Annotated in this window: 51 protein-coding genes and 1 pseudogene (1 of these 52 only partly in view); 15 read left to right on the forward strand and 37 right to left on the reverse strand. The window is 67.9% G+C overall.

All coding sequences use genetic code 11. From position 1 onward, the window contains the following. Positions 1-107 precede the first annotated feature (107 nt). The gene (gabT, locus tag VUN84_14505; protein ID XAS63491.1) at positions 108-1463 is read right to left on the reverse strand and encodes a 4-aminobutyrate--2-oxoglutarate transaminase; all 1356 of its coding nucleotides are present in this window, start codon (positions 1461-1463) and stop codon (positions 108-110) included. 31 nt (positions 1464-1494) lie between these two features. Continuing rightward, positions 1495-2925, reverse strand: coding sequence for a gamma-aminobutyraldehyde dehydrogenase (locus VUN84_14510; protein XAS63492.1), 1431 nt, complete (start codon positions 2923-2925; stop codon positions 1495-1497). 147 nt (positions 2926-3072) lie between these two features. Between VUN84_14510 and VUN84_14515 the strand changes: the two genes are divergently transcribed. The 3 genes from VUN84_14515 to VUN84_14525 all read left to right on the forward strand — a co-directional run bounded on the left by VUN84_14515 (position 3073) and on the right by VUN84_14525 (position 6521). After that, entirely contained in the window at positions 3073-4515 is a 1443-nt protein-coding gene (locus VUN84_14515; protein XAS63493.1) for a PucR family transcriptional regulator ligand-binding domain-containing protein, read from the forward strand. Positions 4516-4587: 72 nt separating this feature from the next. Beyond that, complete coding sequence (locus VUN84_14520; GenBank protein XAS63494.1) at positions 4588-5841, forward strand: MFS transporter; 1254 nt, start codon at positions 4588-4590, stop codon at positions 5839-5841. Next, positions 5841-6521 (forward strand): FadR/GntR family transcriptional regulator, encoded by a 681-nt coding sequence (locus VUN84_14525; GenBank protein XAS65873.1) that lies wholly within the window; start codon positions 5841-5843, stop codon positions 6519-6521. The genes VUN84_14520 and VUN84_14525 overlap by 1 nt, the downstream gene beginning before the upstream one ends. 103 nt (positions 6522-6624) lie before the next feature. On the opposite strand, the gene VUN84_14530 is transcribed toward VUN84_14525, so the two are convergent. Continuing rightward, positions 6625-7161, reverse strand: a complete 537-nt coding sequence (locus VUN84_14530) for a hypothetical protein (protein XAS63495.1) — start codon at positions 7159-7161, stop codon at positions 6625-6627. A gap of 134 nt (positions 7162-7295) precedes the next feature. Between VUN84_14530 and VUN84_14535 the strand changes: the two genes are divergently transcribed. After that, positions 7296-8186 (forward strand): DUF1206 domain-containing protein, encoded by an 891-nt coding sequence (locus tag VUN84_14535; GenBank protein ID XAS63496.1) that lies wholly within the window; start codon positions 7296-7298, stop codon positions 8184-8186. 15 nt (positions 8187-8201) lie between these two features. On the opposite strand, the gene VUN84_14540 is transcribed toward VUN84_14535, so the two are convergent. The 12 genes from VUN84_14540 to VUN84_14595 all read right to left on the reverse strand — a co-directional run bounded on the left by VUN84_14540 (position 8202) and on the right by VUN84_14595 (position 21799). After that, entirely contained in the window at positions 8202-9191 is a 990-nt protein-coding gene (locus VUN84_14540; GenBank protein ID XAS63497.1) for a DNA topoisomerase IB, read from the reverse strand. Between the two features lie 130 nt (positions 9192-9321). After that, on the reverse strand, positions 9322-10782 hold the full coding sequence (locus VUN84_14545; GenBank protein ID XAS63498.1) for an FAD-dependent oxidoreductase: 1461 nt from the start codon (positions 10780-10782) through the stop codon (positions 9322-9324). A gap of 40 nt (positions 10783-10822) precedes the next feature. Continuing rightward, positions 10823-12085: a uroporphyrinogen-III C-methyltransferase gene (gene cobA / locus VUN84_14550; GenBank protein XAS63499.1), complete on the reverse strand. Its 1263-nt coding sequence runs from the start codon at positions 12083-12085 to the stop codon at positions 10823-10825. A gap of 178 nt (positions 12086-12263) precedes the next feature. Further along, positions 12264-13199, reverse strand: coding sequence for an ABC transporter permease (locus VUN84_14555; protein ID XAS63500.1), 936 nt, complete (start codon positions 13197-13199; stop codon positions 12264-12266). After that, positions 13189-13914 carry an ABC transporter ATP-binding protein gene (locus VUN84_14560; protein XAS63501.1) on the reverse strand — a complete coding sequence of 242 codons (726 nt, stop codon included), beginning with the start codon at positions 13912-13914 and terminating at the stop codon, positions 13189-13191. Before VUN84_14560 ends, VUN84_14555 begins: the two co-directional genes overlap by 11 nt. Positions 13915-13924: 10 nt before the next feature. Continuing rightward, positions 13925-15139 carry an ABC transporter substrate-binding protein gene (locus VUN84_14565; GenBank protein ID XAS65874.1) on the reverse strand — a complete coding sequence of 405 codons (1215 nt, stop codon included), beginning with the start codon at positions 15137-15139 and terminating at the stop codon, positions 13925-13927. A 147-nt stretch (positions 15140-15286) separates the two neighbouring features. Then, positions 15287-16087, reverse strand: a complete 801-nt coding sequence (locus VUN84_14570) for a PIG-L family deacetylase (protein XAS63502.1) — start codon at positions 16085-16087, stop codon at positions 15287-15289. Positions 16088-16130: 43 nt separating this feature from the next. After that, positions 16131-17585 carry a GTP-binding protein gene (locus VUN84_14575; protein ID XAS63503.1) on the reverse strand — a complete coding sequence of 485 codons (1455 nt, stop codon included), beginning with the start codon at positions 17583-17585 and terminating at the stop codon, positions 16131-16133. Further along, complete coding sequence (cysD, locus tag VUN84_14580) at positions 17585-18538, reverse strand: sulfate adenylyltransferase subunit CysD (GenBank protein XAS63504.1); 954 nt, start codon at positions 18536-18538, stop codon at positions 17585-17587. Before cysD ends, VUN84_14575 begins: the two co-directional genes overlap by 1 nt. Beyond that, the gene (locus VUN84_14585) at positions 18535-19245 is read right to left on the reverse strand and encodes a phosphoadenylyl-sulfate reductase (protein ID XAS63505.1); all 711 of its coding nucleotides are present in this window, start codon (positions 19243-19245) and stop codon (positions 18535-18537) included. The genes cysD and VUN84_14585 overlap by 4 nt, the downstream gene beginning before the upstream one ends. After that, complete coding sequence (locus tag VUN84_14590) at positions 19242-20987, reverse strand: nitrite/sulfite reductase (GenBank protein XAS63506.1); 1746 nt, start codon at positions 20985-20987, stop codon at positions 19242-19244. The genes VUN84_14585 and VUN84_14590 overlap by 4 nt, the downstream gene beginning before the upstream one ends. 74 nt (positions 20988-21061) lie before the next feature. Beyond that, positions 21062-21799 carry a CbiX/SirB N-terminal domain-containing protein gene (locus VUN84_14595; GenBank protein ID XAS63507.1) on the reverse strand — a complete coding sequence of 246 codons (738 nt, stop codon included), beginning with the start codon at positions 21797-21799 and terminating at the stop codon, positions 21062-21064. 62 nt (positions 21800-21861) lie between these two features. Here VUN84_14595 and VUN84_14600 point away from each other — a divergent pair, with 62 nt between their 5' ends. Both VUN84_14600 and VUN84_14605 read left to right on the forward strand, forming a co-directional pair. Then, positions 21862-22533, forward strand: a complete 672-nt coding sequence (locus tag VUN84_14600; protein XAS63508.1) for a trimeric intracellular cation channel family protein — start codon at positions 21862-21864, stop codon at positions 22531-22533. Positions 22534-22547: 14 nt separating this feature from the next. Beyond that, the gene (locus tag VUN84_14605) at positions 22548-22973 is read left to right on the forward strand and encodes a hypothetical protein (GenBank protein XAS63509.1); all 426 of its coding nucleotides are present in this window, start codon (positions 22548-22550) and stop codon (positions 22971-22973) included. A 502-nt stretch (positions 22974-23475) separates the two neighbouring features. On the opposite strand, the gene VUN84_14610 is transcribed toward VUN84_14605, so the two are convergent. From VUN84_14610 to VUN84_14620, 3 genes are read right to left on the reverse strand one after another with little or no spacing between them, the layout of a single operon-like run. Next, the gene (locus tag VUN84_14610) at positions 23476-24576 is read right to left on the reverse strand and encodes a polyprenyl synthetase family protein (protein ID XAS63510.1); all 1101 of its coding nucleotides are present in this window, start codon (positions 24574-24576) and stop codon (positions 23476-23478) included. Then, complete coding sequence (locus VUN84_14615) at positions 24573-25922, reverse strand: geranylgeranyl reductase family protein (protein ID XAS63511.1); 1350 nt, start codon at positions 25920-25922, stop codon at positions 24573-24575. The genes VUN84_14610 and VUN84_14615 overlap by 4 nt, the downstream gene beginning before the upstream one ends. 12 nt (positions 25923-25934) lie before the next feature. Continuing rightward, on the reverse strand, positions 25935-26732 hold the full coding sequence (locus VUN84_14620) for a demethylmenaquinone methyltransferase (GenBank protein ID XAS63512.1): 798 nt from the start codon (positions 26730-26732) through the stop codon (positions 25935-25937). A gap of 86 nt (positions 26733-26818) precedes the next feature. On the opposite strand from VUN84_14620, the gene VUN84_14625 reads away from it, so the two are divergent. From VUN84_14625 to VUN84_14640, 4 genes are all read left to right on the forward strand, one after another. After that, positions 26819-28144, forward strand: a complete 1326-nt coding sequence (locus tag VUN84_14625) for an isochorismate synthase (GenBank protein XAS63513.1) — start codon at positions 26819-26821, stop codon at positions 28142-28144. Between the two features lie 185 nt (positions 28145-28329). Beyond that, positions 28330-29283, forward strand: coding sequence for an ABC transporter substrate-binding protein (locus VUN84_14630; GenBank protein XAS63514.1), 954 nt, complete (start codon positions 28330-28332; stop codon positions 29281-29283). 35 nt (positions 29284-29318) lie between these two features. Further along, entirely contained in the window at positions 29319-30293 is a 975-nt protein-coding gene (locus VUN84_14635; GenBank protein ID XAS63515.1) for an amino acid ABC transporter permease, read from the forward strand. Beyond that, the gene (locus tag VUN84_14640; protein XAS63516.1) at positions 30290-31066 is read left to right on the forward strand and encodes an amino acid ABC transporter ATP-binding protein; all 777 of its coding nucleotides are present in this window, start codon (positions 30290-30292) and stop codon (positions 31064-31066) included. The genes VUN84_14635 and VUN84_14640 overlap by 4 nt, the downstream gene beginning before the upstream one ends. A 137-nt stretch (positions 31067-31203) precedes the next feature. Here the strand turns inward: VUN84_14640 and VUN84_14645 are convergent, their stop codons facing one another. The 9 genes from VUN84_14645 to VUN84_14685 form a co-directional block, all read right to left on the reverse strand. Beyond that, positions 31204-32157, reverse strand: a complete 954-nt coding sequence (locus VUN84_14645) for a type IV toxin-antitoxin system AbiEi family antitoxin domain-containing protein (GenBank protein ID XAS63517.1) — start codon at positions 32155-32157, stop codon at positions 31204-31206. Positions 32158-32623: 466 nt separating this feature from the next. Next, complete coding sequence (gene menD / locus VUN84_14650) at positions 32624-34330, reverse strand: 2-succinyl-5-enolpyruvyl-6-hydroxy-3-cyclohexene-1-carboxylic-acid synthase (GenBank protein XAS63518.1); 1707 nt, start codon at positions 34328-34330, stop codon at positions 32624-32626. Continuing rightward, positions 34327-36138: an arginine--tRNA ligase gene (gene argS, locus VUN84_14655; GenBank protein XAS63519.1), complete on the reverse strand. Its 1812-nt coding sequence runs from the start codon at positions 36136-36138 to the stop codon at positions 34327-34329. Before argS ends, menD begins: the two co-directional genes overlap by 4 nt. A gap of 67 nt (positions 36139-36205) precedes the next feature. Beyond that, positions 36206-37960, reverse strand: a complete 1755-nt coding sequence (locus VUN84_14660; protein XAS63520.1) for a multicopper oxidase domain-containing protein — start codon at positions 37958-37960, stop codon at positions 36206-36208. 231 nt (positions 37961-38191) lie between these two features. Beyond that, positions 38192-40291 (reverse strand): PhoX family phosphatase, encoded by a 2100-nt coding sequence (locus VUN84_14665; protein ID XAS63521.1) that lies wholly within the window; start codon positions 40289-40291, stop codon positions 38192-38194. A 98-nt stretch (positions 40292-40389) separates the two neighbouring features. Continuing rightward, positions 40390-41406: an o-succinylbenzoate synthase gene (locus VUN84_14670; protein ID XAS63522.1), complete on the reverse strand. Its 1017-nt coding sequence runs from the start codon at positions 41404-41406 to the stop codon at positions 40390-40392. A 3-nt stretch (positions 41407-41409) separates the two neighbouring features. After that, on the reverse strand, positions 41410-41565 hold the full coding sequence (locus VUN84_14675; GenBank protein XAS63523.1) for a hypothetical protein: 156 nt from the start codon (positions 41563-41565) through the stop codon (positions 41410-41412). A gap of 3 nt (positions 41566-41568) precedes the next feature. Next, entirely contained in the window at positions 41569-42354 is a 786-nt protein-coding gene (locus VUN84_14680) for a class E sortase (GenBank protein ID XAS63524.1), read from the reverse strand. Between the two features lie 13 nt (positions 42355-42367). Next, positions 42368-42913, reverse strand: a complete 546-nt coding sequence (locus VUN84_14685) for a hypothetical protein (protein ID XAS63525.1) — start codon at positions 42911-42913, stop codon at positions 42368-42370. Positions 42914-43052: 139 nt separating this feature from the next. On the opposite strand from VUN84_14685, the gene VUN84_14690 reads away from it, so the two are divergent. Beyond that, positions 43053-44018: a phosphatase PAP2 family protein gene (locus VUN84_14690; protein ID XAS63526.1), complete on the forward strand. Its 966-nt coding sequence runs from the start codon at positions 43053-43055 to the stop codon at positions 44016-44018. Between the two features lie 36 nt (positions 44019-44054). Here the strand turns inward: VUN84_14690 and VUN84_14695 are convergent, their stop codons facing one another. Further along, on the reverse strand, positions 44055-44669 hold the full coding sequence (locus VUN84_14695) for a TetR/AcrR family transcriptional regulator (GenBank protein ID XAS63527.1): 615 nt from the start codon (positions 44667-44669) through the stop codon (positions 44055-44057). Positions 44670-44749: 80 nt separating this feature from the next. Here VUN84_14695 and VUN84_14700 point away from each other — a divergent pair. After that, a pseudogene (locus VUN84_14700) lies at positions 44750-45331 on the forward strand (NAD(P)/FAD-dependent oxidoreductase). A gap of 486 nt (positions 45332-45817) precedes the next feature. On the opposite strand, the gene VUN84_14705 reads toward VUN84_14700, so the two are convergent. The 6 genes from VUN84_14705 to pdhA form a co-directional block, all read right to left on the reverse strand. Next, entirely contained in the window at positions 45818-47032 is a 1215-nt protein-coding gene (locus tag VUN84_14705; protein XAS63528.1) for an MFS transporter, read from the reverse strand. Between the two features lie 48 nt (positions 47033-47080). Next, entirely contained in the window at positions 47081-47815 is a 735-nt protein-coding gene (locus tag VUN84_14710; GenBank protein ID XAS63529.1) for a GAF and ANTAR domain-containing protein, read from the reverse strand. A 109-nt stretch (positions 47816-47924) separates the two neighbouring features. Further along, positions 47925-48740 (reverse strand): MBL fold metallo-hydrolase, encoded by an 816-nt coding sequence (locus tag VUN84_14715; GenBank protein XAS63530.1) that lies wholly within the window; start codon positions 48738-48740, stop codon positions 47925-47927. A 147-nt stretch (positions 48741-48887) separates the two neighbouring features. Beyond that, on the reverse strand, positions 48888-50372 hold the full coding sequence (locus VUN84_14720) for a dihydrolipoamide acetyltransferase family protein (protein XAS63531.1): 1485 nt from the start codon (positions 50370-50372) through the stop codon (positions 48888-48890). A gap of 2 nt (positions 50373-50374) precedes the next feature. Continuing rightward, positions 50375-51487 carry an alpha-ketoacid dehydrogenase subunit beta gene (locus VUN84_14725; protein ID XAS63532.1) on the reverse strand — a complete coding sequence of 371 codons (1113 nt, stop codon included), beginning with the start codon at positions 51485-51487 and terminating at the stop codon, positions 50375-50377. Further along, complete coding sequence (gene pdhA / locus VUN84_14730; protein ID XAS63533.1) at positions 51484-52704, reverse strand: pyruvate dehydrogenase (acetyl-transferring) E1 component subunit alpha; 1221 nt, start codon at positions 52702-52704, stop codon at positions 51484-51486. Before pdhA ends, VUN84_14725 begins: the two co-directional genes overlap by 4 nt. A gap of 159 nt (positions 52705-52863) precedes the next feature. Here pdhA and VUN84_14735 point away from each other — a divergent pair, with 159 nt between their 5' ends. Both VUN84_14735 and VUN84_14740 read left to right on the forward strand, forming a co-directional pair. Further along, positions 52864-53328: an Lrp/AsnC family transcriptional regulator gene (locus VUN84_14735; protein ID XAS63534.1), complete on the forward strand. Its 465-nt coding sequence runs from the start codon at positions 52864-52866 to the stop codon at positions 53326-53328. A 77-nt stretch (positions 53329-53405) separates the two neighbouring features. Further along, positions 53406-53837, forward strand: coding sequence for a VanZ family protein (locus VUN84_14740; GenBank protein ID XAS63535.1), 432 nt, complete (start codon positions 53406-53408; stop codon positions 53835-53837). Here the strand turns inward: VUN84_14740 and galU are convergent. Further along, positions 53830-54720, reverse strand: a complete 891-nt coding sequence (gene galU, locus VUN84_14745; protein ID XAS63536.1) for a UTP--glucose-1-phosphate uridylyltransferase GalU — start codon at positions 54718-54720, stop codon at positions 53830-53832. The two genes, VUN84_14740 and galU, sit on opposite strands and share 8 nt — an antisense overlap. Positions 54721-54851: 131 nt before the next feature. On the opposite strand from galU, the gene VUN84_14750 reads away from it, so the two are divergent. After that, positions 54852-55901, forward strand: coding sequence for a hypothetical protein (locus VUN84_14750; protein XAS63537.1), 1050 nt, complete (start codon positions 54852-54854; stop codon positions 55899-55901). A 2-nt stretch (positions 55902-55903) separates the two neighbouring features. On the opposite strand, the gene VUN84_14755 is transcribed toward VUN84_14750, so the two are convergent. Then, on the reverse strand, positions 55904-56686 hold the full coding sequence (locus VUN84_14755) for an enoyl-CoA hydratase/isomerase family protein (GenBank protein ID XAS63538.1): 783 nt from the start codon (positions 56684-56686) through the stop codon (positions 55904-55906). 38 nt (positions 56687-56724) lie between these two features. Further along, positions 56725-57370: the 3' portion of a 1,2-phenylacetyl-CoA epoxidase subunit PaaE gene (gene paaE, locus VUN84_14760; protein XAS63539.1), read on the reverse strand. The gene runs 587 nt beyond the window's last position; only the last 646 of its 1233 coding nucleotides appear in the window; its start codon lies off the right edge, out of view; the stop codon is at positions 56725-56727.

Raw genomic sequence — 57370 nt, forward strand, 5'->3', positions numbered from 1 at the left:
AGGTCAACGCAGCAGGACGCGGCGGCGCCACTTAACGCAGGAGAGCCACGGACGGCGGTCCGCGGCTCTCCTGCGTGTTTCAGATGTGGCTGGCCTGTCAGCTAATCTCAGGCGTTGGCCTTGATGGCCGCGGCCAGGACCTGGAGGCCATCCAGCAGCAGCTCGTCGCTGATGACCAGCGGCGGGAGCAGCCGGATGACGTTGCCGTAGGTGCCGCAGGTGAGGATGATGACGCCCTCTTTGAGGCACGCGGCAGCGACGGCCTTGGTCAGCTCCGGGTTCGGCTCCTTGGAACCGGCCTGGACCAGTTCGATCGCGAGCATGGCTCCGCGGCCACGGACGTCCCCGATGACGGGTTCTTCAGCGGCGAGTTCGCGCAGCTTGCCAAGGGCGAGTTCCTCGATGTGGCGGGCACGGGCGTTGAGGTCGTACTGCTCCATCGAGCCGATGGCGGCCAGCGCCGCGGCGCAGGCCACCGGGTTGCCGCCGTAAGTGCCGCCCAGACCGCCGGGGTGGACGGCGTCGAGCAGGTCGGCGCGGCCGGTGATGGCGGAGAGCGGCAAGCCGCCGGCGATTCCCTTGGCCATGGTGACGATGTCCGGGATGACACCCTCGTGGTTCACGGCGAACCATTCACCGGTGCGGCAGAAGCCGGACTGCACTTCGTCGGCGATGAAGACGATGCCTTTGTCCTTGGCCCAGGCAGCCAGGGCCGGCAGGAATCCCTCGGCGGGGACGATGAAGCCGCCCTCGCCCTGGATGGGTTCGATGATGATCGCGGCAACCGACTCGCCGCCGATCTGCTTCTCGATCATGGTGATGGCGCGCTTGGCGGCCTCGGCCCCGGTGATCTCCGGGTTTTCCTCGCGGAACGGGTAGCTCATCGGCATCCGGTAGACCTCCGGGGCGAACGGGCCGAAGTTGGTCTTGTACGGCATGGCCTTGGCGGTCAGCGCCATGGTCAGGTTGGTCCGGCCGTGGTACGCGTGGTCGAAGGCGACGACGGCGTCACGGCCGGTGGCGAGCCGGGCCACTTTGACGGCGTTTTCCACGGCTTCGGCGCCGGAGTTGAACAGCACCGTGCGCTTCTCGTGGTCGCCGGGGGTCAGCCGGTTCAGCTGCTCGGCGACGGCGACATAGCCTTCGTAGGGCGTGACCATGAAGCAGGTGTGGGTGAAGTGCTCCACCGCTTCCTTGACCGCGCCGACGACGGCGGGGTCGGACGCGCCGACGGAAGTCACGGCGATGCCGGCGCCGAGGTCGATGAACGAGTTGCCGTCGACGTCGTGGATGATGCCGCCGTCGGCGTCGGCGACATAGACGGGAACGCTGGACGCGACGCCGGCGGCGACGACGGCCTTGCGGCGCTCGGTCAGCGCGATGGACTTCGGTCCCGGGAAATCGGCCGTAATCCGGCGCTTCTGCTCGAGACGGTAGGTGATGTCATGGGCGGTGGTGGTCATGGGAATACCTTTCTAAGCGGGGAGGGGGCTGCTACGCGTCGAGCGCGCTCATGACGTGCTTGATCCGGGTGTAGTCCTCCACGCCATACATGGACAGGTCCTTGCCGTAGCCGGACTGCTTGAAGCCTCCGTGCGGCATCTCGGCGGTCAGGAGAATGTGCGTGTTGATCCAGACGGCGCCGAAGTCCAGGTCCCGGCTCAGGCGCATCGCGGTGCCGTGGTTGGTGGTCCAGACGCTGGAGGCGAGGGCGTAGTCGACGTCGTTGGCCAGTTCCACGGCTTCTTCCTCGGTGCTGAACTTCTGCACCGTGATGACCGGGCCGAAGGTTTCCTTCTGCACGATGTCATCGCTTTGCTTGGCGCCGCTGACAATGGTGGGTTCGAAGAAGAACCCCCTCTCCCCGGCCTGGTGGCCGCCGGTCTCGATCCGGCAGTTCGCCGGAAGCGACTCCACCAGGGACTTGACCTGGTTGAAGTGGTTGACGTTGTTCAGCGGGCCGAAGTAGTTGTCCTCGTCGTTCTGCGAACCGGTGCGCAGCGTTTCAGTGTGCTCCACAAGGGCTTCGACGAGGGCGTCGTAGGCGGTGTCCTGGACCAGCACCCGGGCGATCGCGGTGCAGTCCTGGCCAGCGTTGAAGAAGGCGAACTCGGCGATGGCCGCGGCGCTCTTCTTGATGTCGGCGTCGGCGAACACCACGGCGGGGGCCTTGCCGCCGAGCTCCAGGTGGGCGCGCTTGAGGCCCTTTGCGGCGCCGGAGGCGACGGCGATGCCGGCCCGGACCGAGCCGGTGATGGAGACAAGGCCCGGAACCTTGTGGTCCACCATCATGGCGCCGGTCTCGCCGGTGCCGAGGACGACGTTGAGCACGCCGGCCGGGAAGATGCCGCCGGCGAGGCGGGCCAGGACCAGCGTGGATTCCGGAGTGGTGTCCGAGGGCTTGAGAACGATGGTGTTGCCCGCGGCCAGGGCCGGGCCGATCTTCCAGATGGCCATCAGGAACGGGTAGTTCCAGGGGGCCACCTGTGCGACGACCCCGATCGGTTCGCGCCGGACGTAGGAGGTGTGGCCCTCGAAGTACTCTCCGGCGGACTTGCCCTCCAGGATCCGGGCGGCGCCGGCGAAGAAGCGCAGCTGGTCGGCCCCGGCAGCCACTTCCTCGGAGGCGATCAGCGAGCGCACCTGGCCGGTGTTCCGGTGCTGGGCCTCGACGAGTTCATCGCTGTTGGCCTCGACGGCGTCGGCGAGCTTGAGCAGCATCAGCTGGCGCTGCGCCGGCGTGGTGTGTTTCCAGCTTTTGAAGGCGTCCTTCGCGGCGGTCATGGCGGCGTCGACGTCGGCCTGCACCGAAACGGGCGACTGCGCAACGACGTCGCCGGTGGCGGGGTTCACGATCTCCAGAACGGCGGTTCCGGCGGGAGTGACGAACTCGCCGTTGATGAAGTTTTGCAAGGTTTGAACCACGGTGTACAACCTCTTTCGCGCTGAAAAGGACCCAATGAGACTGCACCGAGCCTATGCCAGCCGGTCAAGCGCGGGGAATAGCCACCTGCACACCGGCTGCGCGTCGTTTTAGTGCGCTTGACCAGCCCCCGCCGTTATCCTGATGGCATGGCCATTTCACTCGCTGCCCTGCTGGGGGTAGCGTCCCTCAAGCTCACCAAGGCCGGCCTTGCCGAGACCACGTGGCACCAGGACATTCTCTGGGTGGCCGTCACAGAACAGGAGGACCCGCAGCGGTTCCTGAACGGCGGGGAACTGATCCTCACCACCGGGATGCGGCTCAAAAGCGCCCCCGAACAGCGGCGCTTCGTCCGCCAGGTCCAGCGCGCCGGGGCGGTGGGAATTGGATTCGGGGTCGGGTTGACGCACGACGGCGTGCCGCCGGCACTTCTTGCCGAGGCCAACCGTTGGGGACTGCCGGTAGTGGAGGTCCCGTACGAGACGCCCTTTATCGCGATCGGCAAGCTCGTCGCTGACGCCCAGTCAACGGACCACTTCACCAAGCTGGAACGGCTCATCGCCGGGCACCAGATCCTGGCCCGCGCACTCCTCACCGGCGGCGGCCTCGCCGAGCTTCTCAAGCACCTCGGCTCCATGCTGCGGACGGAGATCGTACTGACCCAGTTCACCGCCCAGCTCTACAGCAGCCTCCCCGGCCATCCGGCGCCCACCACCGAGGACTGGGTATCTTTCCCCATTCCCACCGGCCGCCGCGATGCGTGCACCCTGTGGGTGAAGCAGCCCTTCGAGGACTCGGGGATAGTGGGCTACGCCCAGAACCTGATCAGCGTGGAGCTCAACAACATGGTCAAACAGCGGCAGGCCCAGCGGACCCTGGCCGGTCAGGTCCTGGAGGACGTCATCCACGGAACCCTGGAGGCCAGCGAGTCCGCCCGGCGGCTCGCCGGCATCGGCATCACCAGCACCCGCAGGAACGTGGTCCTGCTGGCTGAATCCGGTGCACATGCCAAGCAGCTGGAGACCTCCTCCCTGCCGCAGCCGCTCGATCATGCGGTGACCGCCGTCGTCGGGAAGGACCTTGTAGCGGTAGTCCCCGACGACGGCAACGGCGCCGGCGCGCTTGCCCGGAGTCTGAGCGATCACTTGGCCGAGGCCGGGATCCACGCCACGATCGGAATTGGCGGCGCCTATACAAAGCCGAACGGACTGCGCTGGAGCTATTTCGAGGCCCGCGAGGCGGCAAGCCACGGACTGCCCGTGAACGAACCCGAACGGCTGAGCCTGACTTCGCTGCTGCTGGCCAGTGAGGACGTGCCGCTGGCGGATATGGCGAACGAGTCGCTCAATCCGCTCCGGACCTTTGACGCCACCCATGGAGCCGAGCTGCTCACGACGCTTGAGAGCTATTTGAACAACAACGGCTCCGTCGCCGCCGTGGCCGAAGAACTCACCCTGCACCGGAACACGGTCCGCTACCGCCTGGCCCAAGTCACCGAACTCACCGGCTACGACCCCGCCCAGACCTCGGACCGGGTCCAGCTCTGGCTGGCGCTCGCCGTGCAGCGCCTGAGTGCCCGGCACCCGCACTGACGTGAACCTTGGTGGCGGAGACATGCGCCACTAAAGGTCGGGCCGCAAACGTCAAACGTCTAACGTTTAGGGATGGCTAGCAGCACGGCGACGTCCGCCCTTCCCGAAACAGAACCACCCGCCGTCGTGCGCACACCCCGCGGCGTCGTCGTTGCCGGCGTCGTCGCGATCGTGCTGATCGGCCTCAACCTGCGCGCCGGCATCACCGGGGCCTCCGCACTCCTGCATGACCTGCAGGCCGTGCTGGGGTACGGGCCCCTCATCGCCGCCATCATCCCCTCCATTCCCACACTGTGCTTCGCGGTGGCCGGTGCCGCGACATCGTGGCTCACCCGGGTCCTGGGGCTGGAGAAAGCGATCCTGCTCTCCCTGGTGCTGCTCGCGGCCGGGTTGCTGGTCCGCGGCATTCCGTCCACGGGCATGCTGCTGGCAGGCACCGTCATCGGGATGTCCGGGCTGGCTATCTGCAACGTGGCCATGCCGTCCTTCATCAGGGTGCACTTCGCCGACCGGACGTCGCTGATGACCGCCCTGTACACCGTGACCATGACCACGGGCGCCACGGTGGTCGCGGTGCTGATCGTTCCCGTCGCCCAGCAGCTCGGCTCCCCCTCCGCCGGGGTGGGTGCGATCGGCTTCCTGGCCCTCGGCGCTTGCCTCGGATTCCTGCCCATCGCCCTGCATGCCCACCGGAACGCCCCCGCCGTCAAGGCCGGCAGGGTGTCCCCCTGGCCGTTGCTGCGGACCCGCGCCGGCCTGCTGATCACCCTCGGGTTCACCGTCCAGGCCCTGCTGGCATATTCGGTCCTGAGCTGGTTCCCTTACATGCTGGTCACCCTGGGCCTCTCCGCTTCCGAAAGCGGCCTGATGTTTGGCCTGATGCAGCTCGTCTCCGTCCCGGCCGGCATGGTGCTGGTCGCGATCGGCTCACGCCCGCGGAGGCAACGCACCGCCTTTTACCTGGCCACACTGACCATGGCTGCGGGCGTCCTGGCAATGCTGGTCCTGCCGGCCGCGTGGGCGCCGCTGATGGCGGTGCTGCTTGGTCTCGGGCTGGGCATCTTCCCGCTGGTCATGGTGATGATCAGCCGCAGCGGCCGCACCACCGCCGAAACCACGGCAATGTCCACCGTCGCGCAATCCGCCGGCTACCTGCTGGCAACGCTCGGCCCGTTCGGCATGGGGCTGCTGCACAGTGCCACGGACGCCTGGACCCTGCCGTTGCTCCTGCTGCTGGCCGTGGCCGTGGGCCAGATCGCCGTCGGCCATCTGTTGACTGCCAGGCCTCCAGCCGCCGCCCCGGCAGCGGCCCGGGCAGGCCGGTGATTAACACCGCTGCGCCGCACCGGCCGCCCCTGGTGGAGGAGGTCACCGCCACGCTGCGTGAGCTGATCCACTCCGGCACCTGGCCGATGCAGGAGCGGATCCCGGCCGAACCCGAACTTATGGCCATGCTGGGCGTCTCGCGGGGCACCCTGCGCGAGGCCGTCAAAGCCCTCGCCCACAGCGGCATGTTGGAGGTCCGGCGCGGCGACGGCACCTATGTCCGCGCCACCAGCGAGATCTCCGGCACCGCCCAGCGCCTGTACCGGGACCACTCGCAGGTCCACATCCTTGAGGTCCGCGTTGGCTTGGACACCCAGTCGGCCCGGCTTGCCGCCCGCCACGCCACCGCCCTCGACATCGAGGCGATGCGCGGCCTGCTGGCGGAACGCCGTCTGGCGTGGGAGGCCGGGGACCATGCCGGCTGGGCCCGGGCGGACTGGGGCTTCCATGCGTCCGTGGCGCAGGCCTCGGGCAATCCGCTGCTGCACGAGCTCTACTCCAGCTTCGGCACCCTCTTCCATGCAGACCTGCTCCGCCGGCAGCAGCGGGGCGGCTTCAATGGGCTCCCGCCCGAAGGCCACGACCAGCTCGTGGACGCCATCGCCGAACGCAACGAACTGGCCGCCGTCGACAGCGTGCAGCGGAACCTGAACTCCTGCGCGGAATGGCTGCAGCGCTAACCCGCCAGGACACAACAAAGGCCTCCGCTCCGGGACGGAAGTTCCGGAGCGGAGGCCTTTGAGGTTGCTGGACTCTTCAGCGAGTCAGCGTTCCTGCACAGGTTTAGCGCTTGAGGCCCTTCAGGACGTTCTTGGGACGCTGCATTTCACCGTGCTTGGCGCCGAGGACGATGACCCAGCCGGCAAAGACCGGAATGGCCCACTGCAGGATTTTCAGCTGCTGCTGCGCCGAGCGGAGCTCGTCGGAGGCGCCGGGCTTGGGCTCGGTGGCACCCGCGCCGCCCTGGCCGGCCAGCTTGTCCACTTTGGCGCCCTGCAGACCCGCGTACAGGCTCACGCCGGCACCTGCCAGGGTAACGATGGACTTATAGATGCTGAGGCGGGTAACGCCGTCCTGCTTGGCCATGCGGCCTTTGTTTTCCCACATGATGGCGAGCCCGGACACCAGGTGCGCACCGAATGCCGCGGTCTGGTACGGGGCCCACTTCTTCCAGCCAAGGCTGGAAAGCCGCGTGCGTTCGGCCGGATCTTTCGCTTCTGCGCTCGCACCGTTCAGTCCGATGGCACCCATCAGCGAGCCGCCGAACCAGGCGCCTGCCGTCAGGTCGTGGATGGATCGGGCAACAAGATTACCTGCCATGGTGAGCTTCCTATCGTCAAAGGTCGAATCCGAAACTGTTGCGGCCAGCGAGGCCACGTCCAACTATAGTAAGCACACTTACGAAAAAGGTGATAGTCCACAATCAGCCCCCGGCCTTCCGTAGAATCGTTGCCATGGAAATTTCGGGGCCCGGGAGCCCGCCTTTCGCGGCGGCTGAGAGCAGCAACCGCAGCCTCGGCGCGTCCCTCGGGGAGGCCGCCGGCGGTGCAGCGGACGCCGCGGAGGCGGTGTCCAACACCGCGGCGCTCGACGTCGTCGCCCGGTCCGGCTTCGCAGTCATGGCGCTGCTGCATGTTGTGATCGGGGGGATCGCCGTAGCGCTGGTTCTTGGCGCCCCGGGCCAGGCGGATCCCACCGGCGCGATCGAACAGCTTGCGGCCAACCCCTGGGGGCCGGCCGTGATGTGGGCCGGCTTCACCGCGTGCGCGGGGCTCGCCCTGTGGCAGCTGAGCGAGGCGACCCTGCGGGCCCGGCACCTGGCGCGCCGGCAACGGCTCGGCAAGCTTGCGTCCTCCGGGTTCCTCAGCATTGGCTACGGCAGCGTGGGGCTCAGCTTCGCGGGTTTCGGGCTGGGCAACGGCGGTGACTCCGGCGACTCGACCCGGGACTTCAGCACCGCGCTGATCCGAAGCCCCTTCGGGGTCCCGGCGCTCATTGGGCTGGGACTGATCATCATGGGCATCGGGGTGTACTTCATCGTCAAAGGCGCGGGAAAGAAATTCAAGGAGGAGCTGCGCCACTTTGAGGGCACACACCGTGGCCGCCTGGTCAGCGGGCTGGGCGTGGCCGGCCACATCGCCAAAGGGGTAGCCCTGCTGCTGACGGGCTTGTTGTTTGTCATCGCTGCTGCCACGAATGATCCCGCCTCGTCCACCGGCCTGGACGGCAGCCTCAAGGCTTTGAAGGACCATCCGTGGGGTCCCGTCCTCCTCCTGGCAATAGGCGCCGGCTTCATCGCCTACGGAGCGTTCGCGCTGGTCCGGGCACGCTTCGGCCGGATGTAGCGCACTGCCGTCCCGTCAGCGCAGCGGGACCACGTCCCCCTCGCGGTAGAGCAGGGCGCGGACCTCGGATTCGGCGGAGTCCAGCCGCTTCGGGTCGATGGTGTCCCCCGCCGCAAAGTGGTCCAGGAGCCGCGGATCAACATAGCTCTTCCGGGCGATGGACGGCGTATTGCCAAGGACTTCGGACGCGTCCACCATGGCGCGGCTCACCGCGCGCTTGCGGGTGGAGACCTTGGGCTGCGGACCGCTCCGGGCCAGGCTGGCGGCCGCCGCCACCGTCCCCCTCAGGGTCCGGAAGTCCTTGGCCGTGAAGTCCTGGCCGGTGCGTTCTTTGACGTACTGGTTGATCTCGGAGCTGGACACCGGATGCCAGCGCCTGCCCGCCTTATAGGCCAACAGGCGGGCGTTGCCGCCCCGGCGCTTGAGTTGGCGCACGACGGCGGCGAGGTCGGCGTCGTGCATCCGCGACTCCCAGGTCTTCCCGCTCTTGGCGGGGAAACTGAGGCGGAGCTCGTCCTTGTGCACCTTCACGTGGGCGCAGAGCAAGGTGGCGAGGCCGTGGCTGCCGTTCTCGTTGGTGTAGCGCTCCGAGCCGACCCGCAGCGAGCCGCTGTCCAGCATCCGAAAGGCAGCGCCCAGCACCCGCTCCCGGGTGAGGCCCTCGGAACGCAGGTCGAGGGTGACGCGCCGCCGCGCCGCCGGCAATGTTTCCGCGAGCTGGAGCGAACGGTCGAACTTCAGCCGGTCCTTCCGTTCCCGCCAGCCCGGGTGGTAGATGTACTGGCGCCGGCCCACGGCGTCCACCCCGGTGGCCTGGATGTGCCCGTTGTCGAACGGGGCAATCCAGACGTCGGTCCAGGCCGGCGGAATGCCGATGCCTTCGAGCCGCTCACGCACGGGCCCCGCGGCGAGGGTGGAACCGTCCAGGTCCTTGTAGCTGAAGCCTGTCCCGGAGGCGACGCGCCGGTAGCCGCGGCCGGACGCGTTACTGCGCCGGAGCCTCACCGGCGCAGCCCTGGTGCGGGGGCCCCTGCGGGAGTCTTCGGTGCGGGGGTCGGTGGCATGCGCAGCTCATCCATAACGATAAGCCTACTGACTAAACCCCCATTTTTCGCCACCCACAAACAACGCGGGCTCAGACTTCCGCGGCCACCCCGTCGCGGGAAATCTGGACCATGGCCCCGCGCGGAACCACCTTGATGCGTTCACGGTGCATGCCGGTGCCGGCACTTGCCTGTTCCCCCAGGGACCGCTCGTGCGCGTCCAGGGCCAGCCACCCCTCCCAGCTGGTGTATTGCACGCCGCGGTTTTCCAGCAGTTCGACGACGGCCTCCGGTGCGGGGGCCGCTGCCAGCGGGAGGTTTTGGCGGTCTCCGAGAAGGTGGGTGATGGTTTCGAGGGCGTCGCCCTTGGTGTGCCCGATCAGGCCGACCGGTCCGCGCTTGATCCAGCCGGTCGCGTAAATGCCCGGCACCTGGGTGCCCGAAGCGTCCAGAACCCGGCCGCCGTCGTTCGGGACCACACCTCTGATGTGGTCAAACTCGACCTCAGGCAGCGAGGACCCGAAGTAACCAATGGCGCGGTAGACGGCCTGGACCGGGTAGGCAACAAACTCCCCGGTGCCCCGCGCGTTGCCCGTCCCGTCCAATGCTGTGCGTTCGAACCTAATGCCGGCGACCTTGCCCGGGTGCGCGGGGTCAGCTGTTGTTTCTCCAACGATCTCGACCGGGCTGTGCAGGAAGTGCAGGTGCAGGCGGCGGGAGGCGGTGAACCCGGCGGGGTCCTCGGGCTGCCCGGCGATCCAGTTGGTCAGCGTGCCCACCATGGTCTTGGTCTGGTTGTTGCTCTGGATCTGGCGGTCCGATTCGGCGTCGAACTCGAAATCCTCGGCGTAGAGGATGATGTCGACGTCCTTGGAGTGGGACAGTTCCCGCAGTTCCAGCGGGGTGAACTTCACCTGGGCCGGGCCGCGCCGGCCGAAGACGTGCACGTCGGTGACCGGGGAGGATTTCAGGCCGGCGTAGACGTTGTCCGGAATCTCGGAGACCAGGAGATCATCGGCGTGCTTGGAGAGCATGCGGGCGACGTCCAGGGCGACGTTGCCGTTGCCGATCACGGCGATCTCCCTGGCCTCCAGCGGCCAGTCGCGGGGGACGTCCGGGTGTCCGTCGTACCAGGAGACGAAGTCGGCGCCGCCGTAGGAGCCCTCGAGCTCGATGCCGGGAATGTTCAGGTCGGCGTCCTTGATGGCACCTGTGGCGAAAATGACGGCGTCGTAGTGGGTGCGGAGGTCCGCCAGGGACAGGTCGGTGCCGTAGTCCACGTTGCCGAAGAAGCGGATGTCGCCGCGGTCCAGGACCTTGTGCAGCGCGTTGACGATGCCCTTGATGCGCGGGTGGTCGGGCGCCACGCCGTAGCGGATGAGGCCGTAGGGTGCCGGGTACCGGTCGAAGAGGTCGATGCTGACGCTGAGCTCGCCGCTTTTGACGGCCTCGCTTTTGGTCAGGAGGTCCGCGGCGTAGACACCGGCGGGTCCGGAGCCAACGACGGCGATGCGCAGCGGGCGGGCGGTTCCTACGGGGGCGTTCATTGACACGGCTGTGTTCCTTTGGTTCGATCCGGTACTGCGGGTGGAGCTAGCGGGCGGGGACGCGCGGGGCGTTCGGGGAGGTGGTGCCGTAATCCGCGGTCTTGAAATGTGGCGGCGCGTACGGGCTGACGCGGACCACGTCACCGATTACGATCACGGCGGGGTTCGCGACGCCTGCAGCCTCCGCCTGGTCCGCGATGGTCCCGAGCGTTCCGATGGTCACCCGCTGGTTCGGCAGGTAGCCATTCTCTACGATGCCAACAGGCGTCCCCGCTGGCAAACCGGCGCGTCCCAGCGAGGCCGTGGAACCGCGCAACTGGCCTACGCCCATGAGCAGGATCACGGTGTGGTCTGCGCGGGCGGGGACCTCGGCGAGCTCCTCGTGGCCCGTCACCACGCTGAACCCCTTGGCGAGGCCGCGGTGCGTCACCGGGATGCCGGCGGCGGCCGGTACCGAGGTCGCCGACGTCACGCCGGAGACCACTTCGACCTCGACGCCGTGCTGCCGGCAGAACTCCGCCTCCTCGCCGCCGCGGCCCAGGACGTATGGGTCGCCGCCCTTGAGCCGGACCACCCGGTGGCCCTGCAGGGCTTCCTCGACCAGGATGCGGTTGATCTCGGCTTGCGGCACAGGGTGGTGGCCGGGGGTTTTCCCGACCTCAATGATGCGGACATCGGGCGCCAGTTCGGCCAGCAGCGCCCGCGGCCCGAGGCGGTCGGTGACGACGACGTCGGCCTGGCCCAGGAGCCTCCGGCCGCGGACTGTAATGAGCCCCGAGTCACCGGGGCCGCCGCCAACGAGGGCTACGGTGCCGGCGCCGGACTCCCCCCGGCGCCGGCGCAGCGGCAGGTCACCGGTTTCCAAGGCGGTGGCGACGGCGTCGCGCAGGGCCATGGCGCGGCGCGGGTCTCCCCCGGCGTTCACCGCTATCTTGATGTCGTCCACGACAGCGACGGCCGGCGTCCAGGCGGCGGAGGCCTCGTGGTCGGAGGCGTTGACACACCAGATGCGCTGCGCCTCGGCGTCGGCGGAAACCTGGGCGTCAACAGCCGGATTGCCGGTGGCGGTCTGAACGAACCAGGCGCCGTGGACGTCCGACGTGCGGTAGGCGCGCGGTTCCCAGGCAAGGAGCCCGGCGCCGGAAAGCCCGGTCAGGGCGGGGCAGGCCAGGGGGGCGACGACGGTGACGCGGGCGCCGGCGTCGAGCAGTCCCTTCGCACGGCGCGCGGCGACCGGTCCGCCGCCGACCACCAGCACGGGGCGGCCGAGGAGGCGCAGGGCCGTGGGGTAGATGTCCTGGATTGCCATGCATCGACGATAGGGCGGCGCCGGATGGCGGAACAACGCCGCGGAAACACCAGTTCACGCGGGGTAACGCCGCGTCACATAGGGGCCGGGCCGTCGCGGGCGGGTGCATGGCGGCATCGAGATCCTGGGTCCCCCGCCCTTCGATTAACGGCCCGGGCGCCGCCGCGTAGCACGGTGCCTAGCGGGTGCCGCCCGCGAGAAGGCCCCGGCGGCGGAGCAGCCGCTTTTCGATTGGACCGAACACCAGCAGCTCGATCAGGATGCCGACGGCGAGAATCAGCAGGATCGCGGACATCACGATGGTCATGTCAGACAGGTCACGGCCCTGGTTCAGCATGGAGCCCAGGCCAAAGCCGATGGTGCCGCCGACGGCGATGATTTCCGCTGCCATCAGGGAGCGCCAGGAGAAGGCCCAGCCTTGTTTGAGGCCGCTCAGGTACCCGGGCAGCGCGGCGGGGAGGATGATCTGGAGCGCCAGCTGCACCCGGGAGGCGCCGAGAACCGTCCCGACGCTGCGATACTGCGGCGGGATCTGGTCCACGCCGGAGATCAGCCCGTTGATGATCGATGGGATGGCGCCCATGAACACCACGAAGTACACGGTGGCGTCGGTGAGGCCGAACCAGATAATGGCGGCCGGCACCCAGGCCACGGAGGGCAGGACCTGCAGCCCGGAGATCAGCGGCCCGAACGCGCGGCGCAGCGGGGCGACCTGCGCCAGCACGAGTCCGATCGGCGTGGCGATGGCCGCGCTGATCAGGAATCCCGCCAGTCCGCGCTGCAGGGAGGTCCACACCGCTTCCTGCAGCTTTGCCTCCGCCCACATGTGACCGAACTGGGCCGCCACCTCCAGCGGTCCGGGCACCAGATCCTGGCGTTTGAAGCCCAGGGAGACGTACGCCTGCCAGATCAGGATGAGGACGGCGATCGCCGCCACGGGCAGCAGGATCCGGCTCCAGTCGACCCGCGCTTTGTGAGCGGCGCTGGATTGCAGCGAGTCCAGTCCGGCTTCGAGCTCGCGGAGGTCGGCCGGGCCGCCGGAGGACCTGGTCTGAGCCGCGGTGGGGAGGCCGGTTTCGCCGGCCTCCGCGAGGAACGTGGGTCTACTGGGCATGGCGGCGGATCTCCTCGCGAAGCCGGGCGGTAATGGCAGCGGTGAGCTGGCCGGCCAGGCCGGCGTCTGTGCGGTGTTCCTCGGAGACGGGCCATTCGCGCACTACGCGTCCGGGCCGGGAGGAGAGCAGCAGGACGCGCTGGCCCAGCCGGACGGCTTCACGGACATTGTGCGTGACAAAAACGATGGTCCTGCCCGTTTCCTTCCAGATCCGCTCCAGCTCATCGTGCAGCAGGTCGCGGGTGATCGCATCCAGGGCAGCGAACGGCTCGTCCATCAGGAGCAGCTGGCGGTCCTGGGCGAGTGAGCGGGCCAGCGCCACCCGCTGGCGCATACCGCCGGAAAGCTCGTGCGGGCGTTTGGCCCCCGCGCCGCCCAGATGCACCAGGTCCAGGAGGTCACCGGCCTTCGCCCGGCGCTCCGCTTTCCCCACCCCCCGCAGTTTCAGCGCGAGCTCGATGTTCTCGCGCGCGGTCAGCCAGGGGAACAGCGCCGCGTCCTGGAACATGAAGGCGGCGCCGTCGCTGGGGACCTCCAGGGCGCCCGACGTCGGTGCTTCCAGCCCCGCCATGATGTTCAGCAGCGTGGACTTGCCGCAGCCGGATGCGCCGAGCAGGGCCACGAACTCGCCCTGCCCGATGCGGGCGTTGACGTCCTCCAGCACCGGGGCGCCGTCGCCGAAGCGCTTTCCCAGATTTTCCAGTACGACTGGCATGGTTACGTCCTCACTGGTTGGCGGTGCTGGCGGCGGGAACAGGCTGGTCCTTGCCCAGCCCCTGCGCCGGGATCCTGGTCCCGGCGGAAACGCTCAGGACACTGTTCAGGGCCGTGAGGTCGAAAAGGCCGTTGATGTCCGCCTGGGTGGTGGTTCCTGCATTCACCCCGTCCCGGAGCAGCTTCGGAAAGGTACCGGCGAGAGGGTCTGCGGTGAAAACGATGTTCTGAAGCGACCGGTCGATCACGTCCGCCGGCAGCGCGGCACCGGCTGATTCCTTGAGGGCGGCGTTGAGGACCGCGGACTTCTCCGCCGCCGGGGCGGCGGTGAGCCAGTCCACGGATTCGATATGGCCCTTCAGCAGAGCCTGGACCGTGGAAGGGTGCGCGGCAGCGAACTTCTTGTTGACGATCAGAACAGTGGTGGTGAACTCGCCCTTGTCCCACAGGTCCTTTTCATCGACGAGGACTTTCGCCCCGGCCTGCAGGACGAGCCGGGAGGCCCAGGGTTCCGGGAGCCACGCGCCGTCGAGCTTGCCGTCCTGGAACAGCTTCAGGGTCTGGGCGTTGTCGGTGGGGTTGATGGCGACGTCGCCGCTGCCGTCGGTGTTGACTTTGAAGCCCTGCCTGCCCAGCCAGGCGCGGAGTGCCACGTCCTGGGTACCGCCGAGCTGCGGCGTCGCCAGCTTCTTGCCCCTGAGGTCTGCTGCCGAGGCGATCCCGGCCTTGACCACCAGCTGCGCTCCGCCGGAGGCGGCACCGGCGATGATGCTGACCGATTCGCCGTGGCTCTTGACGTAGGAGTTGATGGCCGGGTTGGGGCCGATATATGTGGCGTCGAGCGCACCGGCGTTGAGCGCCTCGATTGCGGCCGGACCGGCGTTGAAAACCTGGGTGCTGAGCTTGGTCCCGCCGAGGCTCTTGGCGATCAGGCCTTGGCTGACCCCGACGAGCGCCGGGGCGTGGGTGATGTTGCCGAAGTAGCCGAGTTTGAGTTCAGCGGCCGGGGTCTGGACACTGGCGGCCGGCACGGTGTCCTCGTTGGGAGACGCTGTCGAGGCCACGGCCGCGCCGACGCCGATCAACAGCACCAGGCCGGCTGCCAGGCTGATTTCCAGGGTGTGCTTGCGGGTGGGCCTGGCGGGTGCGCCGGCGACGATGCGGGTGGTTCCAGGCTGGCGGCCGGCGCCCGGGCCGGGGGTCGGAGGTACAGGGGTGGATGGCATGGACATTCGTTCACCATAGGGAGCGTCAGGAGCCGGGTTCAATGGCCGGGAAACCGTGGGTCACAAGGGTTCACGCGACGTCATATTCCGCGCGTTTGCGGACCTGTGACCGTTCCGCCGCGAGAGTGCGGGCTTCCGCCGGGGCGTTCAACCGAGCCCTTCGAAGATGTCAGCGAGCAACGGTTCACCGACGGTTCTGACCGGCCAGGCCATCACATAGGACTCCCGGCCGAGCACGCGCAGCTGTTGTTCCCTGGACAGGGTCCGGGCAAAAAGGACGTGCCGCTGGCTGCGGTGCTCCAGCAAGCCTGCGAGCACCTGCGCGGCCACGGACCGGGTGTCCACTTCGACTCCGATGGCTTGGTCCGGAACGGGGCGAAGGTGGTAAATCTGCCCGGGGTTCCAGGGGTCCAGCCCATGCTCGCGCCGTGCCGTGTTCCACCGAAGAAACGTTGATTCGCGCAGGCCGCCGTGCAGTAACCGTTCCATGCCCGGAACGCCCTCCTCGCGAAGCCGGGTGAAGGCCGCGTCGGTTGCCCGGCCAACCGCGATGTGGTCGGGGTGCCCTGTTATTCCGTCCGGGCCGAAGGTACACACCACCCGCGGCCGCTCCGCTCGCAGGATGGCGGAGATTCTCTCCGCGAGGTCCTCGAAAGGCACGGCTGACAGTCCTCCGTCCGGGTAGCGGAGCCATTCATGGCGCTCCGGTGGACGCCCGTGTGCCTGCCAGGCCGCTTCATCCTCTCGACGCCGGAGCTCCCCCAAAGTCTCGGTCGTGGCTTCGATCCCCGGGGCGATTTCGCCGGCTTCGCCGTCCGTCGCATGAACCAGGAGGTAGCGGAAGTTGGGATTGAGCGCATGGAGGGCCACTGTGCCCGCCATTCCGTAGGCGTCATCATCGGGGTGCGCCACGACAAGAGCGACGGACAGATCGGATTCGGGATTCATGACCCCGGTATAGCAGCGTCCAACTGGCCGATCAACGGGCAGCTCAAATGGCGTAGCGCTCGTCCTCGTGGTCGCCGGGGTGATCCCTGACGAGCCCTGCGGCCAACGTGTTGCCGTCCTGCGGGTCGATCACCAGGAACGCCCCGGCGCGGCGGTGGTGCAGGTAGTTTTCCAGTGGCAGGGCTGCTGCGAGCCGCAGCTGGGCGTGGCCGATGTCGTTGAGCGCCAGCGCCGACGCACCTTCGAGCTGGAACGTGGTCAGGTCCAGTTTCCCCGTCACGTTCCGCACCAGCGCCTGGACCGTGCGGGTGCCGTGCTTCACGAGGACCTTCTCCCCTTCCCGCAGCGGCTTCGGCGAGAGCCAGCAGAGTGCTGCGTACAGGTCAGCCGTCGACTCCGGTACGGCACCGCCGTCGGGCCCGGCCGCCGCGATTGTGTCACCGCGGGCGACGTCGAACTCGTCCGCGAGCCTCAGCGCGACGGACTGCGGGGCCGTGGCCTCGGTCAGCTTGCGCCCGGCGAAATCGATTCCGGTCACAGTGGTGCTGCGCGGAGCCTGCCCGGGGGTCAGCACGCTGACCTTGTCCCCCACCGTTACGGAACCCTCGGTGATCTGGCCGGCGTAGGCGCGGTAGTCGCGGTAGGCCTCCGCGTCCAGTCCACCGGCCACGGCGTCGGGCGCCAGGGCACCCTGCGGCCGGATTACCAGCTGCACCGGGAAGCGGAAGCTTTCCAGGTGACTTTCCAGTTCGTCGGCGGCGGGCAGCGTCTCCAGGACCTCCAGCAGGGCTGGGCCGGCGTACCAGGGCATGCGGGAGGAGCGGTCCACGACGTTGTCGCCGTCGAGCGCGGAAACGGGAATGACCAGCAAATCGGTACCCCCGCCGGCAGCTGGATCTTTCCGGCCGAGCCCGAGCTCCCGGCCCACCTGCTGTACGTGGGCCTCGATCTCCCGGAACACGGCCTCACGGAAGTCCACGAGGTCGATTTTGTTCACGGCGACCACCACGTGGGCCACCCGCAGCAGCTGCAGCACCGACAGGTGCCGGCGGGTCTGCTCCAGGACACCCTTGCGGGCATCGATCAGCACGATCACAGCATCCGCAGTGGACGCGCCGGTGACGGTGTTCTTGGTGTACTGCACGTGCCCGGGGCAATCCGCGAGGATGAAACCGCGCCGGTCCGTGGCGAAGTAGCGGTAGGCGACGTCGATGGTGATGCCTTGTTCACGCTCTGCGCGCAGGCCGTCGGTGAGCAGCGCGAGGTCAATCGCCTGAGTGCCAAGGGCGCCGGCCCCGCCGAAGCCGCGGTCCGCGGAGGTGCGGGCGACGGCGTCGAGCTGGTCGGCGAGGATCGCCTTCGAGTCGTGCAGGAGCCGGCCCACCAGGGTGGACTTGCCGTCGTCGACCGAGCCGGCCGTAGCGAACCTGAACAGTGAGGCGGAGTCCAGCCCGAGGCTGGCGGCAGCGGCGTCAGGCACAGTTGCGGTGGTGCTCATTAGAAATAGCCGTCCTTCTTGCGGTCTTCCATGGCGGCCTCGGAGATGCGGTCATCCGCCCGGGTGGCGCCACGTTCGGTGATGGTGGAGGCGGCAACTTCGATCACGACGTCGCGCACGGTCGCCGCGGCGGATTCGACGGCGCCGGTGCAGGACATGTCGCCGACGGTCCGGTAGCGGACGGTCTTGGTGATGACCTCCTCGCTCTCGCGGGGCCGGGAGACCTCGCCGACCGCGCGCCACATGCCGTCCCGGGCGAAGACTTCGCGGTCGTGGGCGTAGTACAGGCCCGGGAGGGCGATGTTTTCGCGTTCGATGTAGCGCCAGATGTCCAGTTCGGTCCAGTTGCTGATCGGAAAGGCGCGGACGTGCTGGCCGACGGTGTGGCGGCCGTTGTAGAGGTTCCACAGTTCGGGGCGCTGGTTGCGCGGATCCCACTGGCCGAATTCGTCGCGCAGGCTCAGGATGCGCTCCTTGGCCCGGGCCTTGTCCTCGTCCCGGCGCCCGCCGCCGAAAACGGCGTCGAACCTGTTGCGCTGGATAGCATCCAGCAGCGGGACGGTCTGCAGCGGGTTGCGGGTGCCGTCGGCGCGCTCCGCCAGCTCACCGGAGTCGATGAACTCCTGGACACTGCCGACGACGAGCTTCAGGCCCAGCCGCTCCACGGTCCGGTCCCGGAACTCGAGGACCTCGGGAAAGTTGTGCCCGGTGTCCACGTGCAGCACCGGGAACGGCACTTTACCCGGCCAGAACGCCTTGGTGGCCAGGTGCAGCATCACCACGGAATCCTTGCCGCCGGAGAACAGCAGCGCAGGCCTCTCAAACTCGGCAACGACCTCGCGGATGATATGGATCGCCTCGGACTCAAGGGTGTCCAGGCCGGAGAGCCTTGCCACTGATTCTCCACGCGGCTTAGACACACTCGCCCGGTCCTCGATAATGTGTGCGCTCATACGTGTAGCCCGCATTCTGTCTTGTCGGTTCCTGCCCAGCGTCCGGCGCGGGGGTCATCGCCCGGCACTACTTTGCGGGTGCAGGGCTGGCAGCCAATGGACGGGTAGCCCTGGGAAAGCAGCGGGTTGACGGGGAGGAGGTTGTCCCCGGAGTACTGGACCAGTTGGTCGAAGCTCCAGGCAGCGACGGGATTGACCTTGACCAGGCCGTTGGTTTCGTCCCAGGCCACCAGCGGGGTGCTGCTGCGGGTGGGCGCCTCGTCGCGGCGTACCCCGGTGAACCACAGTTCGTAACCGGCCAGGGTCCGGCGCAGCGGGGCAACCTTGCGCAGCGCGCAGCACGTGGCGGGATCGCGGGCGAAGAGGTCTTTGCCCAGGAGCCGGTCCTGCTGTTCCACAGTGCTCTCCGGCAGGACGTCGACGACGTTGACGCGCAGGCCCGCCGCGACCTCGCCGCGGGTCGCGTGGGTTTCCGGGAAGTGGTAGCCGGTCTGCAGGAACAGCACGTCGACGCCGGGAAGCTGGTCCGCGACCAGCGCCGGGAGGACGGCGTCGGCCATGGAGCAGGCGACGGCGACGGCGGGCAGCTCGAAGTTGCGCGCCACCCAGGCGATCACGTCGCGGGCCGGGGCGTCCCAGCCGAGCTCGGCGGCGCCGGACCCGGCGAGCGCGGTGAGCTCGCTGTGGGTGCGGAGGACGGCGTTCACTGCAGATCGTCCTCGTCGGCGGCGAAAGCCCACTCGGCGAAGGTCTGGCCGTCGGTGTGGTCGGCCACGAACTTCCGGACCACGCGCTCCACGTAGTCCGGAAGGTCGTCGGCGGTGACCTTGAGCCCGCGGACGGTCCGTCCGAGGCCTGCTTCCTCCCGACTGTCGGACGCCAGCCCGCCGCCGAGGTGCACCTGGAAACCCGGGGCGGGGTCGCCGTCGGGCGTGGGAAGCATCATGCCCTTGAGCCCGATGTCCGCAGTCTGGATCCGGGCGCAGGAGTTGGGGCAGCCGTTGATGTGCAGGGAGAGGGCCTGCGGAAGCTGCTGCGATTCGACGAGGTCGGCGAGGCGGCGTTCCAGTTCGGCAACCGCGGTGGCGGCGGTGCGTTTGGTTTCGACGATGGCGAGCTTGCAGTATTCGATGCCGGTGCAGGCGATGGTGCCGCGGCGGAACACGGACGGCCGGGCGGAGAGGCCGAGGGCGTCAAGGTCGGCCACCAGGGGCTCCACCTGGTCCCGGGGCACGTCGAGGACGACGAGTTTTTGGTGCGGGGTGGTGCGCAGCCGCTGCGAGCCGCGGGCCTCAAGTGCTTCGGCGAGCTTCACGAGCTGGCCACCGGAGAGCCGGCCGGCCAGCGGGGTGGCGCCGATGAAGAACTTGCCGTCCTTCTGTTCGTGCACGCCGACGTGGTCCCCCGGGGTGGAGGGCCTGGGGGCGGCCGGGCCGTCGTCGAGTTTGTAGCCCAGGTATTCGTCCTCGAGGACCTGGCGGAACTTTTCCGTCCCCCAGTCGGCCAGCAGGAACTTCAGCCGGGCCTTGGTGCGCATGCGCCGGTAGCCGTAGTCGCGGAAGATGCTGGTGACGCCGAGCCAGACGTCGGCGGCCTGGTCCGGACGGACAAAAGCGCCGAGGCGCTGGCCAAGCATCGGGTTGGTGGAGAGCGCGCCGCCCACCCAGAGGTCGTAGCCGGCGCCGAGGTCGGGGTGGACCAGGCCCACCAGGGCGACGTCGTTGATCTCGTGGACCACGTCCTGGCTGGGGTGGCCGGTGATGGCGGTCTTGAATTTGCGCGGCAGATTGGCCAGCTCCGGGTCGCCGATGAACCGTGCGGCGAGCTCATGGATCAGCGGTGTCGGGTCGATGATCTCGTCCTTGGCGATCCCGGCGACCGGGGAGCCGAGGATGACGCGGGGGACGTCACCGCAGGCTTCGGTGGTGGACAGGTCCACCGATTCGAGGCGGCGCCAGATTTCCGGGACGTCCTCGACCCGGATCCAGTGCAGCTGGATGTTCTGCCGGTCGGTGAGGTCGGCCGAGTCCCGGGCAAAGTCGACGGAGATCTGGCCGATGACGCGCAGCTGTTCGGTGGTGAGGGCGCCGCCGTCGATCCTGACGCGCAGCATGAAGTACTTGTCCTCGAGTTCGTGCGGTTCCAGCGTGGCGGTTTTGCCGCCGTCGATCCCGGGCTTGCGCTGGGTGTAGAGGCCCCACCAGCGGAAGCGGCCGTGCAGGTCGGTGCCGTCAATGGAATCGAAGCCGTGCTTGGCGTAGACGGACTCGATCCGCTCGCGGACATTGAGGCCGTTGTCCTCCTGCTTCCAGGTTTCGTTGCCGTTCAGCGGCGCGGTGCCGTCCACCTTCCACTGCCCGTGCGGCTTCGCGGCGGGGCGGGCGGGACGGTGAACGCGGCCTGGAGCAACCTGGTCCCGGGACGCTCCGGCTAGAGCTGTATCAGTCATGGATCGACTGTAGGGCGGGGCCTCATGCCGTTCCAACGGGTCAGAAACGCGGGGTCACCTTGGGCAACAAATCGTCATGAACCGCCGACGGCGAGGGCTGCATCGTAGCGTTCCAGCGCAATCTCGGCCAGCACCGGGGATGGCAGCAGGGCCGCCGTGACGAGGTCCGCACCGGCCTTGCCGAGCTGGTCGTGGAAGAATCCCGGGGCCAGCAGATAGGCGGCGATCACCACCCGGCCGCCTGGATCCACTGCCCCGGCGGACTCCCCCGCGCCGGCGCCGCCGGCGGCCTCCTCGCGGAGCATGGCGACAGCGTCGGGCACCGACGGCGTTGCGGACGCACCGTACGCGGCCACAATGCGGTTCGAACGCAGACCGCGGAGCTGGTCTGCGAGTTCCTCCACGTTCTGCGCGGCGGTGGGATCGGAGGACCCGGCAGCGGCGAGGACCACGGCGTCGTTGTCGGTGACCCCGGCCTCCCGCAGCCGGACGTCCAGAAGTGCCGCCAGCCGCGGGTCAGGTCCCAGCGGCGCGGCGGCGCGGGTGTCCGGCCGGCTCTTGACGGCCCGGGCGATGTCCACCTTGACGTGGTAGCCGACGCTGAGGAGCAGCGGCACGACGACGGCGGCCTCCCCCGCGGGCAGGCCCGTGACGACGCCGGGCAGCTGGGGCTCCTGGACGTCGACGTAGGCTTCGCGGACCTCCAATCCCGGCCGGAGTGCGGCGATCCCGTCCCGGAGGGCATTGACTTCAGCGGCGCCTTCGGTGCTGGAGGTGCCATGGGCGCAGGCAATCAGGATGGGGCTATTCATAGCCGTTAGCGTAACCTTGGAGCCGCCCCACCCGCCCCCACGAGACTCGACCGGGACCCTCCATGACTTTTTCCTTCAGCGCCGTCCTGGTGTGGCTGGACCTCGCCGGTGTGTTCTTCTTCGCGGTCTCCGGGTCGCTGCTCGCGGCGCGGAAGCAGTTCGACATCATCGGCTCCCTGCTGCTGGCTTCGGTGGTGAGCCTGGGCGGCGGCGTGATCCGCGATATCATCATCAACGCCGGCCCGCCCGCAGCCTTCACCAACCCTGCCTATTTGGCGCCGCCGCTGCTCGCCATGGTGCTGGTGTACTTCCTGTTCTCCAGCGTCCAGCGCTACACCTCGCTGCTGATCCTGTTCGACGCCGGCGGGCTGGCGCTCTTTTGCATCACCGGTACCCTCAAGGCTCTGGCCGCCGGGATGAATCCCGTGGCGGCGCTGTTGCTCGGGGTCACGACGGCGGTGGGTGGCGGCCTGCTCCGGGACATTACCGCCAATGAGGTGCCGCAACTGTTCGACCCGAAGGATCTCTATGCACTGCCGGCGTTTGCGGGGGCCGCGCTGACCGTGGGCCTGACCGTCACCGGTACCTTCAACGCGGTAACCGCCGGTGCCGTAGCGGCCATCGTTTTCGCCTTCCGCGTCACCGCATGGCGGCGGCAATGGCACGTCCCGCTGGCGGTCCGCGGCTGGCACCGGCTCGGCCTGGGGGCGGCGGATGGCGGCACCAGGAATTAGCTAGGATAAGAACCATGACTGACATGTTCCTCGAGAAATTCCGCGCGCTTGTTCCGAAGTATCTCGAAGACGAATGGCAGGAAGAGGATGGCCTGGCCCCTGACGAACTCGACTCGGCACTCGACGAGCACCAGTTCCAGGTTCCGCTGGTGCTGCGGGAGTTCTACCTCGCGGTTGGCGGCTGCGAAGACATCATGGAGGCGTACCACTACTTCTGGGACCCCGAGGAACTCGAAGTCGATGATGAAGGCTTCCTGATGTTCCTCGAGGACGAGGAGGAACAGTTCACCTGGGGCTTCCGCGTGGGCGACCTCAGCGTCCCGGACCCCATTGTGTACCGCCGCAATAATGCCCGCGGCCAGTGGAAGAGTGAAGAGGGAACGTTCTCGGAGTTCGTCTTCGACATGTTCGAATGGGCGTTCACCGACGACGAGGACTAGGCTCCGGGACTTCCCAGGCGCCGATTCTCCCCAGGCGCCGATTCTCCCCAGGATAGGCGGGCCTCGCCGGTGTGCCGCGCCCGACCGCCCGATGTTGGCGGTGCTGCGGGGTCAAACATGGGGAAATTCAGCGGATGGCCCGACCCCGGAGGACCTGCCACACCTGATCGAGAACCTTTTGCGGGTGGTAAACCAGATCCTGGTACCCGTACCTGAGAACGGTGCAGCCCGCGAGGGCATCGTGAAAATCCTGTGACACGTGATTTACAAGAGGTCTGGACAGCGTGACATTTCTGTCATAGTCTCATTTGTGGGTTCACTGAATGCCTCCGGTGGATCTGATGCGAACGGAGAAATGGCCCCGGTTCGACACAACGACTGACGCGGAACGTTGTGAGAAACCGGGGCCATTCCGCTGCCACCGGAGAACCGCCCCGAGGCGCACACGGCGCGCGGCGGAGATGCACCGTCTACGGCGGGACCCCGTCCCCGCGCACCACGCTCAGCTGGCGCGGTCCACCACGGCCTGCGCGAAGTGGGTCAGCGAGCTCTTCACAACACCTTCGGGCAGCGGCGCGAGTGCGGCAATGGCCTCATCCGCCCAGGCCCGTGCCACCACCCAGGATTCCGCGGTCACGGGGTGCTCCCGGAGACCGGCGACGGCGGCGGCGAGGGCTTCATCGGAGCTAAGGTCGCCGTCGATCAGCTGAAGGAGTTCGACGGCGGACTGGTCGCCCGTCTCGGCCTTCTTGCGCAGCAGCAGCACCGGCAGTGTCGGCACTCCTTCGCGCAGGTCGGTGCCCGGGGACTTGCCGGACTTGACCTTGACGCCGGTGACGTCGATGACGTCGTCGGCCAGCTGGAAAGCCACGCCCACCTTCTCGCCGTACTCGACCAGCAAGGCCTCGTAGGCCTCATCAGCGCCGGAGAAGATCGCACCCAGCTGGCCGGAGGCGGCCACCAGTGAGCCCGTCTTGTCGGCGATGACTGAGAGGTAGTGCTCTATGGGGTCCTCGTCCGGGCGGGGGCCAACAGTTTCGTGCAGCTGGCCCAGGCAGAGCCGCTCAAAGGTGCGGGCCTGGATCCCGAGGGCCCGGGAGCCGAGTTCCGAGACCAGGATGGACGCCCGGGCGAAGATCAGGTCACCGGTCAGCACCGCGACGGAGTTGCCCCAGACCTCGTGCGCCGTTGGGGCCCCGCGGCGGAACGGCGCGGAATCCATCACGTCGTCGTGGTAGAGCGTCGCCAGGTGGGTCAGTTCCACCACGACGGCGGCCTGAACCACCGCCGGCCGGGAGGCATCACCCAGGTGGGCGCAGAGCAGTGTCAGGAGCGGACGGATGCGCTTGCCGCCGGCTTCAACGAGGTGGCGCGAAGTAGCGTCAGCCAGCGGATCCGAGTTGGCAATGGCTTCGCGGAGCTTTTTCTCGACGCGGGCCAGGTTGGTGGTGATCTCGGGACCAAGGTCGGGGTCCCCCGCGATGGCGGCAAATCCGGCCGGCAGCTGCAAGCCGGTGGCAATGGCGGTGGTGTTGAGGCTGGGCTCAGAGCTCGGCAGGCCGTGTCCGGCGTGCGTCCAGCTTTGGTCTGCAGAGTTGGTCACGGGTTAACCCTAACTTTTGTTGCGGAATCCGCGGAGTTGGCGCTGGAGTTGAACGAGTCGGACCGGCCCTGGTTGGATGTGGCCGGAACCAGCGATTCGAGAACCCGGATGACGCGGTCCTCGAACCCCTTGGCCGCGGGATCCGTCAGGTTGGCCAGCAACCGCACCACGAACCGCATGAGGACGGGAATGGGCATGCCCGTCCGGAGTGCCAGCTTCATGACGGCCGGCTTGCCGATCAGGGCAGCGAAGGCCCGGCCCAGCGTGAAGTGCGAACCCCACTGGTCCCTGATGTAGTCCGCGTACCGTGCCAGATGCGCGTCGGCGTCGTACGCTCCGCCGGAGGAAACCGAGCGGGCGGCGGCGTCAACGATGAACTCGGCCGCGAACCGGGCGGACTCCATCGCATAGGAGATACCCTCGCCATTGAACGGGGAAACCATGCCGCCGGCGTCGCCCAGCAGCAACAACCCCGGGGAGTAGTGCGGGGTGCGGTTGAAGCCCATGGGCAGCGCGGCTCCGCGGATCTCGCCCACCTGGTTTTCCGGCGTGAATCCCCAGTCTGCGGGCATGCCGGCCGTCCACTCGCGCAGGACCTGTTTGTAGTCCAGCTTGCCGAATTCCTTGGAGGAGTTCAGGATGCCCAGGCCCACGTTGGAGGTGCCGTCGCCGACGCCGAACACCCAGCCGTAGCCGGGCAGCAGCTTGCCGTCGCGGCCGGGGAGCTCCAGCCAGCCTTCCATCCAGTCGTCGTTGGTGCGCGGGCTCGTGAAGTAGGTGCGGACGGCCACGCCGAGCGGGCGGTCGTCGCGCTTACGGAGTCCCAGCGAAACCGCGGTGCGGCTGGAATTTCCGTCCGCGGCCAGGACGACGTCGGCGGGAAAGTCGCGGGTTTCGCCGGTTTTGCGGCCGGCGTCGTCCAGCAGGGCGGCGCGGACCCCTGTCACCCGCCCGTCGTCGGAACGCAGGGCCTCCGTGACGCTGTGGCGCTCGAGCACGACGGCGCCCGCGGACTGGGCGTGCCGGGCGAGTTCCTCGTCGAAGCCCAGGCGGGTCCGGATCAGCCCGTACTGCGGGAAGTCCGAGACCTCGGGCCAGGGAAGCTCGATGCTGCGGCCGCCTGCCAGCAGACGCAGCCCCTTGTTCCGGCGCCAGCCGTCGGCTTCGGGGTGCGGCAGGCCAAGCTTCTGGATCTCGCGGACGGCGCGGGGGGTAAGCCCGTCGCCGCAGACTTTTTCGCGCGGGAAACTGGTTTTTTCCAGCACCGTGACGTCAAGGCCCGCCCGCGCCAGATAGTAGGCGGCAGTGGACCCGGCCGGACCGGCTCCGACGATCAGTACTTTCACGGCCGCGGCAGACTAACGCCCGGGCCGGGTATTGCGGCGCAGCTTCGCTACGGGTCCGGTGTGGGCGGCGAGGGCGGCAGGAGACGCTGCCGGGCCGTTTTCGGGGCCGGGCCCGCCGCCGGGCTTGACGGCGCGGTGCACCGCGACAATGCCGCCGCTGAGGTTGCGGTAGGTGACGGAATCCCAGCCGGCTTCCTGCAGCCAGGCGGCGAGGTGGTCCTGGTCCGGCCAGGCGCGGATGGACTCGGCGAGGTAGACGTAGGCATCCGGGTTGGAAGAGACCTTGACAGCGATCGCGGGCAACGCGCGCATCAGGTATTCGGTGTACATGGTGCGCCACAGCGGCACGACGGGCTGGGAAAACTCAGCGATGACAAGCTTGCCGCCGGGCTTTGTAACCCGCAGCATCTCATCCAGAGCCTTCTTCGGCTCGTTGACGTTGCGCAGGCCAAAGGAGATGGTGCTGGCATCGAAGGTGTTGTCCGCGAAGGGCAGACGCGTCGCGTCACCGGCGATGAAATCGATGTCGGGGCGGCGGCGCTTGCCCACCTTGAGCATGCCGAGCGAGAAGTCGCAGGCGATGACGTCAATGCCGGCGTCGGCATACGGCTCGCTGGAAGTGCCGGTGCCTGCGGCGAGGTCCAGCACCCGCTGGCCCGCTTTCACGCCCATCGCTTCAACCACAATTTTGCGCCAACGGCGCGTCTGCCCCATCGACAGGACGTCGTTGACGACGTCGTATTTGGGGGCGACGTCGTCAAACATCGTGGCCACTTCGTCCGGACGCTTATCCAAGGATGCTCGGTTCACCCTGTCATTGTCTCAAATGTTCGGCACACCTCCGAACCACGCCTTGATCAGGGCCTCCGCGGGCGCGGGAGTAGTGTTGTCTCACTATGACGAGCACGTTCCGAACCTTGACAGTCCCCCTCGACGCTGGTGCATTCCCCGGGGGGCTGCCGTCGCTTCTGGTACGGGACGATCTCCTCTACTGGACCCGCCGCGAAGCCGGGCTGGTTGGCTTCGGCGAGGTGGCCCGCTTCACCGCCACGGGTCCTGACCGGTTCCTTGAGGCTGACATCTGGTGGCGCCACCTGGTCCTGGAAGCCGAGATCCAGGACAGCGTGGAGTGGCCCGGCACCGGCCCCGTCGCTTTCGGCTCGTTCGCCTTCTCCAAGGCCTCCGCGCACGCCTCAAGGCTGGTGGTGCCCGAAATCGTCGTTGGACTGCGGGACGGCAAGGCGTGGCTGACCCAGTTAACGTTCGACGACGGTGACCTCACCGAGGCGGGCGCCCGCGCCGCGCTGGACCGCTGGCTGGGGACACCCGGCGTCGTTCCCTCCGCGACGGAAATTGACGCCGATGCCGCGCCGCGGGAAGCGACGCTGGCCACCGGGTCGCTGAGTGAGGCGGACTGGATGGCCGCCGTGGCCGCCGGCGTAGCGGAAATCCGCACCGGGGCGCTTGAGAAGCTGGTGCTGGCCCGGGACATTGTTGCCACCGTCCCTGCCGGGGTGAATGCCGCCGAGATCCTCCGCCAGCTCGCCGTCCGGTACCGGGAATGCTGGACCTACGGCGTCGACGGACTCGTGGGCGCCACCCCCGAGATGCTGATCCAGGTGGAGGGCCGCACCGCCCAGGCCCGCGTCCTGGCCGGGACCCTCGACCGCCGTGACGCCGACGGCCTGGACGGCTCCCCGCTGGAGTTTGCCGAGCGGGTGTTGGCCGGATCCGAGAAGCAGCGGCACGAACATGACATCGCCATCCAGTCCCTCACAACCCAGTTGGCGCCCTTCTCCGAGGCCATGAACGCGCACAGCGAACCGTTCATCCTTGAACTGCCGAATGTCTGGCACCTTGCCTCCGATGTGAAGGCCGAGCTCACTGAGGTTGAAGGTCACGTGCCCACCAGCCTGGCCCTGATCAATGCTCTGCACCCGACGGCGGCGGTCTGCGGCACCCCGACTACGGTGGCGGGCGCCCTGATCCGCAAGCTTGAGCATCTGGACCGCGGCCCCTATGCCGGACCGGTCGGCTGGCTTGATGCGGCCGGCAACGGGGAATGGGGCATAGCGCTGCGCGGGGCCGTCATCGAGTCTGCGCAGACCGTACGCCTCTACGCCGGCTGCGGCGTCGTAGAGGGCTCGGTGCCCGAAGTGGAGCTGGCCGAAACGTGGGCAAAGTTCCGGCCCATGCTGGAGTCCCTCGGTATCAAGAGCTAGGCTCTGGACTGCCGGTGAGGGAATCCGGGATTTCAGACACCGGAGCGCGGGAAAGTCTTGTCTGTGTGCCCGGATTTGTTATCCCATAGTAAAACTTAGTTTTCTGTGATGTACATCTCTCGTTCGGCGATACACTATATACCGACTTAGCCCGACGCATCCCTCCTGCTACAAAAGGTATGAAAATGCAGATCTCCCGTTCGCTCCTGAGCACCTCCACACTCAAGGCAGCCACCGTATTTGCTGTTGGCGCCCTGGCTCTCACCGCCTGCACCAACGCCTCCGAAACTGCAACGCCTGCCGCGCCCTCCGTGTCCGGCAGTGCCGCGGCCAGCTTCGATCCGAGCACCGTGCAGAAGGACGACGCCCTGGCAGCCATGGTCCCCGAGGACATCAAGTCCAAAGGCACCCTGACCGTTGGCTCGGATACCTCGTACGCGCCTGCGGAATTCCTCGGCACCGACGGCCAGACCCCGGTGGGCTACGACGTCGACATCGCCAAGGCAATCGGCGCCACCCTCGGTCTGAAAGTCCAGGTGCAGACGTCGGAATTCACCGGCATCCTGCCGGCCCTGGGCCCGAAGTACGATCTCGGTATTTCCTCGTTCACGATCAACCCGGAGCGACTCGGCGCGGTCAACATGGTCAGCTACTTCAACGCCGGCACCGCTTGGGCTGTGCAGAAGGGCAACCCGAAGAAGGTCTCGCTGGATGATCTCTGCGGCAAGTCCGTGGGCGTACAGACCGGCACCGTCCAAGAAGATCCGGACCTGTCGGACCGCAGCAAGAAGTGTGTCGCGGACGGCAAGCAGCCCATCAACGTCGTGACGCTCAAAAACCAGACGGACATCACCACACGCCTGGTCAACGGCAGTGTCGATGCGATGGCCGCCGATTCGCCCATCATTGGCTACGCCATCACCCAGACCAACGGCCAGATCGAGAAAATCGGCGAGGTTTACGATTCCGCACCGCAGGGGATCGCCGTGGCCAAGTCCGATCTGGCCCTGGCAGAACTCGTCCAGAAGACCGTCGCCAAGCTCATGGAGAACGGCTCGTACAAGAAGATCCTGGAAGGCTGGGGCAACGCCGACGGAGCCCTCACCAAGTCCGAGGTCAACCCGGCGGTCGGCTCTTGAGCTTTCCCGCCACCAACCACCCCTCAGGTAAACAGATGGACAGCCAGCAGGAAAGACCGGAAGCTCCGGTAGTGCTCAATGATCCGGTGCCGGTTCGGCATCCGGGCCGCTGGATCAGCGCCGTCATTATCCTCGGCGCGCTCGCCCTGTTCCTCCAGAGCCTGGTGACCAACCCCAACTTCCGCTGGGACATCGTGGGGACGTACATCCTGGACACGAAGGTGGTGCAGGGCGTCGGCTGGACGCTGCTACTGACGGTGGCCGCCATGGTCTTGGCCATTGTCCTTGCCATCCTCCTGGCGTTCATGCGCCAGTCGGAAAATCCGGTGTTCCGCTGGTCCAGCTGGGCCTGGGTCTGGTTCTTCCGTGGCACTCCGGTGTACACACAGTTGGTTTTCTGGGGCCTGATCTCGGTCCTGTATCCCAAGATCACAGCTGGCATACCCTTCGGTCCCGAGTGGTTCGCCGTGGACACCAGCACCGTGGTCACCACCACAGCTGCGGCCATCCTGGGTCTGGGCCTGAATGAGTCCGCTTACCTGGCGGAAATTTTTCGGGCCGGCCTCAAGTCAGTGGACCGCGGCCAGGAGGAAGCTGCCGAGGCCCTCGGCATGGGCAAGACCAAGATCATGTGGCGGATCATCCTGCCGCAGGCCATGCGCGTGATTGTGCCGCCCACGGGCAACGAAACCATCGGCATGCTGAAGACCACCTCATTGGTCCTGGCCGTGCCGTTCACCCTGGACCTGACGTTTGCCACGAACACCCTGGCCAACCGGACTTACCTGCCCGTGCCGCTGCTGATCGTCGCGGCAATCTGGTATCTCGTGATCACCAGCCTGCTGATGGTGGGCCAGCACTACATCGAGGCTTACTACGGCAAGGGCGTGGACAACCTTGCTCCGGCCGCAATCAACCCGGCGGCAGCCAAAGCCGCCGGGGCCGGAGCGCCGGGTGGCGCGGCCGGTCCGACGATGACGAAGGACTACCCCGTGGAGGAGGCAAAATGACGACGACCACTGCGACACCGCAGGTGCGGATCGAGGGCCTCCACAAGTTTTATGGCCAGCACCATGTGCTGCGCGGCATTGACCTCGAGGTGAACCGGGGCGAGGTGTCCGTGGTCATTGGCCCGTCGGGCTCCGGCAAGTCCACCATGCTCAGGTGCGTGAACCTGCTGGAGACCATCAGCGCCGGCCGTATCTCCGTCGGTGGGAAGCTGATCGGCTACCGCGAAGTCAACGGCCGGCTCCACGACCTCAAAACCAGGCAAATCGCTGCCCAGCGCCGCGAGATCGGCATGGTGTTCCAGCGCTTCAACCTTTTCCCGCACAAGACGGCCCTCTACAACGTCATGGAAGCGCCGGTGCAGGTCAAGGGCCAGTCCCGGGATGCTGCCCGGAAGCGGGCCATGGAACTGCTGGACCGGGTCGGGCTCTCGGACCACGCCGGCCACTACCCGTCGCAGCTTTCCGGCGGGCAGCAGCAGCGGGTGGCGATTGCCCGTGCCCTGGCCATGGATCCGGAACTCATGCTCTTCGACGAACCCACCTCGGCGCTGGATCCCGAGCTGGTGGGCGATGTTCTGAACGTTATGAAGGACCTCGCCAAGTCGGGCATGACCATGATTGTGGTGACCCACGAGATGGGCTTCGCCCGCGAGGTGGGCGACCGCCTGACGTTCATGGACGGCGGTGTCGTGGTGGAATCCGGTGACCCCCAGCAGGTCCTGGCCAACCCGCAGCATCCCCGCACCAAGGAGTTCCTCCGCCGGGTGCTGTAGCTGCAGCTTCGGTTGGCGAGGCGCGGATCTCCCTTGGCGCTGCTTATTCAGCCACATGACGCGCAAAAGCCCTGGCGCTACCGGATTACGGAAGCGTCAGGGCTTTTGCGCGTCATGAGGCCGATTGCGCGTCGCTGTCACCGCGCAGAACGTGCACGACGCCGGGGCACGCCCGCCGCTGTCAGCGTCCTTTCGAGTTGCCCGGCTGCCATCAGATCGGCCCAGACCCAGCGGACCACGCCGTTTCCCACAGCCCGGATCCTGTTCTCCCTGTCCTTTTCGTCGACGACGGCCTGCGAGACAGTCCGGCCCTTCAGATACTCGGGCTTGACGTACTTTTCGACGCCGTCGAACTCCCCCGCCACCCGCACGCCGTCCCAGTAGTAGTCCGTGTAGCCGACGAGCCCTGAACCATCGCGGATCTCACGCTGGAGTTCCGGCGCCTCAAACCCGGCCACCCACATGAGGGCCCTGCTGTATGACTCGCCGGGAGACCCGGACCGCGGATCGGCAAACTCCACTGCCACCCGGATCCGCCTCGCGGCAGCCGCGGTGTAATTTCCCCCGACTCCGGCCAAGAGCTGCTCCTTCGTGAGAGCCGGCAGACCTTGGGCAACATCCGGCTTGAGCACATGGTCGACAGGCACTACGGCCTCGACAAACGGTGAGAAGGCTGCGAGGTCCAGCACCGTGCGAACCCTCCCGGTCACCAGAAGCCCGTCCCTCCGGACGCACTTTAATCCGGCCTGCGGGGCATAGTGCCGGAGCACTCCCGCCCGCGAGCGGCCGCCGTCGTTCTGCAGGGTCAGTGCGTGTACGGGGTGCCGCAGTCCGATGGTCGGGATGCGCCACACGGCAGCGGCGGAGTGCCGGGCGAAGACCGTCGGAGCAACAAAGGACTCCGCGGCTGCACCGACCCGGACCCGGTACTGCTCCCAAGGCTTTAAGGCCCGCCAGACGCCGCCGTCGACGTAGACGCCGCGGCGCACTCGGACCAGCGCACCCGAGCGGCAGCGGCTGGCCAGCTCCTTGGGGGTCAGCCCGTGCTGGATGTGCTCGCGGGCCAGGATCAGCTTCGGCAGCTCGTTCATGGAACGACGGTCCCAGCCCGTCGGCGGCCGCACCATGCCCCGGGGCGGCCATGTGGATAACCCGACGCGGTTCCGTTCTGCGACACGCTTCCGGTTGTGCGCGGCGCGAAAATCCTGACGCGGTCGGTACACGGGCGCGCCGGGCATTTGGCGCGTCAGGGGGTACGTTCGGCGTCGCAGGGCTGATAGCGCATCGTCAGGTGCCCCGCGCATCGCCCGGCTGGTTGCGCGCGGTTGCCCCTCATCCTGCGACACGCTTCCGGTTGCGCGCGGCGCGAAAATCCTGACGCGGTCGGTATACGGGCGCGCCGGGCATTTGGCGCGTCAGGGGGTACGTTCGGCGTCGCAGGGCGCGTGGAGGCACGTCGCGGACCCGGGCTGCCCTCATCTCGCACGTGAGCGCGGCGTTTTCGGACAGCCGCGCCGCCGGTCCGTGCCGCCCTCGTCCTAAACTGCAGCGGAAACGCTACTCCGCCGCGAGCACCCCGGCCACGGCGGCCCCCACGGCGGCCTTAATGCGCGCGTGCAGGTCCCGCAGACCGCGCCGCTCCGTCCGCACCTCGATGAGGCTGCGGCCCTCCCACGGCTCCGCCAGCGCCGCGGCGAGCTCCGCCGTCGTGCTGACCGACCGGTGTGCGACGCCGTAAGCTGCCGCCAGTGCCGCAACGTTCACACTGTGCGGCGTGCCGAAGAGGCGCTCGACGGCGGTTCCGTAACGGCCCGCGGCCTCGACGGCACCGTGTTCCAGCAACCCGAAGATGGCTCCGCCGGCGTCGTTGAGGACCACGATCCGCAACGTGGGCTCCGCTTCGCCGGCACCGAGCAGCAGCCCGCCGGCGTCGTGCAGGAACGTGACGTCGCCCAGCAGCACCGTGGTCTCCTGGCCGCCGCCGAGGGCTATTCCGGTTGCTGTGGCGAGGGTTCCGTCGATCCCGGCGAGGCCGCGGTTGGCGAAGACCGTGCTGCCGGGCTCCGGGGCGGGCGCCCCTGCGAGGTCGACGTCGCGGATTCCATTGGAGGAGCCCAGCACCAGCTGTCCGTGCGAGTGCTCCCAGACCAGGGCGCCGACGGCGGGCCCGGTCGCCGCGGTGATAGCAGCCAGGACTTGGTCCACGGCGTGCTGGGCCGCGGCACCGGCGAGCAGCCAGGCGTCCAGCCAGGTGGCGGAGCCCCGGCCGGCGAAGTCGGCCAGATCCCCCAGGTTGTCCAACGGAAGTTCGGTGCGGCGGCCGGGCTCGTACCAGGCCACGGGAACCGGCTGGTACAGGGCGGAGGGGACGTCGGCGCGGGCCAGCAGGGCACTCACCGGCCGGGACAGGGTGGGTCGGCCGAAGAGGACCACGCGCTCGATCGGCTGCGCGGCGTCCGGCCCGAACGATTCGAGCAGGAGCCGGTAGGGCCCCACCGCGTTGGGCCCGAACCGTGCGTTGGAGGACGGCTCGGCCAGCAGCGGCAGGCCATGGGCGCGGGCAAACGCCTCGGCGACCGGCCCGGCGTCGTGCCCGGCCAGGACCACGGTGCGCCGCTCCGCCAGGGACTCCGCGGCCGGCGGGAAGTCGAGGGCCAGCGGCCCGCGGGGCGCCCGGTAAACCCGACGGCCCGACTCGGGCGGCAGGCCGTCCCCCGCGGCGGGAACCAATGGATCGCGGAAGGCCAGGTTGAGCTGCACCGGCCCGGGCGGGGTGTCCTCGAACGCTCCGGTGGCGGCACTGAGCGCGGTCTCGATGGCGCGCCGCGGATCGCTGGCGGCGGGCACGTCGGCGGCAAAGCGGACATGCTCACCGAAAAGGTCGAGCTGCACGGTGGTCTGGTTGGCTCCTGTCCCCCGGAGCTCCACCGGGCGGTCGGCCGAGATCACCACGAGCGGGACGGCGGCATGGTTGGCCTCCATCACGGCCGGCAGCAGGTTGCCTACGGCGGTGCCGGACGTGGTGAGCACGGCCGCGGGCGTGCCGGTGGCGAGGGCAAGGCCCAGGGCCGTGAATCCGGCGTCGCGTTCATCGATCCGGACCAGCAGCTCCACCCGCCCGGCGGCGTCGGCCTCGGCCAGCGCGTAGGCCATGGGCGCGGAGCGCGAACCGGGCGCCACCACCACGTAGCGGACTCCTTCCAGCAGCAGGGCCGCGACGGCGATCCGCGCCGCATCCAGGGCGCTGAGCTCAGCGGAACTCACATGTTCTCCGGCGTCTCGATGCCGAGCAGGTCCAGCCCCTCGGAGAGCCGGCGGAGGACCAGGGCGCACAGCGCAAGCCGCGACTCACGGACCGAGTCGCCGGATTTCAGTACCGGGCACTGGTCGTAGAAGGTTGTGAACAGCTGGGCGAGTTCAAACAGGTACGTGCACAGCCGGTGCGGTTCCAGCGCCTCGCGCACTTTATGCAGGGTGGCGCCGTACTCCAGCAGGTGCAGCGCCAGCGCACGTTCGGCGGGTTCGACGACGGCGATCGGCGTCGCCGGGGCACCGCCGTGGCTGGTGGTCAGGGCGGCCCCGGCAACGGCTGCGCCGGCAGCGTCGCCGCGGAAAGTTCCGGCGGCACGTGCGGCGTCGTGCCCCGCCAACGTTCCGGCCTTGCGCAGGATCGAGCGGATGCGCGCGGCGGCGTACTGCACGTAGGGTCCGGTGTTCCCGCTCAGTGCCAGCATCCGGTCGAAGTCGAAAACGTACTCTGTGTCGTGCCCGACGGAAAGGTCGGCGTACTTGACCGCCCCGATGCCCACCTGCCGGGCGGTCACGGCCCGTTCCGCGTCGGTGAGCTCCGGCCTGCTGGCATCGATGACGGTGCGGGCACGGTCGACGGCTTCCTCCAACAGGGCCATCAGCTTGACCGGGGCACCGGAACGGGATTTGAGGATCTTCCCGTCCTCCCCCAGCACGTTGCCGATCTGCACGTGCACGGCCTCGACCGTGTCCGGCAGCCAGCCGGCGTCGCGGGCCGTGGCCATGACCATGCGCAGGTGCATGTTCTGCGGCGCGCCCACCACGTACAGGACACGGCTGGCTTCGAGGTCCCGGACCCGGTACCGGATGGTGGCGAGGTCCGTGGTGCCGTAACCGTAGCCGCCGTCGGACTTGCGGATGATCAGCGGCAGCGGCTGGCCGTCACGTCCGGTGAAGCCGGCCGGAAACGTGCACAGGGCACCGTCACTGACGCGGGCGAGGCCGCGTTCCTCAAGTTCCTGGCACAGCTGCGCGAGGTGCGCGTCGTAGGAACTTTCGCCTGCGATGTGGTCGTCGGTGAGGCTGATTCCCAAGACCGCGTAGATGGCGTTGAAGTAGCGTTTGGATTGGGCCACGAGCCGCTGCCAGATGGCGAAGGATTCCTCGTCGCCGCCCTGCAGCGCTACCACTCGCAGCCGGGCACGGGTGGCGAATCCGTCCTCTTCGGTGGCGGAGGCGTCGAACTTGGCGCGGGCTGCCTGGTAGAAGGCGCTGGGGTCATCGACCAGGAGGGCCGCTGCCGGGGAGTCGTCACCGATTTCCAGCCAGTGCTCGATCAGCATGCCGAATGGTGTGCCCCAGTCGCCGATGTGGTTCTGCCGGATGACGGTGTCCCCCAGTGCCTCACAAACCTTCACCAGGCTGTCCCCCACCACGGTGGTGCGCAGGTGGCCGACGTGCATTTCCTTCGCCACATTCGGGGAGGAGTAGTCGACGACGACGCGCTGGGCTTGCGCCGCCGGCACCGCCGGAGCGCCGGGCGACGCAGCGTTGAGCAGCTCTTCGATCCAGGTCCCGTCGAAGGTGAGGTTGATGAAGCCGGGGCCGGAGATCTCCGCCGCGGTGCAGATCCCGTCCAGGTCGAGGGCGTCAACAATCCTCGTGGCGGCGTCCCGCGGCGTCATGCCGACCTTCTTGGCCAGGGCCATGGCGGCGTTGATCTGGATGTCCGCGAACTGCGAGGGCCGGACCACCGGATCCGTCCCGCGGTATTCTTCGCCGAACGCGCTGGCAATTGCTGCCTGGACTCTGGGGACAACCATTTCGGCCGGATTATTCACACTGTTCAAATTATCAGTTCCGCCACACCCCCGACCCCCACGGCGGTGTCTAGGCGATGACGTAGCGCTGCATCATGTCGTTATCCTCGTGTTCGAGGATATGGCAGTGCCATACGTATGGCCCGGTGAACGAGGTCTGGAAAGCGGTCGCGGAGCCGGCCGCGTTTGCTCCGAACGGTACAACGATCCGGGTGACCTCCCCCGGCATGGCGACGACGGTGTCCTTCCACCCCTGTTCGTTGGCGGGGGGCGCCTTCGGGCCGCCTCGCAGGAACGCGGCAACGGGTGGCGGCGGGAAGGAACCGGTGTTGGCCGCCAACGGTTGCGGCCCGTAAGTGGCGGCCAGATATCCCGCAGAGTCGAACTTCTGCCTGTTGAGCACCTGGAACTGGGTGAAGTGCAAGTGGATCGGGTGAGCGTCGACGGTGGTGTTGACCAGATCCCACTGTTCGAGGGTGTTCGTGGCAACGGTTGTGGTCGCGCCCGGGGCCTCAAAGTTCCTGTTGTTCAGCAATGCCATGAGCGGGGAACCGAACGTGTTAAGGTTCTCAACCATCGTCATGGTTCGGACGGCTGCAACAGGCCGGGCCGCGGTGGCCAGCGGGGTGATGGGCACTGCGCGCAGCGTCGCAGGCAGCGGTACTGTCCACCCTGGTGCGCTGGTCACCGTGAACTGCATGATCTGAGGAAGGGGCAAACCTCCTCGCCGCACTGAGCGCGGCCCGCCGGGGAACGGCGCACGGGCGTCGTTGGTGAGAAGGACCGTGGCGCCCGGCTTCAGTCCGGCGAAGTCGATCACGATGTCTGCCCGTTCACCCGGGCCAAGCAACAGGGTTTTTAGCGGAACGGGAGCGTTGAGCAGGCCACCATCCGAGCCGATCTGGAAAAACGTGCCGGCTGGGCCGGCGGACTTGAGGTGGAGATTGTAGAACCGGGCATTGGACCCGTTGTAGACGCGGAAACGGTACTTGCCGCGGGCGACGCTGAGGTTCGGCCACGCCTTGCCGTTGACCGTTGCGACGTCGCCGAAGAATTCGGGTGCCCAGGGTTGGCCGGACGTTCCGGGATTGGCATTGGGCGGGTAGAGGAAGGTGCCGTCGCTGTTGAACATACGATCCTGGATGACCAGTGGCACCTCGAACGGAGCGCGGGGCAGGCCGGTGCTGCCGTCGCCGGGATCGTCGCCGTTGCGAACCAGGTAGCCGCCGGCAAGTCCCGCGAACACGTTGAGCCTCGTGATGCCCAGGGCATGATCGTGATACCAAAGACCGGCGGCCTCCTGGGTGTTCCCGTAGTGGTAGGTCTTCGATGCGCCAGTTGCGAAGGTGTCGGCGGGGTCGCCGTCATTGCCCGGGCTGGTGTTCCCGCCATGGAGGTGGACGGAGGCCCGTGGGGCGGTGGCGTCGGCGGCGACAACGCCGTCGAGTCCGTAGTCGATCGCGGAAGCCAGCGGGTGCGTGCCGAGACTATTGACCACTGTCAGGTCGAACGGGATACCCTGCTTCGCCACGATAACGGGGCCAAGGTAGTTCTGCGAGACGGGACCACCCCGGTAGGCAAACGTCGGTGTCGCGGTCATCGCACTGTGGAATTGATGGCTTGCGTTGACCATTTCGATGGTTGCGCTGCCACCGCCCGTAGCATCGATGACGCCCATTTGCGCCAGCGTCGGCAGTTGCTCGGTGAAAGGTGTGATCCCTGCTGGAACGGCCGCGGAGGCTGTGGCTGTGATGACCGGCGCCAATAACAAACCTGCACCGGCCGCAGCGCCCGCCTCAAGCAGAGTTCGCCTGGTGATGTCCATGTCAAACACTCCCGCCTCATCGGTTCCCCCTGATAAGGCGAAGGATACGGGCACAACCGTGTCAGCGCACGAGTAGCCTCAACGCAGGCTGGGACGGACCCCATACTCGGTTCATGGCCGGAAACACCCGCGCCTCCCGCCGGGACAGGAACGTGCACCGGCCGCCGCGAACAAACGCTCCCTCACATCCCGCCGTCGAACTGCGGATCGTGAGGGAGCGTCTTGGACTTGTCAGTCGTCGCAGCGGAAAACCTGGACCACGGCGGGACGCGGGGCACGCACCTGGCCGCGCGCCGGCGTCGAACCAGCCGGAACGTAATCCGGGAAGAAGGAGTGCTGGTCCGCAAAGGAGCCGTCCTCACCGGGGTGCTGGACGGAGACGAACACGCTGCGTTCCTCGTCGTGGACGATCGGTCCGCAGGTCTCGGCCTCGCGCGGGACGGCCAGGAACTGCTCCACCCGGCCCCGCTCGGCGCCGTCGAGAGTGACCTTGAAGAGCCCGTCGGCCTTGCCGATGCCGGAGGGCGCGCCGTCGGTGGAGATCCAAAGGTTTCCGACGGAGTCGAAGGCGAGGTTGTCCGGGCAGGAGATCGGCGAGACCTGGTCCACCGGGAAACCGGAGAAATAGGTGACGTCCCCGGTGGACGGATCGCCGCAGACCATCAGCAGGTTCCAGGTGAACGCCGTGGAGGTCTGATCGCCGGTTTCGGTGATTTCCACGATGTGGCCGTCGCGGTTTTCGTTCCGCGGGTTGACCTCGGTGGGACCTTCCTTGCCGGCCTTGCCACGGTCCGAGTTGTTGGTGCACGCCACGTAGACCTTGCCGGTGAGCAGGCTGGGCTGGACGTCCTCGCAGCGGTCCATCTTGGTCGGCCCCACCTTGTCCGCGGCCAGGCGGGTGTACACCAGCACGTCCTCGACGGACATCCCGGGCACTGCCGACTTGCCGCCCACCACGAGGGGCAGCCACTCACCCGTGCCGTCGAAGCCGCCGTCGGCCGGCACCGCGCCCGCGCCGGTGATCTCGGCGGCCGGGGAGTTGCCGGCGAATTTGGCAACGTAGAGGTCGCCGGCAGAGAGCAGAGTCATATTGTGCTGGCGGTTACCCTCTTTGTACTTGTCCTTGGAGACGAACTTGTAGAGGTAGTCGAAGCGCTCGTCGTCGCCCATGTAGGCCACCACGTGCCCGGACTCGGCGACGATCACGTTGGCACCTTCGTGCTTGAAGCGGCCCATCGCGGAGTGCTTCTTCGGCGTCGAGGTCGGGTCGAAGGGGTCCACCTCGACGATCCAGCCGAAGCGGTTGGTCTCGTTTTCGTAGCCGGGGTTGCGGGTGTCAAAGCGCGGATCATCGAGTTCCCACCGGCGGGCGGTGGGCTTGTTGGTGAGTCCGTAGCGCTTGTCACCGGCCGACGTGCCGGGCGAGACGAAGTAGCCGTTGAAGTTCTCCTCACCGGAGAGGATGGTGCCCCAAGGGGTGGTGCCGCCCGAGCAGTTGCCCAGCGTGCCGAGGATGGTGCGGCCTGCCGGGTCCGCCTTGGTGCGGACCAGGGCGGAGCCGGCTACCGGTCCGGTGAGCTCGTACGGGGTGGCGTTCAGGTAGCGGCGGTTCAGCTTTGCGCCCTTGACGTAGTTCCACGGTTTGTTCTTGTTCTTGCGTTCCAGCTCCACCACGGAGAGCCCGTGGGCCGCGGCGCCGATCGCGCGGACGTCGGCGGCGGCCAGCGAGGCCGGGAACATGATGGTCTCGTTGGTGTATTCGTGGTTGGCGAAGAGCAGCGCGCGGCGGCCCTTGCTGCCGGGGATGTCGAGGATGTCCGAGTAGTCGTTGTTATAGCCGAACTGCCGGGCCTGGGCGGCCGCCGTCTGGTTGCCAAGGTCGAAGTCCGGTGCATCCTTGAAAATGGGGTCGCCCCAGCGGATTACGGGCTGCCAGGTGAAGCCCTCCGGAACAGTCAAAGCATCGACAGCGGCATCCACCGGGGCGATCGCGGTGAACTTGAGTTTGGATCTGCCCGCAACCGAATGCCCCAGGCCGTCCTTCGCCGCGCCGGCCAGGCCGGGACCGCCGTCGGCCACTGCGGACTCGGCAGAGGTCAGGGAACCTCCGAACGCGATCGCCAGAGCGCCCGCGGCGCCGAAGCCCAGGGCCGCGCGGCGGGACATGCTGGCGGAGGCAATGTCGCGGAAGTAGCTGTTCGAGCTGGTGTTGCAGACCTCGCCCGAGCAGGCGTTGTCGCACTTCAGCGCGCAGGTGACAGCGCTGCGCTTGCCTTTGGTGTGGCCAAGCATGGGGAGCAGGGAAAGCTTGCGGCCGGAGGAAACAGACATGGAGGGACCTTCCAAGGGATGGGCGGCGATCCCGCCAAGCCTCCCAGCCGCGCACTACGCGAAGTTGGCCCTCAGATGAAGTCCCGGTGAACTCCCGGTCAGTCCCGCGGCTGCGCCGGCGCTGCGCCGCGTGCAGCCAAGAGCGTGTGGACCCGGCGCAGGCGCTCCAGCCACCAGTCGCGGCGCTCCGGCGCGGCCGCATGCTCCGCAAGCAATTCCGGATCGGCGGTGACCGCACGGATCCGGATGGCGCCGTCGTCGGGCACCAGCGAATCCCGGGTGACGTCGGCGGCGAGCAAGGACACGGTACCCAGCCCGCAGGCATACGGCAGCTCCGGCAGCGCGGCGGCGAGCGCCAGCCCGGCGCGGATGCCCACGGAGGTGTCCAGCGCGGAACTGACGACGGCGGGGAGCCCGGCCTGCGCCACGATGTCCAGGGCGCGGCGCACTCCCCCCAGCGGGGCCACCTTCACCACGATCAGGTCCGCCGCGCCCGCGCGGGCCACCTTGAGCGGGTCGTCCTCCTTGCGCACGCTCTCGTCCGCCGCGATCAGGACCGGGACCCCGGCGGCGCGCAGCCGGCGGCGGACCTCGGCGAGGCCGGCGATGTCCGGAACCGGTTGTTCGGCGTATTCCAGACCTACGGCGGCGAGCCGGGTCAGTGCCTCGACGGCCGATGGGACGTCCCAGCCGCCGTTCGCATCGACCCGCAGGGCGGCGTCCGGGAGCGCCGCACGGACCGCGGCGACCCGGGCGGCGTCGTCGTCCAGCGTCTGTCCTGGCTCTGCCACCTTGATTTTGACGGCGTCTACCCGGCCGAAGCGGGCCAGGATTTCGGGCACCCGGTCCGCGGCGATCGCGGGCACGGTGGCGTTGACCGGAATGAACGCGCGCCGCGGCTCCGGGAATCCCTGCCAGCCGGCCTCCAGCGCGGCCGCAAGCCAGCGGGAAGCCTCTACGTCGCCGTATTCGGGGAAGGGACAGAATTCACCCCAGCCTCGCGGGCCCTTCAAGAGCAGGGCTTCGCGCTGCAGGATGCCGCGGAACTTCACCCGCATCGGCAGGCTCACCACATGGGCGCCGACGAGAAGCTCGTCCAGGGCGGGAAGCTGCATGGGCTAGCCCACCGTCGAGTCGGTCAAATGCGTCATTCCGGCAATCCACGGAAACGCGTACTCGATAAGCGCCAGAAGGACGCCGCCAAGAATTCCCACGGCGAGGACGATCCGCAGCCACAGCGGCCCCGGAAGGTGCCTAAAAAGCCAGGTGTACATGAGCTAGCCCTTGCCTTGAAGTTCAGTCAGTTGTTGGGCGATGGGCGCCGGCGGGCCGGCGCTGAGCGGCCGCCAGGAATCAAAAACCGAGTAAGCGATGATGCGCTCCTCCGACCCAAAGCGGGGATTGCAGCTTGTCAGCGTCAGCAGCCGCTGCCCGGGTGCCGCGCCGGGTGCGGCCGGAACCGGCAGGAGAACGTCCGTCCGGTCCGGCAGGACGATTTCCTGGTTCCGGAAGACGTAGGTGTAGAACCCGTCGGCGGTTTGCACGTAGATCTTGTCCCCCGGCACCAGCGTGTGGATGTTGTCCAGCACCGCTCCGTGGGTCTGGCGGTGGCCGGCCAAGGCGAAGTTGCCCACGGCGCCCGGCATTGCCGTGCCCGCATAACGGCCCAGGCCGAGCGTGTCGATGATGTCCGGGCTGGTGCCTTCAATGACGGGCCTGCTGTAGTTGGTGCCGAAACGGGGTACGTAGAGAACCCCGATCGCCTGTCCATGGCCGGGGGCGCCGGCGACCGGGACGGTCCCGGCCGGGGTGGCCTCCGGCTCGGCCGGCGCTGTGTCCGAAAGACCGGTCGGAACGGGCGCGGGGTACTGCTGCAGGAATTGCTGCACGACGGCACCCTGCGTGGCGTCCGCTTCCACGTTGGTCCACCACAATTGCCAGGCGACAAAGAGTAGGGCAATCACGCCGAGGGTGATCAGCAGCTCGCCCACGACCTGGACGGCAACCAGGGAACGACGACGGCCGGGTCCCGGGGTTCCCTGGGCGGCCTCTGCGCGGTTCAATGCCCTCGACCTGTCACTCGGCCGTTGACCGCGGGACACTGCCGACAAAGCATCGCCCGTCGGCCAGTGCCGGCAGGACCGACGATTGCACGGTCCCGGAACGGATCTGCGCCATGACGCATGCGTGACCGGTCAGCACGCCCACCTCCACGGCGTCGGCGGCCAGCCCGGTGGGAGTGCGGGACGCCGACACCTCCAGGGCGGCCGGCGCGAACCCGGCGGCGGTCAGGCTCGCGCGGATCTGGTCACGGCTCGGCTGCGGTGTGGCAGCAACCAGCGACGTCAGGGCTGCCGCCACCGCGCTGGCCGCGCTGGGCGCAGCGGAAGGTGCAGGGGTCCCGCCGGTCACGGCGGACCCCGCAACAGTCGGTTGCGTTCCAGCCGGCAGGGGATTTCCGCCCACCGGGCCGGAGGACACCACTGCGGCGGGGGCCGAGCACCCTGACACGCCGATCAACAATGCCAGGCACGCAGCGGCCCGTCTGACGTGCATCCGAACGCCGTACCGGCGGCCGGATGGGCCGCGGTGCCATACGGGGGCGGGGGCGGGGGAAGTCACCGGATCATCGTCCCATACCCGGTTCGGCCCCCGGGGGCACCTGACGGGCGCGGGTTGGAACGGGACGGCCTCGGGTGGGGTGCGGGCGGGCAAGGACGCCCTCAGAAAGTTCGCAGGGTTTTATGGGAACCTGATAGGCATGAGTTTTCGGGAAGAATACGCCAGCGGGCACCTGGCATCGGAGTACCGGGTTACGCAGCCCGGCGCCCGGGCAGGTGCCGCCGCCGACGCCGGAACCCCGGGCCGGGGCACCGGATTCCTGTTCCTGCTGGCCACGCTCGCCAGCATGGCCGCCCTCGCCGCCACCTACTACTTCTTTGTCCGCACCACCACGGGCCAGTTCATCGACGAATCCGCGCTGGTGGAGGCCATCGAAATCCACGGCACCGCAGGCAAGGCCACCACCCGGTTCTTGGACTGGCTGCCGGCTGTGTCCCTGGTCCTCGCCGCGGTGGTGGTCCTGGTGGTGACGGTCCTGAAACGGCGGTGGGCGGCCGCCGGCATTGCCGTGGCCGCCTGCGTTGGTGCCAACGTGGCCACACAGCTCATCAAAAACGTCGTTCCCGTCCGGCCATACCGCGGGATCGAAACCCTGGAACTGAACTCGTTGCCCTCCGGGCACACCACCCTGGCGGCTTCGGCCGCTGCCGCGGTGTTCCTGATGGTGTCGCCGCGCTGGCGTCCGCTGGCCGGGTTCCTCGGCGGCAGCTTCGCCGTCGCTACCGGGGTGTCCACCCTGATCAACCAGTGGCACCGGCCGGCCGACGTCGTCGCTGCCTTCCTCGTCGTGGCGGTGTTCATGCTCCCTGCGGGCTGGCTGATCCTCCGCAAGGGGCCGCGCTGGAACGTCTGGAACGGCTATGGCGCGTTCTGGGCCTGCTCCCGGCTGTGGCTTGCGCTCCCGGCACTGGCAGGCCTCGCCGCGGCCGCCGTCGCCGGATACTCCCTGCTGATGATTGCGCCGGGCCAGGGCCAGGAGAGCAGCACCACCAACTACTTCTGGGCCGGAACCTCGCTGATCGTCATCACCGGCTACCTGGCCACGGTCGCCGGCGTGTGGCTCTTCGGGTATGCCGCTCGACGGCGGAGCGCACCGCGGCGCTGACCGCCTGTCCCCCGCGGCCCGCCAGGGTTTCTCGCCTCAGCCGAGGGCTGCCGCGAGCGCCTTCGCAACCCAGTCCCGGTAGGCCGGCACGGACCAGCCGGCGTCCTGGACCATGGCCCGGTAGACCTGGGGGTGGCCCAGCGACCAGATGGCGGCGGCGGCCTCGGCGTCGGACATTCCGGAACTAAGGCCGCCGTTGGCCCGGGCCGCGGCGGCGGCTTCTGCATAGCGCCGAAGCCGTTGCTGCCCGCGGTCTTTTTCCAGCCGCGCTGCCGTGTCGTCCACGGCAGCGGCCTGGTTGATGACAGCCGTGATCGCGGCGGTGCGCGGATGAACCTCGGCAAACCAGTCCGCCAGCACGCCGATCAGGGCCTCGAAGTCGCCGGCCTGCCGCGTCCGCTCCCGCATGAACTCCAGTACCCCGGCCTGCGCGCCGGGTCCCGCGGCGGCGCCGTCCAGCACGGCCGAGAGCAAAGCGGCCTTGTTGCCCACCGAGTTGTACACCGTCTGAACGGCCACCCCGCTTGCGGCGGCGATCCCGTCAATGGTGGTACGGACGTATCCGTCGGCGGCGAACAACCTGCCGGCCGACTCGACGATGACCTCCCGGGTGCCGGCCGCCTGAATCGACCGTCTGGTGCTTTTCCCCATGTATTTAGACTATCCCTCCAGTCAGTGGAACGGTATTCTAATGAAAGGATGTCGGAAATGCCCTCAGCAAGGAGCGGGCCATGAGTCAGGACAATCAGCAACTGGATGCAGTCGTTATCGGCGCGGGCCAGGCCGGACTTGCCGCCGGTCACCACCTCGCCCGGGCGGACCTCCGCTTCGAGATTTTGGAAAAGGACCCAAGGGTTGGCGAGGTGTGGCGCCGCCGCTGGGACTCCCTGCGGTTGTTCACGCCCGCCCAGCACGACGGACTGCCGGGCCGGCCCTTTTCGGCGGCGCGGAATACGTTTCCGGGCAAGGGCGAGTTTGCGGACTACCTTGAGGATTATGCGGCGGGCCTCGGCCTGCCGGTGCGGACCGGTGTGGAGGTTACGCGGGTGAGCCGGGCGGGCGGGGGGTTCGCCGTCGAGACTCCGGCCGGGACCGTGCGGGCGCGCAATGTGATCGTGGCCGCCGGAGCCCACGCGCTCCCCCGCGTTCCGGATGCTGCCGAAGGACTGGACTCCGCCATCCAGCAACTCCACAGTTCGCACTACCGCAGCCCGGCGGACATTCCCGGCGGCGATGTGCTGGTGGTGGGCGCCGGAAACTCGGGCTCGGAAATTGCCCTGGAGCTTTCCGGCGGCCACCGCGTGTTGCTCTCCGGCCGTCCCACCCCGCACGTTCCCGGTCCGGTGCTCCGCTACGCCGGCGGTGCGTACTGGTTGTTCATCCATTCCGTGCTGACGGTAGGCACCCCTGCCGGACGCAAGGTGGCGGCGGGCTTCCACCGGCGCGGCGCTCCGCTGCTCCGGATTTCGCCCCAGGATCTGGAAGCCGCCGGTGTGGTCCGGGTGCCGCGGCTGGCCGGCACGGCGGGCGGCCAGCCCGTTCTCGTCGGCGGCAGCCCCGCCCCCGTGCGGACGGTCATCTGGGCCACCGGCTACCGCGCGGATCTGGACTGGATCGACGGGCTGGAACTGGCGGCGTCGGGCTGGCCGGCCACCCGCCGCGGAGTGGTTCCCCGGACCCCGGGGTTGTACTTCGTGGGCATGCCGTTCCAGTACGCCCTCACCTCGGGCCTGATCGGCGGCGTGGACCGGGACGCGGCGTACGTGGTTAAGCACCTCGCGCAACGGGTGGCAGGACCGTCAGTAGTTGCGCCGGTGCTTGAGCCGGGGAATGGTGACGGCGAAGACCGCCGCCGCCGCGAAACCCAGGACTCCCGTGGCAGACACCCCGGCTCCCAGCGACACGGCGGCGGTCACGCCTGAGAGCAGCACGGGGCCGCCGGTGGCTCCGGCATCGGCCATGAAACGCCAGATACCCAGGAACTGCCCGCGGCCGTTGTCGGGTGAGAAGTCGGCGCCCAGCGTCATATTCAAGCCTGAACTGATGCCGTTGCCGAAGCCGATCAGGAGTGCGGCGAGCAGCAGACCTCCAAATCCGGCGGTGAGTGGGATTAACAGCATGGCAGCGCCCATGATGAGCGTCGACGGGACAGCCACCCATTGCCTGCCTTTGCGGTCCATCAGTTTGCCGGCCGGATAAAAGACGAGCATGTCGATGGCACCGGACAGCCCATATATCAGCGAGGCCTGCGTCGCGTCCATCCCGAGGTGCTCGGCCCAGAGCGGAATGACCACCTGCCGGGAGGCGCGCAGCGCACTGAGCAGCAGCACGCCGATGCCCACGCTCAGGAAGACTCCGGCATGGGAGACGGCGACGCTGCGCAGCGTCGCCTGCTGAACGGGGACGCCGCCGTCCGCCGCGGGCGTGACCAGGAGGTCCGGGATGGTGACGGACACGGCGGCGGCCGCCGCCATGGCGACAACACCCACCCAGTAGGCGCCGGTGATACCGGCGAACTGCATGGCCGCGGCGCCGATGAAGGGCCCAATGAAGATGCCGATCCGGTTGACGCCGCCGAGGGTGGACAGGGCCCGGGCCCGGAGGGTCACCGGCACCGCCTCGGTCAAGTACTTCTGCCGGGCCAGGCTGAAGACGCTCGCGGCCATGCCGACGACGACCATAGCCGCCGCGAGCAGCCAGAGCCCGCCGGATACCTGGGGGGCCAGCGCGGCCGCAACGAGGGCGACGGCGCTGGCCGCGGCGGCCCCGACGATGGCCCAGCGTTCACCGAATCTGAGCGTGATGAGCGAGGCGGGGAGGTTGAAGAACCAGGAGCCGAGGCCAATGAGGGTGACAACCAGGGCGGCGACGGCCACCGAGGCGCCGAGGTCGCGGGCGGACAGCGCCACCACGGGAAGGATGGCGCCTTCCCCGATGCTGAACAGCAGCGCCGGCCCGAAGGCGGGCACAGCGATGCTGCGGAGGCTGAAGGGGACGATGTTTGTGGTGGTCATCCCTTTCATCCTAGGACGCATCCCAGGGCGGCCGGCACGCCTCGGCGCTCAGGACTCGAAGTGCGTCCGGACGTCCCCGCCGGTGACGTTCTTGAGAATTTCAGCTGCGACGACACGGAGCTTTTGGTTCCGGTTGCTGGAGACCGTGGTGAGGATGCGCATCGCTTCCTCCTGGCTGCAGCGGTTCTGGGCCATCACCACACCGCAGGCGAGGTCGATCGAGGTGCGGTGTTCCATGGCGGCGGTCAGGTCCTCGGCCCGGGACTGCGCGGTGCCGATCCGGACGGCCAGGCGCAGGCAGCGGCCGGCGAGGTCAGCGAAGCCGGCGGCCTCCGCAATGATGTCCTCGGTGAAGATGCCGGTGCCTGGCGCGAAGAAGTTCAGGGCAGCCGCAGCGTCCGGGCCGATTTCCAGGGGTACACCGAGAGTGCTGCGGCAACCGTGGGCCGCCAGCTGCTTTTGGTAGGCCGGCCAGCGTGGATCGGTGCCCACGTCAGCGAGTAGGAGCACGGACTTGGTCCGGAGGGCGTCAATGCACGGGCCCTCGCCGAGGCTCTGCTCAATCCGGTCCAGCATGAGCGCCCGGGGGCTGCTTCCTGCCACCGTCATGGTCTTCCGCCGTCGCTGCAGCGTGACGCCGCAGTCAATCTCGGCCCCGGCGGCGGAGCTGAGCGTCGCGGCGGAGAATTCAGCGAGCCGGCCGAGGAAGTCCTCGACGTTCTCGGTTCCCATCAGGAGGTCCTGCAGCTGCAGGGCGGCTTCGTCCCCGGCGTTGTTGGTCATTGCCTAAACGTAGCCGTCAACGATCGCGGCGGCAATTTCGCGGCAGGAGCGGAGGGTGTCCGGACGGGTCAGATCCCGGCACTCCCCGGGCGCCCCGATGACCGGCAGTTCAGTGGTGTGCCCGGGTCTCCCGCAGGCGCCGGATGAACCAGCGGGACTGCTCCGGCCCGTAGGGGAGGATGGGGATGGCCTTGGTGGCGTCATCCGGGGTTTCCCGGGTCGCCTGGGTGGCCTGCCGGACCGCCGTCGTCATGGTGTTGGCCATGGTTTTGACGAACTGGTCGCTGCACGGTTCCCCGTGGCCCGGGATCAGGAACTCGTACCGGCGGCGCAGGGCCGAGAGGTGCCGGAGGGCGTCGGCCCACTCCTCCGGGTAGGAATCTTCAAAGGACGGTTGCGAACCCTGTTCCACCAGGTCCCCCGCGTACAGGGTGGTCCCCGTTCCCACCAGGAGGTCGCCGTCGGTGTGGCCACGGCCCAAATAGAAGAACGTGACGGTCTGCCCGCCGAGGTCCACGAGGACCGGTTGGTCTTTCACAATCGCGTTCGGCACCACGAGTTCGGTGCCGCTGCCCTCGCCGGCAGCCATTTCGGGCTCATCGGCGGCGACGGCGCTGCGCTGGCTCCCGGCGTTTTCTTCGATTTCCGCCGCACAGTTCTCGTGTGCCCAGAACTCGGTCACCCCGGCTTCGGCGAACACCGCATTGCCGAAGAAGTGGTCGTAGTGGGCATGGGTATTGACGACGACGAGTGGCAGGTCCGTCATTTCCCGGACCGCGCCGAGGATCTCGCGGCCCTGCCGCGGGCCGCTCCCGGTGTCTATCACCAGGGCGCGTTCAGACCCGATCACCAGGCCGGTGTTGAGCAGGGAACCTTGGGTGGTCAGGACGTAGTTGTCCTGGCCAACCTCAAGCCATCGTGACATTTAATCTCCCTATTCCGGGGCGTTCCGGCGTGGTTGGTGCGATGTTCTGCGCCCGATTCTACCCACCGGAGCTGGCCGGGCGCTGGCAGCCGGCACCGCGCGGGCGGACTTTCATCCCGCGCAGTGCCTTCGTCTCCTTGAGCAGGGTCAGAGGTCCGCCAGGACGGACCCCGGGTTTTCGATCGCGTCAGCGACGTAGCGCAGGAAGCCGCCGGCCGTGCCGCCGTCGCAGACCCGGTGATCGAAGGTCAGCGTAAGTTCGGTGACCTTGCGGACGGCGAGTTCGCCGTTGACCACCCAGGGCTTGTCGATGATGCGGCCGACGCCGAGGATGCCCACCTCGGGATGGTTGATGATCGCGGCGGACCCGTCCACTCCAAAGACGCCATAGTTGTTCAGCGTGAACGTGCCGCTGCCAAGCTCCGCGGGGGTGGCCTTGCCGTCGCGGACGACGGCGGTCAGCCGGCGGATTTCGGCGTCCAGTTCGCGGGCGCTGAGTTTGTCGGCGTTGCGCACTGAAGGCACCATCAGGCCGCGGTCCGTCTGGGCCGCGAAGCCCAGGTTCACGCCGTCGAAGGCCACAATCTCCTGGCTTTCGCCGCCCTTGTTGTCCTCGGTGGTGACGATCCTGGTGTTCAGTTCCGGGAACTTCCTGAGCCCGGCGGTGACAAACCGGGCGATGAACGCCAGCAGTCCCGGGGTGTGGTGCGGGTCCGCTTTCTTCAACGCGGCCCGCAGCTCAACGAGCGCGGTGGCATCAACGTCCACCCACACGGTGGCCTCGGGGATCTCCGAACGGCTGCGGCTCATGTTCGCGGCAACGGCTTTCCGCACGCCCCGGACCGCGGTCCGCCCGGTGATGCCCAGACCGGTGCGCGGATCACTGCCCCCGGCGATGGGGCTTGCCTCGGCCGGCGTCCGGGCCGGAGAGGAAGCCGGGGCCTCGACTGCCCGGTCGGGTTTGATGACCGCCTCGACATCGCGGCGCATGATCAGACCGCTGGCCCCCGAGCCCTGGAGGTCCCCCAGATCAACCCCATGATCGCGCGCCATACGCCGGACCAGCGGTGAGATAACGGCCCCCAGCTTCCCCGGAACCCGGGTCCGCATCAGCAGAAGATCGTCGGCAGCCTTATCCGCCGCAGAGACCGGCGCGGCGGGTGCGGTCCCGGCGGTCTGCTTGCGCGGCCGCGTCCGCCGGGCAACCCCATGCCCGCCCGGCGTCCCATACCCAATCAGGACGTTGCCGGATCCTGCCTTTTCCTCCTCGCGGTAGGTTTCGGCCGCAACTGCAGCAGGCGAGTCCGCGGCCACAGCGGCCGCAGGCAATGCCTCACCGGAAGAGGCGCTGGCGGCGTTGCCTGCGGGGATGGAACCCGCCCCGGCGCCCACGGGGGTCACGGAAATCAGCGGCTTGCCGACGTCGAGCGTCTGGCCGGGTTCGCCGTGCAGTACGGCGACAGTGCCGGCGTACGGGGAAGGGACTTCGACCATGGATTTGGCGGTCTCCACCTCGGCGATCGGCTGGTCCACGCGGATTTCGTCCCCCACGGCCACGAGCCAGTTGACGAGTTCGGCTTCGGTGAGGCCCTCACCAAGGTCCGGCAGGAGGAATACTTTCGGTTCGCTCATGGTCAGTCTTCCCATTGGAGGTCGTCAACGGCGTCGAGGATGCGGTCCACGCCGGGCAGGTAGTAGTGCTCAAGTTTGGGCGCCGGGAACGGCACGTCGAAGCCGGTGACGCGGCGGATCGGCGCGGCGAGGTGGTGGAAGCAGCGTTCCTGGACCCGGGCCACGATTTCTGAGGCCACGGAGGCGAAGCCGTGGGCCTCGGCGATGACCACGGCCCGGCCGGTTTTGCGGACCGACGCGCAGACCGTCTCATCGTCGAACGGCACGATCGAGCGGACGTCAATTACTTCCAGCGACCGGCCCTCCTCCGCGGCGGCCGCAGCCGCGGCGAGGGCCGTCGGGACGGACGGGCCGTAGGCAATCAGGGTTGCGTCGGTGCCCGGGCGGGCGACGGCGGCGCGGCCCTCCGAGGAGGTCCCCTGTTCGGTGTTCGCCGTGTGTTCGGCCCGGAGCGCATCCAGGTCCACCTGGTCCTTGGACCAGTAGAGCTTCTTGGGCTCCATGAACATCACCGGGTCATCGGAGTCAATGGCCTCCCGGAGCATCCGGTAGCCGTCGGCCACGGTGGCCGGAGTGAAGACTTTCAGGCCGGCGGTGTGGGCGTAATAGGCCTCGGAGGAATCGCAGTGGTGCTCCACCCCGCCGATACCGCCGGCGTAGGGGACGCGGATGACGATGGGCAGCTTCACCGTGCCCTTGGTGCGGTTGTGCATCTTGGCGACGTGGCTGACAATCTGTTCGAAAGCCGGATAGGCGAAGGCATCGAACTGCATCTCGATGACCGGGCGCATGCCGTTCATGGCCATGCCCACGGCCATGCCCACGATGCCGGATTCAGCCAGCGGGGTGTCGAAGCAGCGATCCTTTCCAAAGGTCCTGGTCAGGCCGTCGGTGATGCGGAAGACGCCGCCCAGCATGCCGACGTCCTCGCCGAAGACCAGGACCGACTCATCTTTGTGCATGGCGTCGGCCATGGCGGTGTTGAGCGCCTTGGCCAGGGTCACGGTCTGCGGTCCGGTCTGCCCGGCAACAGCTGCCGCTTTGGCGGCCGCCCGGGCCGTGGCGGCACTGACGTTGCCGTTTGCTTCGGAGGAGGTGGTGATAGTGGGGCTCATCGTGTTGACTCCGTCGTCGAGGCTGCATCGCGGGCGAGTTCGTCGGCGAGCAAGGCGGATTGTTCTTTTAGCTGGGGAGTGGGCGTGGAGAAAACGTAGGTAAAGAGGTCCTGCGGTTCCACGGGCACGTCCTCGCTGAGGCCCTCGCGGAGCTGGGCGGCCACGGCTTCGGCCCGGTCAGAAATGCGTGCGGCCCGGTCATCATCCAAGAGTCCGCGGTCCGTGAGGTAGGTCTTCATCCGGCTCAGCGGATCCTTGGCCACCCATTCGGCAACTTCGCTGTCCTGGCGGTAGCGGGTGGCGTCGTCGGCGTTCGTGTGGGCCTGCATGCGGTAGGTGTGCGCTTCGACCAGCAGAGGCCCGGACCCCTCGCGGGCGAGCTGGACGGCGCGGTCCAGCACGGCGAGGAGGGCCACGATGTCGTTCCCGTCCACCCGTTCACCGGCCATGCCGTAGCCCACGGCCTTGTGCGCGAGTGACGGCGCTACCGACTGGTGTGCGAGCGGTACGGAGATGGCGTACTGGTTGTTCTGGACAAAGAACACGACCGGCAGGTGGAAGACGGCCGCGAAGTTCAGCGCCTCGTGGAAGTCACCCTCGCTGGTGGCGCCGTCGCCGCACATGGCCAGGACGACCGTATCCTCGCCGCGCAGCTTGGCGGCATGGGCCACGCCGACACCGTGCAGCAGCTGGGTGGTCAGCGGGGTGCACTGGATGCCAACCTTGTGCTTGGCGGGATCGTACCCGCCGTGCCAGTCGCCGCGGAACAGCGTCATGGTCTGGACGGGGTCCACGCCGCGGGCCATGACGGCCACAGAGTCGCGGTAGGTGGGGAACATCCAGTCGCCCTCGGAGAGGCACAAGGCGGCGGCGACCTGGCAGGCCTCCTGCCCGTGGCTGGACGGGTAAACGGCCATGCGGCCCTGCCTGACGAGCGCGGAGTTTTGGTCGTTGACGCGGCGGCCGACGACGAGCTGCTCGTAGGCGGCCAGCAATTCGGCGTCGCCGGGCAGGGTGTACTCGTGGCCGGGCTGGGCGCCCTGTTCCGTGTGGGGGTTCAGGGTGCCTTCCGGGCCCACCATCTGGATCGGGTGCCGGGCCGGCAGCATGTAGTCCTCGACAGTGATGCCGAACTTGCGCACGGCCTCACTGGCGGCGTTTTGTGCCTTCTCAGCTGCTGCAGGAAGCTGCGCAGTGGAGTCTGCGGAGATCGTCATTGGTCCGTCCTTCTGTAGCCACTATTCGTTCCAAGTATGGGCCTGGACGATGTTTCGTATCCACCCGACACCGCAATCGTGGAGATGTCCAAAGAAATGGCCTATTCTGGGAGACAAATTGTCAGTGTGAGCTGGATTACCGGCGGAGGTTGTAGACGAATGGCAGCGGATGAGGCGGACCAGGCGGCAGTCCCTCTCGATGACGTGGACCGGAACATCATTGCCGAGCTGACCCGGGATGGCCGGATGTCCGTTACGCAGGTCGCGGAGAACGCCCATATCTCGCGCGCCCATGCATATACGCGGATCGCGCGGCTGACCGGAGAGGGCGTGCTGACGAAGTTCACGGCACTGGTGGATCCGATCAAGGCCGGCCTCAAGTCCTCGGCCTACGTAACCCTGAAGGTCAGGCAGCACTCCTGGCGGGAACTGCGGGAACTGCTCCGTGCCATTCCGGAGGTTCATCACATCGCCCTCGTGGGTGGAGATTTCGATGTCATCCTGCTGGTGCGGGCGGTGGACAACGTTGATTTACGAAGGGTGATTTTCGACCAGCTGCAGTCCATGCCGGGCGTCCTGGACACACAGACGTTCCTGGTGTTCGAGGATGTGGACACCCGGTAGCCACGCCACCCCAAGCGGACTGTGCTATTGATGGGATCCATGCACCACACCCGCACGAAGGATACGGCGAGCAGCGGATGACACACCGGAGGGGGCGTAAGCCGTGGCGATGGGTCCTCGCAGCCTATCTGGCCGCCCTGGCAGTCGTGGGGTTCTGGCCCACCCCTGTGGATGCGCCGGCCCAGGGATTGCTGGGCCAGGCGCTGGCCCAGTTGCACGCGGCCGGAGTGCCCGACTGGATCGATTACAACACGCTTGAAGCAAGCGCCAACGTTCTTCTTTTCGTTCCCGCCGGATTTGCCGCCGCCGCCGGTTTCCGCAGCACCTGGTGGCAAATTGCCGGCTGCGGCGCTTTGGTCTCCGCTTGCGTCGAACTTGGTCAACTGCTGTTTCTGCAGCACCGCTACCCGAGCCTGGTCGACGTCGCCACCAACACCGGAGGCGCCTTGCTGGGATTCTTCCTGGCGGAAAGACTCCTTGCCCGCCGGACGGGCCCTGATATCAGCTGACGAAGGCCTTCATCCAGGCCTTGAGCTCTTCGCCGAACTCCACGCGCTCCGAAGCGATCGAGATGACAGCCTTGAGGTAGCTCAGCTTGTCGCCTGTGTCGTAGCGGCGGCCCTTGAAGATCACCCCGTACACGCCTGCGCCTTCGCCGTCCGATGCGGCAAGGCTCTGCAGGGCGTCGGTGAGCTGTATTTCGCCGCCTCGCCCGGGCGGTGTCTGCTCCAACACGTCAAAGACCGCCGGGTGGAGGACGTACCGTCCTATGACGGCCAGGTTCGAAGGGGCATCGGCGACTGAGGGCTTTTCCACCAGACGGTTGACGCGTACGTGGCCTTCGCCGTCAATGGCTGAGACATCGGCGCAGCCGTAGGCGCTGATTTCGGCGGGGTCCACTTCGATCAGGGCGATGACGGACCCGCCCGTCCGGGCCTGCACCTCGATCATGGTGCTCAGGAGTTCGTCGCGCTCATCGATCAAATCATCACCCAGCAGGACAGCGAAGGGTTCGTCGCCCACGTGCTGGCGGGCGCAGAGCACGGCGTGCCCCAGGCCCCTGGGGTCGCCCTGACGGACGTAGTGCAGGGGTCCGAGGCTCGAAGCGTGCTGGACCGCCCCCAGGCGGTCCAGGTCGCCCTTGGCTTCCAGGGTGCGCTCAAGGTTCGGTTCACGGTCGAAGTGGTCTTCCAAAGCGCGCTTCTGGCGTCCGGTGATCATCAAAAGGTCTGTCAGACCTGCCTTGACGGCCTCTTCGACGACGTACTGAATGGCCGGCTGGTCCACCACCGGCAACATCTCTTTTGGCATCGCCTTGGTGGCGGGCAGAAAGCGCGTCCCCAATCCGGCAGCAGGAATGACGGCTTTTCTGATGGTTTTCCCCAAGGTCATAACCGAACCTTACAAGTACGCCCCGATAAACAGAATCCCGTTAACCGGCCTTCGGGCGTCCTTCCCGTGGCAGGACCGGGTTTTATCGGACATACTGCAGGTTGCAGCTTTCACTAATTTTGGGGGACATCTTGAATAACGACCAGCAGCCCGGAGTGCCACGGCATCCGGAGAATAACGGGTGGCAGCAGCCGGCCCAGCAGAACCAGCAGGGGCAACCCGGCCCGGACCAGACCTCGTACGGCCAGCCGCCCTATCCCCCGCACCAGGACCAGCCCGCAGGCGGCCAGCCGCCCTATCCCCCGCACCAGGACCAGCCCGCAGGCGGCCAGCCGCCCTATCCTCCGCGCGCCGGCCAGGACAACTTCGGCCAGCCGCCGTACGGCGCCCCCTATCAGGGCCCGTACGGCCAGCCGGGACCGGGTCAGTTCGGGCAGGCGCCGCCGCCCAAGGGCGGTATCCCCGTCTGGGGCTGGGTTGCCGGCGGCATCGGAATAACTGCGGTGCTGGCCGTTGCCGGGGTCATGGTCCTGGGCGGACTCGTTTCGGGCAAGGGGAACGAAGCGGCGCCGGCTCCGGCGCCCACTGAAAGCACGCGAAGCTCGGGACCTGCGGAGGCCGGCGGCGGGGCCGCCACCGACCGATCCTCCGCCGCAGCCTCCGGCGGCGACGACGTGTACCTCTTCCAGGATGCGGACTTCACCTCGCCCCCGGTCTGGTCCATTAAAATACCCGGGGGCTGGAAGATGTCCAATGTCAAGGGCGGAACCATCACGTACCGCAGCGGCGAGAACCCCTGCATCTTCACCACCCACCAGGCCATCCTGCCGCCCCGGGACGCCACAGCCGACGAGCAAGCGACCGCTGACACCATGAAAGCGGAGATCGAGGGCGTCAAAACCTTGGCTGGGTCACCGGTATCGGTGGTGACTGAGGCCGGTTCGTCCTACACCAAGCTGCGGAACTCGAACGGGCAAATGATTGAACTCCAGGAAGCCGAACTGCGGTTCCAGAACAAGAGCAGCACGGATCTGGTGTACCGGATCGCGGCGCGGTCCATGCCCGCCAGCAACGGCCTGATGGAACTCACCCTCGTCTGCCCCGCTGATCTGCCTGCGGAAGCAGAGCTTTGGAGCGAACTGCGCGACAGCGTCATCATGGTCGATGACCCCGCGGCCTGATCTCACCGGCCCTTGAACTCCGGGGTCCGCTTTTCCTGGAAGGCCCGGAATCCCTCGGCGTAATCCGCGGTGCTGCAGAGGCGGGCCTGCTCGGCGTTTTCCTCGACCATGGACTCCCACAGGCCGAGCCGCTGGTCCCGGATGTGCGCTACGAGTTCCTTACTGGCGGTGAACGCGCCGGTAGCGCCCGTGGCGGCTTTGGCCACGATGGACCGGGTGTTCTCCAGCAGGTCCGCCGCGGGCATGGCCCGGCTGAACATTCCCTGCGCCACAGCGTCCGCGCCGCTGATCAGTTCGGCCGTGTAGATCAGATCCAGCGTCCGGTGCATGCCGAGGCGTTCCGCGAAGTACCAGTGGCCGCCCGAATCCAGGGTGGCCCCCAGGTTGGCGAACGGGGAACCGAATTTGGCGTTCTCCGCTACGTAGACCACGTCGGTCGCCAGCAACAGCCCAAGGCCCACGCCCAGGCATGCGCCTTGGGCTGCCGCGAAGGTGGGCGCCGGGAACGCCGCCATCTTCTTCAAGAGCGGCTGCAGGAGCCCGCCCAGGTAGCCCTGCACGTCGTCGGTCTCCGGCGTCACACCGGCGATGTCCCGGCCCGCGCAAAAAGCGCGCCCCACGCCCCTGAGCAGCAGCGCCCGCACCTCACCGCGGGTGACGGCGGCAGCGGCGTCGTCGTACGCCTTCGACAGCTCCCGGAGGCCCTGCTCGTCCAGCGAGTTGAGCTTGTGCGGGGCGTCTAGGACCACTTCGGCGATGCCGTCGGCGATGGTGAGGGAAATCATGGGGCTCCTGGGGTAGGGCGGGAAGAACGCGGAACGGCTTAGACGTCGAAGTCGACGGTGACTTCCGGGGTCGTGGGATGGGACTGGCACGTGAGCACATAGCCCTTGTCCAGCTCATCCTGCTCCAGAGCGTAGTTCTCGTCCATGGTGACGGCACCGGTGACCACCTTGGCGCGGCAGGTGCCGCACACGCCGCCGGCACACGCGAACGGGACGTCCGGGCGGACCCGCAGGGCGGCGTTCAGGATTGACTCGCGGGCGTGCGTGGGGCTGGCCACTTCGCCTTGGAGGCCGTCGAGTTTGAAGGTGATCTTGTAGGCGGCCTGTGATTCATCCACCACCACCGGGCGGCCGATGTTGCCCTCGGGGCGGTCCGGCTTGCCGGTGGTGAACAGTTCGAAGCGGACATGCTCCGGGTTGACGCCGCGCTCGGCGAGGGCGTCCCGGCAGAGCTGGACGAGCTCGAACGGGCCGCACAGGAACCATTCATCGACGTCGTCGGCGTGGATGGCGGTTCCCAGCAGGGCCTGCAGTTTCTCGGCGTCGATCCGGCCGCTGAGCAGCGGCGCGATCCGTTGTTCACGGGAGAGTACATGGTGAAGGGCGAGCCGGGCCGGGTACTTGTCCTTCAGGTCGGCGAGTTCCTCGAGGAACATCACGTCCATGGCGGCTTTGTTGGCGTAG

It is taken from the genome of Micrococcaceae bacterium Sec5.8 (assembly GCA_039636775.1).
Classification (GTDB): Bacteria; Actinomycetota; Actinomycetes; order Actinomycetales; family Micrococcaceae; genus Arthrobacter.

Bases quoted from the DNA above. Each gene is read 5' to 3' on its own strand.
- gabT (XAS63491.1), bottom strand. From the start codon at position 1,463: ATGACCACCACCGCCCATGACATCACCTACCGTCTCGAGCAGAAGCGC.
- VUN84_14515 (XAS63493.1), top strand. From the start codon at position 3,073: ATGGCCATTTCACTCGCTGCCCTGCTGGGGGTAGCGTCCCTCAAGCTC.
- VUN84_14520 (XAS63494.1), top strand. From the start codon at position 4,588: ATGGCTAGCAGCACGGCGACGTCCGCCCTTCCCGAAACAGAACCACCC.
- VUN84_14530 (XAS63495.1), bottom strand. From the start codon at position 7,161: ATGGCAGGTAATCTTGTTGCCCGATCCATCCACGACCTGACGGCAGGC.
- VUN84_14535 (XAS63496.1), top strand. From the start codon at position 7,296: ATGGAAATTTCGGGGCCCGGGAGCCCGCCTTTCGCGGCGGCTGAGAGC.
- cobA (XAS63499.1), bottom strand. From the start codon at position 12,085: ATGGCAATCCAGGACATCTACCCCACGGCCCTGCGCCTCCTCGGCCGC.
- VUN84_14555 (XAS63500.1), bottom strand. From the start codon at position 13,199: ATGCCCAGTAGACCCACGTTCCTCGCGGAGGCCGGCGAAACCGGCCTC.
- VUN84_14560 (XAS63501.1), bottom strand. From the start codon at position 13,914: ATGCCAGTCGTACTGGAAAATCTGGGAAAGCGCTTCGGCGACGGCGCC.
- VUN84_14565 (XAS65874.1), bottom strand. From the start codon at position 15,139: ATGCCATCCACCCCTGTACCTCCGACCCCCGGCCCGGGCGCCGGCCGC.
- VUN84_14570 (XAS63502.1), bottom strand. From the start codon at position 16,087: ATGAATCCCGAATCCGATCTGTCCGTCGCTCTTGTCGTGGCGCACCCC.
- VUN84_14575 (XAS63503.1), bottom strand. From the start codon at position 17,585: ATGAGCACCACCGCAACTGTGCCTGACGCCGCTGCCGCCAGCCTCGGG.
- cysD (XAS63504.1), bottom strand. From the start codon at position 18,538: ATGAGCGCACACATTATCGAGGACCGGGCGAGTGTGTCTAAGCCGCGT.
- VUN84_14590 (XAS63506.1), bottom strand. From the start codon at position 20,987: ATGACTGATACAGCTCTAGCCGGAGCGTCCCGGGACCAGGTTGCTCCA.
- VUN84_14595 (XAS63507.1), bottom strand. From the start codon at position 21,799: ATGAATAGCCCCATCCTGATTGCCTGCGCCCATGGCACCTCCAGCACC.
- VUN84_14600 (XAS63508.1), top strand. From the start codon at position 21,862: ATGACTTTTTCCTTCAGCGCCGTCCTGGTGTGGCTGGACCTCGCCGGT.
- VUN84_14605 (XAS63509.1), top strand. From the start codon at position 22,548: ATGACTGACATGTTCCTCGAGAAATTCCGCGCGCTTGTTCCGAAGTAT.
- VUN84_14625 (XAS63513.1), top strand. From the start codon at position 26,819: ATGACGAGCACGTTCCGAACCTTGACAGTCCCCCTCGACGCTGGTGCA.
- VUN84_14630 (XAS63514.1), top strand. From the start codon at position 28,330: ATGCAGATCTCCCGTTCGCTCCTGAGCACCTCCACACTCAAGGCAGCC.
- VUN84_14635 (XAS63515.1), top strand. From the start codon at position 29,319: ATGGACAGCCAGCAGGAAAGACCGGAAGCTCCGGTAGTGCTCAATGAT.
- VUN84_14640 (XAS63516.1), top strand. From the start codon at position 30,290: ATGACGACGACCACTGCGACACCGCAGGTGCGGATCGAGGGCCTCCAC.
- VUN84_14645 (XAS63517.1), bottom strand. From the start codon at position 32,157: ATGAACGAGCTGCCGAAGCTGATCCTGGCCCGCGAGCACATCCAGCAC.
- argS (XAS63519.1), bottom strand. From the start codon at position 36,138: ATGGTTGTCCCCAGAGTCCAGGCAGCAATTGCCAGCGCGTTCGGCGAA.
- VUN84_14660 (XAS63520.1), bottom strand. From the start codon at position 37,960: ATGGACATCACCAGGCGAACTCTGCTTGAGGCGGGCGCTGCGGCCGGT.
- VUN84_14665 (XAS63521.1), bottom strand. From the start codon at position 40,291: ATGTCTGTTTCCTCCGGCCGCAAGCTTTCCCTGCTCCCCATGCTTGGC.
- VUN84_14670 (XAS63522.1), bottom strand. From the start codon at position 41,406: ATGCAGCTTCCCGCCCTGGACGAGCTTCTCGTCGGCGCCCATGTGGTG.
- VUN84_14675 (XAS63523.1), bottom strand. From the start codon at position 41,565: ATGTACACCTGGCTTTTTAGGCACCTTCCGGGGCCGCTGTGGCTGCGG.
- VUN84_14690 (XAS63526.1), top strand. From the start codon at position 43,053: ATGAGTTTTCGGGAAGAATACGCCAGCGGGCACCTGGCATCGGAGTAC.
- VUN84_14695 (XAS63527.1), bottom strand. From the start codon at position 44,669: ATGGGGAAAAGCACCAGACGGTCGATTCAGGCGGCCGGCACCCGGGAG.
- VUN84_14705 (XAS63528.1), bottom strand. From the start codon at position 47,032: ATGACCACCACAAACATCGTCCCCTTCAGCCTCCGCAGCATCGCTGTG.
- VUN84_14710 (XAS63529.1), bottom strand. From the start codon at position 47,815: ATGACCAACAACGCCGGGGACGAAGCCGCCCTGCAGCTGCAGGACCTC.
- VUN84_14715 (XAS63530.1), bottom strand. From the start codon at position 48,740: ATGTCACGATGGCTTGAGGTTGGCCAGGACAACTACGTCCTGACCACC.
- VUN84_14720 (XAS63531.1), bottom strand. From the start codon at position 50,372: ATGAGCGAACCGAAAGTATTCCTCCTGCCGGACCTTGGTGAGGGCCTC.
- VUN84_14725 (XAS63532.1), bottom strand. From the start codon at position 51,487: ATGAGCCCCACTATCACCACCTCCTCCGAAGCAAACGGCAACGTCAGT.
- pdhA (XAS63533.1), bottom strand. From the start codon at position 52,704: ATGACGATCTCCGCAGACTCCACTGCGCAGCTTCCTGCAGCAGCTGAG.
- VUN84_14735 (XAS63534.1), top strand. From the start codon at position 52,864: ATGGCAGCGGATGAGGCGGACCAGGCGGCAGTCCCTCTCGATGACGTG.
- VUN84_14740 (XAS63535.1), top strand. From the start codon at position 53,406: ATGACACACCGGAGGGGGCGTAAGCCGTGGCGATGGGTCCTCGCAGCC.
- galU (XAS63536.1), bottom strand. From the start codon at position 54,720: ATGACCTTGGGGAAAACCATCAGAAAAGCCGTCATTCCTGCTGCCGGA.
- VUN84_14755 (XAS63538.1), bottom strand. From the start codon at position 56,686: ATGATTTCCCTCACCATCGCCGACGGCATCGCCGAAGTGGTCCTAGAC.